The following is a 57,671-nucleotide window of genomic DNA, read 5'->3' on the forward strand; positions in this document are numbered from 1 at the left end:
TACTAACTCAGATATCACAGCTATCTCAATTGTTGGATTACCAGGTATCGGAAAAACCTCCCTGATCAGCCAATTAATCCGCCAATTACACACAGAAAATACCTGCTTTACCGCCGTCGTTTGGCAATCATTAGAATCGGCAACAGGTAAAGCACCGCCCTTTGATCGCATAATTGACTCCCTGCTATTTACCCTTTCCAACGGCGACATTACTGCTGAAAATGACTGTGGCAAAAAAACTGAAAATCTGCTCAAAATCCTTAGAGAAAAACATTGCTTGCTCGTTTTCGATCGCGCTGACACACTTTTGAAAGCAGGAAAGGCAAAAGCTGCTGGTTATTTCTCCGAAAATTGTACCGAATATGCTTGGTTATTCAAACAACTATTAGAAACAGAACATCAAAGCAAAATCCTATTCACCAGTCGTGAAAGTTTAGCGGAATTACCACCAAGTCTTACCCGTGAAATCCAGCTAAATGGACTCAATCAAGATGCAGCAATTACCTTATTAAAATATTTTAATCTAACAGGGAATGAAGAAGAATTAGCCGAATTATCAGCACGCTATCAAGGACATCCTAAAGCCTTGCAATTGGTAGCTTCCTTAATTCGGGATGATGACGAATTTCAGGGAAATGTAGGAAAATTTTTGCAGGATAGAGACTGGTTATTAATCCGAGATATCAAAAAGTTAATTGATGAAATAATAGCGCGTCTTAGTGAAATAGAGCAAACTTGTCTGAGCCGAATTTCTGTCTATCAAACTTCAGAATATCCCCTATCTTTTGCTGCAATTGCTACTCAAATGCCAGAAGTGAGTAAATATGAACTCAAAGAAAATATTATCCTGGCTCTCAAGCGTCGGCAATTGCTATATTATGATTGCCAACGCGAATCCTATAAATTGCATCCCCTAGTCCAAGAAAAAGGCGATCGCTTGTTGAATCAAAACCCTAAAAATGTCAGCATAGCCCATCGTCAAGCTTATCGTTATTATATCAGTATTCCGCTCAAACCTAAATCTGAATGGCAAAATATTGAGGATATTAAGCCCTTAATCAGAGCGCACTATCATGCGTCTCAGGCAGAAGATTTAGACGCAGCAAAGGCGATAATTGCTGAAGTAGGCGAGGTTATTGATTGGGTGCGGGGTTTTATCCAGATATTTGTCACCCACCGAGCAATGCTGACTATCCCAGTTAGACTGTTGACGGTTGAGGAGTCAGAGGAAACAGAGGAAATAAAGGTACAGGCCAAAAACCAATTTTCTCCCACCTCCCCGGCTCCCCCGGCTCCTCCTACTCCCCTATTCTCCGCCTTGGATTTTCAGTAACAGAAAGCCACCACCAAGACCGACGAGAATTAAAGAAAAGCAGACCAGGGCGGTTGAGAAGATTTCTCCTGTCATGTATTGCATCTCCATTTATGATAATTAAGGCTTATTGTATCGGATTGTTGACACCCCCTATCAGGATTTGAACGCCTAACCTAATTTATATTTATGTCCAATTTTGCTGAACTGGGACGTTTCTTTTTCGAGGGGTTAGAGGTTTACCCCAATATTGCCTATCGTCAAATCAATGATGTTAGGGTTTATTTGGATATCTATAAGCCCAGAAACCTCACAGGAACAAATAAAACCTTAGTTGCCATTCATGGAGGAGGGTGGATATCGGGAACCAAGGAGGAAGTGCTTCCACAATTGATTCCGTTTTTAACTCAAGGATGGTCTGTTGTTAATGTTGAATATCGTTTAGGAACTGTCGCGTTAGCTCCGGCGGCGGTTGAAGATGTTCGTTGTGCCTTGCGTTGGGTATTTTCCAATGGGTCTAAATATCAATTTGACCTCAATAAAATTGTTGTAATTGGGGGTTCAGCCGGAGGACATTTAGCAACTTTATGTAGTATTTTACCCAATTCTGCTGGATTCGATAGATTGACTGAAATCTCTGATTACAATCACTCTGAAAACTTACCCAAACTAAACGTTGCTGCCATTATTAATTTGTTTGGGATTATGGATGTTAACGATATTCTAAGCGGAATTAATCGCAAAGATTATGCAGTTTTTTGGTTTGGAAAACAACCCAATATCGAGGAATTAGCTCATAAAATTTCCCCGATTAATTATGTTCGCTCTGGATTACCCCCTGTATTAACAATTCATGGAAATCAAGATGAATTAGTTCCCTATCAACAAGCGGTTAAAATGCACCAAAAGTTAGATGACTTTAGGGTTCCTAATCAATTATTAACCTTAACAGGGGCAGGACATGGTAACTTTTCCCCAGAACAAGCTTATTTAATCTATCAAACTATTCAAGACTTTTTGCAAACTTATTAACTCAGCTAAAAGGATGAAACCATGAGTCAAACTGTTTGGAATTTACAGGATAAAATTCAATACTCAGACCATGGAATTTTAAGTTCCGTGATTTGGAAAGATAATATCTGCCAGTATACCCTATTTTGTTTAGCAGAAGGAACGGATATTTCTGAACATACCTCTAGCCGAAATGCAACAGTTCAAGTTTTAGAAGGGCAAGGAATTTTAACGTTAAATGGCGAAGAGATTCGATTAGAACCAGGAGTTTTTATCTTCATGGCTGCTAACGTGCCCCATGGGTTAAAAGCCGAGTCTAATTTAGCCTTTTTACTGACCCTATCTATCCCAGAAGATCATTAGTATAAAAAGTTCTAATAAGCACAAAAAAAAAGAGAGGAAACTCTGGTTTCCTCTCTTCCATACAGGATTGATAAGAACTCTTTCCCTTTAGAAGCGGAATTGAGTCCGCAGTGTTCCGACAACAATCGTACTGTTGTTGCTGTTATGATCTGGGTTAGTTACCACATAGAAGCCCGGAGTAATGGCAATGTAGTCATTGATGGGATAGCGATAGAACCCTTCAACGTGAATCGAGGTATCATGATCTTCTAGAGCACTGATATCGTGGCTGGTCACTTTGGGAGGCATACCCACGATTAAACCACCTAAGCCACCTTCTTTGAAGACATCAGGGAAGGCTAAAGTGACAGCCCAGTTGATAATGGTCGCGGTATTATTGCCACCTTGTTTTTGATCAGCCCAGGTTGAACCAAACCAGCCGCCTAACTCAAAGTTTTTGGAGAGGCGCCAGTTGGCTTGGAACCCTAAGTTTTCAGTGGTTGTGGAATTGTCACCAAAGGGTCTATTGGCAATCCAGCTACCCGTACCTCCACTAATCAACGATGACGAAGCCGCCATGTCATCAGAAGAGAAGTAGCGGTGGTTATATTCCAAAGAAACACCAATCTTAGGACTGGGGTTAAACAGCAATTGCAGACCTGTACTGTAACCGCCATTGAACAAGCCACGACCTTGATCAGCGTATTCAGCTTGGCTGGCTAAGTAACCTAAGTTCAGTTTGAACTTGTCATTGAAGGCATATTTCAGAGCCACCCCGGTTCCTTCAGGGCCACGGAATGTGGTTGGGTTATAGCGACCAAAACGGGAGATGGAACCATCCCCAGAGCCACCGAAGGGAGTTACATAGTCATAAATATCATCTAAGTCAAGACCATTAGCCCCAACGTAGACTTGACCTTTACCATTGCCGACTGGGAAGCGATAGTACAAGTCATCCAAAAAAATCCCATTGTTTTGGCCATCAATGCCGGTACGACTCATCAACGTATTGGTGATGTCGTAGTTAGAGAGGTTAGGAATGGATCTAGCTTCTAACCGTGTTCTTAATAAATCTTGGCCGGTGAAACTGGTATCAAAGTTCAAACGAGCGCGATAGCCGAAATAGGCTTCGGTTGGATCGCTATCTTCAGGGGCAAAGTTACCCACGACGTTGTTAGTCGCGCGATCGCCTGCCGCATCACCCATCCAGAAGATCACTTCCCCACGCAGTTTGGTGGTGGTGGAGAACTGATTCGCTTCTAATTCTGCGGTTCTCGCTTCTAAGGCATAGACGCGACCGCGCAGGGTTGCCAATTCTGCTGCAAACTCTTCTTGTAAGCGTTGCAGAACCGCTAAATCTTCACGGGTCACTAAGTTAGCGACAGAAGCAGCAATCAGTTCGTTAACCCGTTCTAAACAGGCATTTAAACCCGCCGCGAACTCGTAACGGGTCATGGCACGGTTGCCTTTATAGGTTCCATCGGGATAACCCGCGATACAACCGTAGCGTTCCACAAGGGACTGTAAGGCTTGGAAAGCCCAGTCAGTGGGTTGAACGTCAGATAATTGAGAAACCGATGTCACCTGCTCTAAGGCATCAGTGACTTCAGAATACTCATTAATCTGTTCTAAGTCTGATCCTTGGGTTTCCGGGGATTCAACCGCTTCCATCTGAGCGACTTGGAACTCAGAAGCTTGAGCAGTTTGTAGCGGTACTGAAGCCTCTGAGGACGCACTCACGAATTCACTAGCGGGGCTGGTGATAGGTTGAGCCGTGGCAACAGTCTGCGGTTCCATCTGAGTCGGAGACTCACCATTGACCAGATTAGTAGGTTCAACGGCAACATCAGCATCAGGAGCCACTGACAGAGCCAGTTGCTCTGCGGATGACTCGGAATTGGCTTGATGTTGCAAATCAGTATTTTGTCCAGACGGGGCAACAGCACGGGCAGCTTCGATGGTGATTGAAGCCGGATCTGCTGCATTTGCCAACTTCTCCGATGGAGCCTCGGTTGCTAAGGCTGCATTGGTTAAGAGAAGGGCCGCTCCCAGAACGCCCGGACTCTGCTTTAGAGTGTTCAATAAAACTTTGTTCATCATCTCAATTCTCACACCGACACTTAAAATACCTGAAGCAAGGGAGTCCCCAGCTCGATTGAACCAATAGTATCATATCTTAACTAGAGTTTCTCCTGCGTCAAGTAGGTAAACACAAAGTCAAGACTGATTTTTAACCCTATTCTATCAGTAGAAGCTTGGCTTAGACCGGGTTTCGCTTCTCAACAAGGGGTTGAGAATTGATTCGTCGAATTGCTACAACTGATGGCTTAGGGGGGTCATTGGGTTTCTTAGTGGGCCAGTTCGATCCGACAGGAACCTGACGAGTTTGCATAAACTCTTCTCCCTCGGTAGTTTGCAATGCAAATTGAAGTGTTTTTGTTGCCATATTCTGACGAGTCCGGTGCAACTCACCCGGATGTTGAGCTGCCATAAATAGGGTTTTTTGATCTGGAGTAAAAAACGGCCCCGTCATTTCAGATTCCATTGGCCCGATGGCAAATAAAAAGGCTTGACCCGCAGCGTCCCCAGAGGTTGGCAAAAACCAAACCGAATTATTGCCATACACCCCTAATAAATCCTTTCCCTCTAAAGGTTGTTGGTTTTGATCCAAACGACCTTGGGTAACGGGCTGATTGTGTTTACTGGTGGAAATATCCGTTACCATCCATAAATTCCCCGCCCCATCCACGGCTAAATTATCGGGGTTGGAAAACCCTAACCCCCCTTCAGCGACTTCTCCCCCCGTGGCGAACATTTGCCATCGGAAGGTCATCGCCTGGGGGACATTCCCCTCTTCTACTAAACGCATCACCCATCCGTATTGATAGGGTTTTTCTTGAGAAGGATGTTTAAAAATCTGTAGGTTAGGCCCCCCCGTTTCAGCATTCGCCTCACCGGAGGTAAACGCAATAAATAAGGAGCCATCTGGCCCAACCTCTATATCTTCGGGTCGAGCCGTACAAGTTGCTCCAACAGCACTCGCGGCTAAGTGAGCATCAATTAATATCGCGCCTTGTTGCTCTTCTGGATTTCCGGTATATAAATTGCCAAGGGTTTTAAAGCGTTGTTTAAAGCGTTGGATGTCCTCATTGGTTTTAGCGACAAAATTGCCGCCATCAGGTCGTTGAGGTAAACTAATCACGCCTCCAGCATGAACATTAGGAAGATCGGGATTGACGGTTGTATCGGCTTTTAAAGGAATCCAACGACCTGTACCATCAGGATTAAATTGAGCCGCGTACAACATCCCCTCGGATAATAACTGGGAATTTTTTTTATCCTGGGCATTTTTAACAGTGTTTTTACTGACAAATTTATATAAATGTCCGCTTAGGCGATCGCATCCTGAATAAAATGCTAAGGGTTGACCTGCTTCCACCCGCACCCCAACCGCTTCATGACGATAACGTCCGAGCCAAGTATGTTTTGTTCCATAATCCTGTGGATTCGTGGGATCAACTTCCACAATCCAACCATATTTATTCCCAGCTAGTCCAAAAACATTTCCTAAACCCTCCATTTCATCTAAAACAAAAGGGGTTTCACCCGGTTCATAAGCACTCCCATCGGGATAAACGGCTTCAGGAACATAACTTTGGAAATTTTCTTCCGCACTCAAAACCGTTCCCCAAGGCGTTGTTCCTCCGGCACAATTACTAAAAGTCCCAATAATTTTTTCTCCGAAGGGATCGTTATACCCCTTACCTTTTTTCCGAAATATGGCAACGGCTGGCCCTGTCGCTTTTAAATAATGTTGATCTTTCCACCCTGATAGTCCGGTAATTCGTCGATCATTTGGGGAATAGGTTCGCACCCAACGGCCATCGGCTTGACGCTGAATGGAAATTACCCCCATCCCTAAATCAATTAATCCTTCTTGGGAGAGTTGTACAATTTCCTGTCGTAATACATCTTTTTCAGGTAATGCAAACGCATTAATTTTTTGATTTTGAGTTAAGGACTGAATTTTTTTCAAAGATAACGGTTTTCCAATTACCTGTGAGTAGGTTTCAAACCAAATCCCCGGACTAATATACTCAAAATTAACCGTCAAAAAACCTTCATTTTCTCCGGTTGGCACAAAGGAAACATAATCATTGTTATATCCAAACCGAGAATTTCCGACTGGATCTCCCCAACTTGCAATGACATCATAAGTAAATCCTTCGGGTAGCACTAAATCATCTACAACTTGATAGGTACTGTAGGCTTGAATTTGATTGGAGACAGAGGGAACACTAACGAGATTTGTAGATTCAGAGAGGTGAGCCTGATTCAGTAAATCAGAGGCGTTTGGTAATGGCCCTTTGATCGGTTTGAAGGGTAAGGATGGGGGACTTTTGGGTGGCGAAGATGAGCTTATCAAAGGTAACTTTTTTGACTCCTGGCAAGATCCGACTGCTACTGTCGTAAAACTGGCAGAAAATAAGAATAGAAAATCACGGCGCTTCAGTGACATAAAACTTTTAAGCGGTATTGATGATTGAGTTGAAGAACTTTCATGATTATAAATAAGCCTGACATAAATACTCCCATTTTATTGAATAAAAGGGAGTATTTAAAGGTATGCCATTGTTCATGGGGATAGTGCTGAACGCTTAATTAAAATTGTTTCAGTCTGTTAATTCCAAACCAATTAAGTTGTCTTCAGACCTGAGAATATCAACCTAATCGATAACCAAACCCCCGAACCGTAATAATATATTCGGGTTTGCTAGGATTGAGTTCTAATTTTTCTCGTAACCAACGAATATGAACATCAACGGTTTTACTATCTCCAATAAAATCCTGTCCCCAGATAATATCTAATAATTGTTCTCGTGACCAAACTCTCCGGGGATAACTCATGAAAAGTTCTAGTAACCGAAATTGTTTCGGGGACAGTTTAATTTCTTCGCCCCGCAGCAAAACGCGACATTCTTCTGGATATAGGATAACTTCTTTATATTGCAACATAACGGGTGCAGGGAGTTGACCGAGGCGTTGACGACGCATTAACGCCCGACAACGCGCCATAAACTCCCGAATTCCAAAGGGTTTAGTGAGATAGTCATCGGCGCCTGCTTCTAAATAAAAAGCCGAATTATTGGCACTTTCCCGCAACCCAATAATTAAAATCGGGACAGAATTTCCTTGATGTCGTAACATACGACACAGATCTAACCCATTAATCGAGTCCATAATTAAAAGGTTAAAGGGAAATTCGCTGATGGCAGAAGTCGGGTTTTGGATTGAGGGCAGAGCATCTCGCCCATCTAAAGCCACGATGACACGATAACCTTGTTCTTCTAACGCCAGGGAAAGCATCTCCCGCCAAGGTTGTTCATTTTCTAACAGTAAAATTTGACCATTGTTTCTGACATCGGAACGGGAAGAACTCTCGCTTAATTCAGGAGAAAACATAAATTTTGTTGGGTTGGATGGGAACAGAGTAGGGAAAGCAGAAATTAAGGGTCGCTGCTAACCATTCGGCATTCTGAGGAGTTAGCCGAGTGTTAACCATCCAACATAAATATGTTCTCCGTTGCGAATTCCTTCACAGAGGGAATCCCGGTATTGAACTGCTACAACAAATCCTACCCCGGGCTTGGTGGGGGGGTCGTCAGACTCATCCTGATTGGGCTTCGGTTCTAGGTTTTTAAGCATTGTTCACGCTCAATTTGCCTGGTTGTTTGGAATCTGAATTAGTGGAGATGGCTTTTATGGTATTAGGAGAAGGTTAACACAAGGTAAAGCTAGGGTAATCTTTAGGTTAAATTATTCTAATCAAATGAAAATTTGAAAACGATTGGGATTGATATAGATTGATCGCTCAATTCGCAGGATTATCGTCGCTCTGTCTTGGTATCCAAACCGATAGATTAAATCGCTACAATAAAAGAGATTGATTTTAACTTAACTTAACATAATGTTACTGCATCTGAGCACTTGGCAAGAAGTCGAAACTTACCTGAGCCATTCTTCAGGTATTATTATTCCCATTGGTTCTACAGAACAACATGGCCCAACGGGATTGATCGGGACGGATGCGATTTGCGCCGAAGCGATCGCCAAAGGAGTTGGAGAAGCCACCCAAGCTTTAGTTAGTCCCACTATCAACGTCGGTATGGCTTTACACCACACCGCCTTTCCAGGCACAATCAGCCTTAAACCGACCACCTTAATTCAGGTAGTCAAAGATTATATCACAAGTTTAACGCGGGTCGGGTTTACTCACTACTTTTTTATTAACGGACATGGAGGCAATATTGCTACACTGAAAGCCGCTTTTTCGGAAACTTACGCTCATGTTGCAGATATCAATTTACCTAAAGCTTATCAAGTCAAATGTCAAGTGGGAAATTGGTTTATGTGTAGCTCCGTTTATAAATTAGCTAAAGAGTTATATGGAGATCAAGAAGGTTCCCATGCTACACCGAGCGAAGTGGCGTTAACCCAATATATTTATCCTGATGCGATTAAGCAAGCCCCCCTAACACCGGAAGTAGCGAAAGGATATCCTATTTATGGTGCACAGGATTTTCGTCAACATTATCCCGATGGTAGGATGGGGTCTAATCCTGCGTTAGCCACTCCTGAACAGGGTCAACAATTTTATGAATTAGCCGTTAAAGAATTGAGTCAAAGCTATTTAGAGTTTCTACAGTAGAGGGGAATAGGGAATCGGAAAATTTCATTAGCTACCCGATGAGTGTTAGCCAATATTGTTCCTGATTCCCTATTTCCTTTAACTGGGTTGAGGTTGAGGTAATTTAATATTTTCAGGTGGAAGAATAGGGGCAGCTTTAAAGACATCTTTTAACGCTTGTTCTAAGGTCGGTCGCATCACAATTCGATTTTCACTCGCTACAATTACTCGAACTAACGTGGGTAAACTATTTTCAGTTGCTTCTAAATATAAAGGTTCAACATAAAGCAAAGATTGTTCAATGGGAATGACTAATAAATTCCCTTGAATTACCCGTGATCCTTGACGATTCCACAGGGAAATTTGTTCGGAAATGTCTGGTTCTTGGTTAATTAAAGCTTCCACCTGTTCCGGGCCAAAAATTAAGCGTTGTTTGGGGAAACGATATAACAATAAATGTCCATAATTCTCTAAGTCAGAACGTGCCGCTAACCAGGCGACTAAATTATTGCGACTGGCGGGAGTAAAGGGGTGAAGAAGAATAAATTCTTCGGATTTTTCCGTCGGTAATCGCATGATTAAATAATAAGGTTCAACCGCTTGTTGTTTATCTCCATAAATTTCAACAGGAACCCGCCAAAGGTCTTCTCGATTATAAAAAACAATGGGATCACTCATGTGATAGGTGAGTAAATGTTGAGATTGAATTTTAAATAAATCAATGGGGTAGCGAATATGCTGACGCAGCATGGTTGGCATTTCTTCAATGGGATGAAATAAATCAGGAAAAACTGTTCTGAGTGTTGAGATAATGGGGTCTTGAGTTTGTTCTAAATAATAAAACTTGATTTTTCCATTATAGGCATCCACAATAATTTTAACGGAATTACGAATATAATTAAATCCGGCTTCTTCTGGATCAGAATAGGGATAAAAATTACTGGTTGTATAGGCATCAATCATCCAATATAAATAGTTATGGTCAGTTGATGGAGCTTGAGGATCTGATTCAGAATTCTCAAAATCAGCATCAGCAACCACTAAATAAGGATTGCTATCATAATGAAGAAAAGGGGCGATCTCTTTAATGCGTTCTAATATATTTCGTCGAAAAAGTAATTTTGTTTCCGAGGTAAAGTTATCCGTAAATAACATTTGCCAGTTCTTTAAAAAATAGGCAAATAAAAACCGTTTCCATCCGGTTCCAATAACAATTCCTCCCTCTCCATCATAAACATTATAAACATTCTCATTTCCCAAGGGAAAATCCAGTTCTTTTACCTGAGTTGAAGTCATGATTTGAGTATTCGTGAGTAACCCATAATACAGTCGAGGTTTACCAATGGGAATGGTATCCTGAATGCGGGGAGAAACTTGTAAGGTTGTATTTTCATCTAATTGTGGATCAGCACCAATATCTTTAACAAAATATTCAGGAAGTCCTCCCTCAGCAACGGTATTAACCGGAGATAAAGTAAAGCCGTAACCATGAGTATAAACTAAATGTTCATTGACCCAAGTTTGTGCTTTTTGAGGAACTAATTCATAATTTAATTCACGGGGAGAAATGAGTACCTGTTGTTTTTGTGAATTCCGGCTTAACTCTCCTGAAGCTTTTTGCTTTAAAATAGAATATCGATCATAATCAGCATTAGAAAATTCATAATAAAGACGAATTTGTTGTAATTGACGATTAGTTTGTAATAAGGGTCGTTTATCCCAAAGACGAATATTATCGACGGTCAGCTTATTATTTTGTAGATCGGTGTAAGTTAATTTAGCATTAGGATCGAAAGTTTCAACGTCAATTTTATCTAAATTAAAGCCTTTGCGAGTAAATTCAATACTTTGTTTAATATAGGGTAATTCTCGCTCTAATTCGTTAGGTTGAACGATCAAACGTTGAACTAAACCGGGTATAATTCCCGTTACAATAATCGCCAATCCTAAATACCAAGTAAAAATTGTTCTGATGGAATAGCTATCAGCAAATAATTTGGCTCTGACTAAATTAGGACGTTTTCTAAAACGATACAGTTTGGTATATCTTAATAATATTTCGATATACGGGCGAATTCTTTTGACAGAAAATAGGGCTTGCCAAAGCAAGAAAATAGAAATAATTAGAGCAACAATAGATAATAATGAATAACCTGGTTTTAAGATATTAATTTCGGTATATCCCGCCCCAAAAATAACGCCTTGGTTAGAGTATAAGAGTTCATAACGAGCTAACCAATAGCGCATCGCACAACTGAACATTAAGAGTCCAGCCAAGCCGTGAAGGTGGCGTTGCTGAGGTTGGGAAAAACTAGAAAATCGTCCTTGGCTGAGACTATTACCAGATAACAAATAGATTAAACTACAGACAATAAATCCCACTAAAAATAATCCCATTAACCAAAATTCTAAAAGATGGACAATCGGAAGATTAAAAACGTAAAAGCTCAGATCTCGTCCGAATAAATGTTCTGTTTGATTAAAGGAAGTCGGATTAAAATATTGTAAAACATTTGCCCAATTACTAGAAAATACTAAGCTAAAGCCAAAACTAAAAATCAAAACTATCAAACTAAAAATAATTAAAGGTTTCCATAAAATAGCAATAATTAAACTTAATAAAACGGGTATTTTCCAAATATAGGATTTAAAGTTTTTAATCCACTGTTCAATAATTTGAGGTTCAAATTTAGCCGGAAGGGTAGAAAATAAAGGTTGGCTAGAATCCCAATGCCAATAATTGATAAAAATCTGGCTATAATGAATAATAATTAAACCTAGAAACAGGGATAAACTGATAATAATAAATAAAAGAGACGGCAAACCCAATGAAAACTTGGGTAAAGATTGATTAGAGACATCAAAAATATTAACCGGAGGTTTATTTTGTAAATGATCAGGCGAATATTGATAACGTCGGGCAATCATTATATTTCCCCCCAACCAAATTGCGGTAATCGATAAACCCAATACAGCTAAAGCAATTTCCGTGATTAATCGTTCTTTGAAAACCGATAAATAACCTACTTCCTCAAACCAGAGAAACTCAGCAAAAAATTTAGAACTTAGATCGAGAATAAATCCCAATCCCAATAGCGCCAAACTTATTTTAAAAATTAGATTTTTTTTAACCATGAAGCTTAATTTTAGCAAGATAAAGGAATTAATATGATTTTAACCTGTGACTTTAACCCCAAGGATTTATAGTTTAGAAACGGATGGACAATTAGCCAAATACCATCGCCAAGGGAGTTCCTGTCCTTGGGAGAGTCCAATGCGTGTAGTTTGGATAATAGCATTGGGCTGTTGTTCTAAACGCTGTTGAAAAGCTGAAGTCGGATGTTCTAACCATAACCCTTGGTCAGGATGTAAAGGTAAGCCATTAAACTGAGTATTAATTTGCAACAGACGACACAATTTTCCAGGGCCAGAAGCTAAACGAATCTTTTGTTTTGGGGTTAACGGTTGGGTTTGTTCTAGTGCAGCTAGAATAGAAATCGGAAGAGACTCTACCTGCAAAGCTCGAATTAAAACAGCGCTGGGAACGCCCTCTAAATCGGTAACAATATTTAAGCAGCAATACATCCCATAAATAAAATAAACATAACTAACCCCTGCTGAGCCAAACATCACGGCATTCCGAGGAGTTCGACGACGATAGGCGTGACAAGCTGGGTCATTGAGTCCATAGGCTTCTGTTTCCACTATTAAACCCCGAATTTGTTCTCCATTGGGGAGTTGTCGCACCAGAGTACACCCCAATAGTTGAGGCGCGACCTGAGTTGATGGATACTCCAACTCAGATGGGTCTACAATCAAAGGCGTTCGAGTTGAGTTCATAACCCACAATGGATATTAAATTGGTCTTAGCCGTATTAACGGTGTTATTTACCCTTTCCTGCCTGTTCTTCGGAACCAAAAACGGCTTCTATGATACCGATAACTATCACGGTAATGGTTCAGCCCATTAATTAGAATGTTGGGGGGGTCAAGACTATTTGACTAGGGTTTGACCTCTCCCCCAACCCCTCTCCTGCAAGGCGAGAGGATTAATTTATACCATTAAATCTCTATAGTAACCTGTTATCGGTTGATATCATAGGTTTCAATGATATAGGATTCAGGAATAGTTTGAACGGAAGATTGAGAAGATTTAGAATTGAGAATTAAGACAAAGATGAGGGCGATCGCACTGACAACAATTAAGACATCTACAGCATCGTTTCTTCTACTAATATATCTTTCTTTCCCACATCGAAGGCAAACCCAGTGGTTTTCGTCATGGCGATTTTGTATCCAAGGGCAACCAAAGCCATTACATTCTTGCATGGTTTTATCTCCTATTATTATAACATGAATTCGGTCTAACAACAAGGTTTTGCTGTTCTAAAATCCCCGCTAAAAATCGGTAGCTCTGGTAGAGACGTGCCATGGCGCGTCTCTACGTTAATTGTGATTAGGAACGGTTGATCATATAGTGGGCATATTGACGACCCTCGAACATGAATTGATCCGTGATGCAGGTCATCCCAAGCTTGACAGAGAGGATATGACGACTCGGAATATTAGACATCTCCGAAAATCTCCAAATGCCCTCTATCGCTACTTTTGGAATCTCTAGCACTCCTGTGCCGGCTTCTCCAAAAGTAACGGATTCATAGGCTTTTTCAGTCACATTAATAATAACTAATGAATTTTATCTCTGATATACAATTATTTCTCAAAAGAATTCTGGGCAATTCTTAGATGGTAATACAATCGCTCCTATTCGCCATCTTATTAATCCACATACTGTCAAGATTACTGCTTCATAATTTTGCCTCTTTAACCGAAATCTTTCTGAAGCAACTCGATAAATTTTTATCAGTCTTATTAAATGTTCAACTACAATCCTTTGTTGGGCTTTTAACCGATTTTCTTCTCGCTTTTCCGCCGACATCTCTTGATTCCTCAGTTTCTTATACGGTGTATTAATTGCTGTTTCTCCTACATAAGCTTTATCCCCTCTGTATTTTTGATTATTCCCCAATTCCTGGCTTCTTTCTCTCCACAATTTCAGATCACTTGTTGCTCCGGTATAACCCACAGCTACATCCACTATTTCTTTTCCATTTGGCATGACAATGACTTGATTTTTAAAGGTATGTGTCTTTTTCTTTCCTGAGTAATATTTTTTCTGCTCTTCATTGTCTGTTGGTCTTTCCCTGGGCTGTTCATAGCTATCTACTACTAACTCAAATTCCACCAGAATTTTTTCTACCCACTCCCAATCACTCTCGTTTTTTTTTACTTGCTCTAGCAAACTCGCTGGTAGTAATTCTCTCAAGATTTTTATCCAGTTATGGAAAATATCATTCGCTGTTGATTCACTGACTTCAAACTGTAACCCTAACATTTGAAATGTCGGCATTTGATGCAGATAAATTAGAGTCAGTAAGATTTGTTCCTCCACAGATAATTTCTGCCGACGACCCCCACCTGCTTTAATCAACCTGATTTTAGTTTTTTCTTTTTCCTGTCGTTTTTCTTCTTCTAATAACTCCGCAGCTTGAATGAGTTCTATCATCTGTTCATATTCCATCCCTAATAGCCTTTTTGCTTGCTGGGGATTCTTGTCCAGATAGTCTCTTAATTTACTCATCTCTAATCCGGGGTAAAATTTAATTTTATCATCTTTTTACCCCTCCTTTTTTCTATTTTGGAGATGTCTATTAATCAAATCGGTGTATCTGCTAAACTTGCTTATAGTTTCCCTGAGTTACGCTGTACTTTTGGTGGACGTTCCATTGTTCCTGATATTGTTGTTTTTGAATGGCAAAATATCCCTTTAGATGAACAAGGAGAAATCGCCAATGATGTTACGATCGCCCCAGATTGGACAATTGAAATTTTATCTCCAGAACAACAGTCAACCCGTGTGATTAATAATATTTTATTCTGTTTAAAACATCAAACTCAACTCGGTTGGTTAATAGATCCCCAGGAACGATTAGTATTAGTTTTTAAACCGAAACAAGAACTAGAAATATTTGAAGGAGAACAAATTTTACCTGTTTTAACTATATTAACAGATTATCAATTATCCGTCAATCAATTATTCAGTTGGTTAACTTTTTAAATCTTTCCTAACAATTAATTAATAGACAATCCTTAAATATTGGCTACAAATCATGACAGGGCCAAGGCTAATCAATTTCCCCAGGAGCCATTATCACGCTTCCCATCGCCTAAAACCCTCTTCCTCTAAGCAACTGAACCATTAGACTAGCTTCTGGACACTTTATATGGCACACTTATTGATTAAGATTAAATCTGGCAGTAAAAATCCAGTGGCTAGGATATTTCCCGCAGCCCTGCGAAGGATCTGAACATGAAGGATCTGAACATAAGGTGTGTGTAGTGAACGAGGACGAAAAAATTGCTGAGGTCAATGAAAGGTGTTGTGCATAGAGCGGGGCGAGTAAGTCGCTGGCGGTTTGCCAATAGCCAATTACCCCTCAAACTCAATTTGCTCAGTACATTAGTCCGAAGGGATTTAGAGGCACGATACAAAGGTTCGATTCTCGGCAACCTATGGCCCCTATTAAATCAGTTATCCCAATTGCTGATTTATACCTATGTTTTTTCGATTGTTCTGAAGGTCAAACTCAATCTTGAAGGATTTCCCGATAATGAATTAGCCTTTGGACTGTGGCTGTTTGCAGGGTTAATTCCTTGGTTTGCCTTTACCAACGGCCTAACTCAAGCGGCTGCATCAGTGGTGGGACAACCCAATTTAGTCAAAAAGGTGGTTTTTCCCCTGGGACTATTACCCCTTGTCCCGATTTTTTCAGCCTTTATTGAAAGTTCCTTTGGCTTAATTGCCTTAATTGTGCTAACCGCCTTGTCTGCTCAAATCCTGCATAGTACCATCTGGTTACTGCCGCTGGTGTGGATACCCCAAGTTCTATTAACGGCGGGATTAGGCTATCTAACGGCTGGACTCACGGTATTTTTGCGGGATATTCCCCAAAGTTTAAGTGTGATTTTGAATCTTTGGTTTTATGTCACACCAATTTTATATCCCGTGAGTAAAGTTCCTGAATCTTGGCAAGTTTGGATTATTTGGTGCAATCCCATTACTGGACTTTCAGAAGCTTATCGAGATTTAATTTTAGTCGGGGAAATGAGACATTGGGGAGAATTAGCCATATCCTCAATGATTGCCTTAGTTATTTTTTATGGAGGCTTATGGGTTTATAGGCGGTTGCGTCCAGCATTTGCTGACGTTTTATAACGGTGACAGTTCCTCACACACGCACAAGGTATTTCTAAACCGATACACAAACTGATCACTGATAAACCGGGAAATCAACAACGAATGAGCGAAATTGCTATATCTGTTAATCATGTTTCTAAATGCTTCAAACGTTATCGCCATCCGGTTGATCGATTGAAGGAAGTTTTTATGCCAAGTAAAAGTTTGGCGCATAATTTTTGGGCATTGCGGGATATTAATTTACAAGTTTGGAAAGGCCAAACCCTAGGCGTTGTTGGGCGCAATGGTTCGGGAAAAAGCACCCTATTACAAATTATTGTGGGAACTTTAACTCCCACTCACGGGGATGTGGAAGTTAATGGCCGAGTTTCAGCTTTATTAGAACTCGGTAGTGGGTTTAATCCTGAATTTACCGGACGGCAAAATGTCTTTTTTAATGGTCAATTATTAGGATTAAAAACTCAGGAAATAGAAGCTAAATTTGATGATATTGTAGCTTTTGCTGATATTGGCGATTTTATTGATCAACCGGTCAAAACCTATTCCAGTGGAATGTATGTCCGTTTAGGATTTGCGGTGGCAACCAGCGTTAATCCCGATATTTTAATTGTTGATGAAGCCTTATCTGTAGGGGATGAAGCCTTTCAACGCAAATGTTTTAGTCGAATTCATGAAATCAAAGATCGAGGCGGAACAATTTTATTTGTTTCCCATTCTGCCCCTTCAATTATTCAACTCTGTGACTCAGCTTTATTAATGGATCGGGGAGAATTATTACTCGAACATACCCCTAAAATGATCATTTCTAAATATCAAAAAATGATCTATGCCGATGCAGATCAAATGGCAATGATTCGAGGTGAGATTCAACAGTTAGGTCATAAACCTTCCCAACCTCCTGAAACTCTTTCGCCACCCTCTAAACCGAATAACTTCCATCCTGAAAACCCAGCCTCTCCTACTTCTTTATCCTCGTGGGAACCTAAAAATGGGCATTATAAAGATTATTTTGATCCGAAATTAGTCCCTGATCATCCCATTAAATATCCTTCTCGTGGGGCTGAAATTATAGAACCCCATATTACAACTTTATCTGGGGAAATTGTTAATCATTTAATTGCTCGGAATAGCTATATTTATGCTTATTCTGTTAGATTTGATAAACCAGCTTCTCATGTTCGGTTTGGAATGTTAATTAAAACGGTAAGCGGGTTTGAATTGGCGGGGGCTTCCTTTTTAGCGACTTCTCAATCAATAAAACACATTGAAGCGGGTACTGTAATTGCGATCAAATTTAAGTTTGAATGTCAATTATCCCCGGATGTTTATTTCCTAAATGCAGGAGTTTCGGGTATTGTAGATGGCGAATTTACTTATTTAGATCGCTGTATTGATGTGGGGATGTTTCGGGTTCAACCCTATGAAGAATCTTGTAGTACCGGAGTGGTAGACTTATTGATCGAACCCAGTTTAAAAGTTAAGTCCGGTCAAGTGAAGCAGCAATCTGAACTAGAATGTCTTTAAACTCAGGTAAACTATGGCAAACTGGAACAGAGCAAGTTAAACCCAAAATCAACTCGCCTAAACTGAATTCCAATTCAATGCCTCAACGTTGTTCATTTTGATCAAGAAGCTGAAATCATCACTTAAACACTTATGGATAAGACTTCTTCCCCCTCTTCTATTTTAATCGTTGCCGGAATGCACCGTTCAGGAACCTCTTTGACGGCTTCCTTGCTGCAAAATTTAGGGATAAATATTGGTCAACAGTTAGTGGGTGCTGACTATGGAAATATTAAAGGCCATTTTGAAAATATTAACTTTGTAGATTTCCATAAATCGATTTTTAAAAGTCATAATATTGATGAAATTGGATGTGTTTTTACAGAGGAAATATTAATCACAGAACAAGATATAGAAACAGCTAAAAAACTGATTGAAATTAATCAAGATCCTAATACTATTTGGGGATGGAAAGATCCGAGAACCACATTATTTTTAGACTTTTGGCATGAATTATTGCCCCAAGCTAATTTTATTTTTGTTTATCGTTCTCCTTGGGAAGTGATTGATTCTCTCTATCGTCGAGCAACGGATGCGACCTTACTCGATCATCCCGAACTCGCCATCCAAATGTGGAACTATTATAACCGTAAAATTTTAGAGTTTTATCAAAAATATCCCGAACAATGCCTTTTAGCCAATGTTTATACAATTGGCAATCAAACAGCCGATTTTATTCAAGCCGTTAATCGTAAATTTAAACTCAATTTACCCTGTGAATTTTCTAATCAATTTGAACCCTCTTTATTAGTCAATCGGATTCTGGCAACTCCTAAACCTTTATTTATTAAAGCTTATTTTCCTGAAGCCATAGAACTTTATCAACAATTAGAAGCCGATGCTTATCCCTTAAGTAGCCGTTTAAGCACCTCGGAATTAGAAAGTTTAAATAAACCCTTATCCACGGACTGGATGTTTGAGGATTGGGCAAAACTTCGCAAGTTAGAGAAATCTCAATCCATTTTAGCCAAAGATTTAGATATTTTGCTCAAAGATCGGGATATTTTACAAACCGATATTGAACAATGGCAAGAACGATTTCAAGATGCTGTTGAACGTTTAATTAAAACCGAAAATCAACTGGGTCAAACTCAGCTAAAACTCAATGGTGCAGAATCTCAAGCTCAAGAAGCCATTACTAAATTAATTCAGACAGAAGAGGAATTAGGAAAAACTCAAGGAGAATTGGAAGGGTTTAAAACTCAATTTCAGCACGCTGTAGAAAAACTGGTAACAACCGAAGAAGAACTCGGTAAAACTCAAGGACAATTACAAGCTTTAGATGCTAAATATCAAGAAACCTTATTTGGTTTAATTAAAGCAGAAACAGAACTCGGACATACTCAATTTGAACTGCAAAACTTTAATATTAAATATGAAGACTTAAGCATTCAATATCAAGACGGACTCACCAAACTTTTAGCCTTAGAAGAAGAACTCGGTAAAACTCAACTGAAATTATTAGGGTCAGAATCTCAATTTCAACAAGCTTTAAATAAAATCTTTAGTTTAGAAGAAGAACTCGGCAAAGCTCAACAAGAAGTTGTCGCCATGAAGTCTTCTAAATTCTGGAAACTTCGCAATAAATGGTTAGGTATTAAACAACGTTTACGGCAATTTCGTCGGCGGTTCATTCATTCCATTGATTTTCCTCTCAATTGGCAATTAACGGGATTTACCGACAAGTTTTTGAATATTTCGGGTTGGTGTTTTTACACCGGAAATCAACCTTTAAAAGCCATTCGGGCTAGAATTGGAACAGATATTTTTACCGGACAATATGGGATTGAACGGGAGGATGTTGCGGAGCTTCAACCGAACTATCCTCAAGCTCAAACATCAGGATTTTATTTACAAATTCGTGTTCCTCAAGGTGATTCTTTAGTCGAATTAGAAGCTCAAGATAGTACCGGAAAATGGACTGTTTTTGCCCGTTATCCTTTATCGGTTTCGACCTTAGGAGCATCTTTTGATGTTCCAATGCAATGGGAACAACGACAAGGACAAATTTTATTTGCGGGATGGTGTTGTCATCCCACTCATCACATTACTCAACTAAAATTAATCTGTGGAAATCAGTGGGTAATTTGTGCTCATGGGTTACGTCGTGTCGATGTGGGGCAGGTATTTCCCAATTGGGTTGGAAGTTCAGAAAGTGGGTTTGAAGCGCTACTTGATGTTCCCTCTGGAACTTGGCAAATTACCTTAGAAGCTCAATTAGAAACGGGAGAAAACCTCACCTATAATTGCCCTCAAATTTTACAAGTTTCTCGCTATGGATTATTAGAGAAAAGTACAATAAAAGTCAAACAAATTTCTCGTTATACTGCCGCCATTCAAAAACGAATTGGAGAGCGAAAACAACGGTTAGGTCGCTTGTTACCCATGCCTTGGGAAATTCCAGCGATTATTCGACAAATGCGCCTCATGTATCGGCAAACAAATGCGCCTCTCGGTGATGTTTTACCGCCTCAAGGATTTGAACTTCCTCAACCCGTTGATGCCTATAATGCTTGGTTAGAAGCTAATCAATGGACAGAACGCAGTTTCAATCATTTAAAAACTCGATTATCAGCTTATTCTACTGAAATATTGCCTAAAATTTCAGTTGTAATGCCTGTTTATAATCCCCCCATAGAATTTTTAGAAAAAGCAATTCAAAGTGTTATCAACCAAGTGTATTCTAATTGGGAACTGTGTATTGCGGATGATTGTAGCACTAATGCTCAAGTTGCAGAATTATTAAGTCAATATGCAGCCCAAGATTCTCGAATTAAAGTAACTTTTCGTCCCGAAAATGGTAATATTAGTGCCGCCACCAATAGTGCAGCGAGTCAAGCAACGGGGGAATTTATTGCATTTTTAGACAACGATGATGAATTAACCCTTGATGCTTTGGGGGAAATGGCATTATATTTAATCCAATATCCTGAGACAGATTTCCTTTATTCTGACGATGACAAAATCGACCCCGAAGGCAAACGATTTGCCCCCCAATTTAAACCAGACTGGTCGCCTCAATTGTTACTTTCCTATATGTATATGGGGCATTTGTTAGTGGTTCGGCGGTCGATTTTTGAGCAATTAGGAGGGTTTAGACTTGGGTTTGAAGGCTCACAGGATTATGATTTTGCCCTGAGAGCAACAGAAATTTCTCGCCACATTGGTCATCTCCCGTTAGTCTTATATCATTGGCGCACAGCCCCCGGTTCAACGGCTGTTTCTGGGGCGGCAAAACCAGCCAGTTTTGATGCGGGAAAACACGCTATTCAAGAAGCCTTAACTCGTCGTCAAAGTCCTGGAAAAGTTTATCAACCCAATTGGGCAAGTGAACTCAAGATTGGTATTTTTTCTCATCAATTTCCTGATCAAGGGCCATCTGTAGCGATTATTATTCCTACAAAAAATCAGCTTAAATTACTGCAAGCTTGTGTTGAATCGATTCAAAAAACAACTTATCAAAATTATCAAGTTGTTATTATTGATAATGAAAGTGATGATGCCAAAACTTTAGAGTATCTGAATAAAATCAATACTTCTGAAAAAATATCGGTTTTAAAAATAGCAAATAATGGAAAGTTCAACTTTGCTGCTATTAATAATCAAGCCGTTGAACAGACAAAAAGCGATTATATATTATTCCTGAATAATGATACTGAAATTATCAATCCTCACTGGTTAAGCCAGATGATGGGTTATGCTCAAATGCAGGGTGTGGGGGGAGTAGGAGCACGATTAATTTACCCCGATGACCGCATTCAACACGCTGGAATACTGCATGGGCTTCATCATGGTTTAGCAGGTCATGCCTTTAAGTTATCCCATCGTCAAGATTTTGGTTATTTAGCTTATTCTAAAGTGGTGAGAAATTATTCGGCTGTAACCGCCGCTTGTTTATTAACACCCCGTCAATTGTTCTTAGATTTAGGGGGATTTAATCAAACCGATTTTGCCGTTGCTTACAATGATGTTGATTACGGTTATCGATTATTTGAAAAAGGTTATCAGTCGGTTTATTGTCCCGATGCTGAATTAATTCACAAAGAAGGAACCAGTCGGGGCTATAAAGATGACCCCAAAGAAGTGGCAAAATTCCGTCGTCAATATGCTAATAAAATTGATGCCTTTTATAATCCTCATTTATCCTTAGCCAATGAGTGGTTTCAAATTCAACCCCGACGCTATCAGTTTAAATTAACCCAGAAAAAAGCACCTGTTCCTAAAGTTTTAATGTGTAGCAACGAGTTGGAATATACAGGCGCACCCTTACATCAATTTGAAATTGCTGTTAAATTAGCTTCGGAAGGAAACCTAGAACCTGTTATTTTCTGTGTCAATGATGGGCCGTTACGTTATGCTTATGAACAACAGGGAATTCGAGTCATTATCCGAGAACATCCCTTAGCTAATCTTTATCAATTGGAAACCTATCATGAAGCCATCCAAGCTTTAGCAAAAGAACTGCAATTACAACAATTTGATGTAGTTTATGCTAACACCTTAGAAACTTTTTTCATGGTAGATTGTGCCAAACAAAAGGCAATTCCTTCTGTCTGGAATGTCCATGAAAGTGAACCTTGGCAAACTTATTTTGATGGCTTAGGTTCAGAGATTGCGACGAGAGCATTAGAGTGTTTTCAGTTTCCCTATCGGGTGATTTTTGTAGCGGATGCAACGCGAAATCTTTATCAACCTTTAAATAGTTATCACAACTTTACGGTTATTCATAATGGTTTAGATATTGAACGGTTGCAGGAAGCCTCAGAACAGTTAACAAAATCTGAAGCTCGAACTGGGTTAAATATAGCAGAAGATGAAATCGTGATTTTGTTATTGGGAACTGTTTGCGAACGTAAAGGACAACAAGATTTAGTCAAAGCTTTGCCTTTATTATCTCCTCAATATCATAGCAAAATTCGCTGTTTTATTGTGGGCGATCGCCCTAGTCTTTATAGTACAAAACTAGCGCAATTAGTTGCTCAACTTCCTGATAGCTTAAAAGAACGATTAACAATCGTTTCAGAAACCCCAGAAACCGCCCAATATTTCCTGGCTGCGGATATTTTCGTTTGTACGTCTCGAATTGAAAGTTATCCGCGAGTGATTATGGAAGCAATGGGATATAACCTGCCGATTATTACAACTCCGGTATTTGGAATTCCTGAACAAGTGCGTCCTGAAATTAACGGTTTATTCTACACTCCGAACCAACCAGAAGAATTAGCAAAATCTTTAACTCTTCTATTAGAAGATCAGAAATTACGGCAAGAATTCGCAGAAAATTCTCGATATGTTTTAGAGTCTCTTAATACCTTTGAAGAAATGACTCAAAGCTATTTAGAAATTTTCCAAGAAGCCTATTTTATTAATCCTTATCCCCTTGCTGAAATTTCTTCTGAGTCTCAATCTTTAGAAGTGTTAGATGTAGAGGTGGAAATGGCACAACCTTCTCCCGAACCCGAAGAAAAGGATTTTGAACCAGAAATCAAGAATCCTGAACCTCAAATTGCTGAACCTCAAATTGCTGAACCTCAAATTGCTGAACCTCAAGCTAAAAATTATTGGGAAACTAACCCAACCGCAGCAGCCAGCCAATGGGTTTCTAATCCGATTATTGCTGAGAAAATTCATCAACGAATGTCTGGCGGTCAAACGAAAAAATATTGGTTACGGTGGTTAATTGAAGATTATTTCGTGGGTCACAAATTTAATAATCTTATCTCCTTGGGATGTGGCATTGGCAACCATGAAATTTTAATGGCAGAGTTAGGATTTGCTCAAAGAATTGATGCGTTTGACTTTTCGGCTGCCTCCTTAGAAATTGCCCGACGAGATGCAGCCAATGCGGGGGTTTCTGTTAACTTTTATCAGGAAGATTTTAATACATTTACCCTGAACCCAGAGATTAAATATGATGTTGCATTTTGTTCTGGTTCTCTCCACCATGTTCGGGAATTAGAGCGATTTTTAGAAATTGTTCATAAAGCCTTACATCCCCAAGGATATTTTATTATTAATGAATATGTGGGGGCGAATTATTGTATTTACGATAAACATCAAGTTGAAATGATTAATCGTTTGTATCAATGTTTTCATAAGTTAATCCGGTCAGGGATTATGGAGAATAAATTTATAAATCCCAGCATCCATCAAGTCTTTGCCACCGACCCCTCAGAAGCGGTTCGTTCTGAATTGATTTTACCGTTTATTGAATATTATTTTGATATTGAATTGTTTAATCCTTTTGGAGGAGGAATTCTCCATCCTTTGTATCCTTTATTAGATCATAATCAATTTTTGCCGGGTGATCCCAAAGGAGAAACGATTATTAAACTGTTGTTAGAATTTGAACAAATATTAATGGAAATTCCAGGAGGATTAGAATCAGATTTCTGTTTATGTGTATTACGTCCCAAACGCTTCTAAGGATTTGAAGGGAATAGAAAAAAGTAATCTATTCCCTGGTACACTGTTATAATTTCTTGATAATCGTAATGATTTCATTGCCGTTATCAAAGATTTTTTCTAAAGACAAAGGAAAATTTAGCTGATTTTTTAATGTGATTAAAAAATCAATGAAATCTTTACCTGTCCACACATGAAAATGGATACTAAAATCTCGTTTCATCAATTGTTTAACCATCCATTGCGCTTTCGTTTCATCCTTTTCTTTTTCCACCAATTCAACCCATTCTTCATAATGATATTGCCTAGACCATTCGGGGCCTTCGTGATAATCTTTTAATAAATGTTCAATCGAAGTAACCGGACGATCTCGATCAAAACAATATTGTTTTTCAGGAACCGCTAAATAAAGAATCCCTTCTTTTCTAATGACTCGCAATAAATTCTGAATCGTTAGAATCGGGTTTTGGCAATGTTCAATAAAATGATTTGCAATGACAAAATCTTGGGTTTCATTCTCTAATGTCCCTAAAAATTCACCATCATCGATAATATCAACAGGAACTAAATTAGTATTTGCTAATTCAGGATAATGTTTTCTTAAGTTGGGAACACTCATGCGATCGACATATTTAACCTGAGCAGATGTAGGAACCTCCAGAGGATGATTTAAAGCTCCTACTTCAATTCCATTTCCCTGTAAATATCTGTTGGCAAAAAAACGTCGAAAAATATAAAGTTGAGCAACGATTTCCGTATCAGCAGTGAGTGTCATAATTGTGATATCCTCAATGGGGAAGTTTGAATTGATATTAAATTCTCTGCCAATTCATAACCGAAACAGTAAACCAGTTAGAGTATAATCTAAATCAGTGATCAGTTTTGTCGTGTCAGTGTCCTGACCAGTTAACAATTGACGATTAACGGTTTACAGACAACTTAATTATACTGATTATTCAAAAGGAGGAGCATCACCCTTGATTCAAACAAGGACAATGTATTCAGAACCTCTTCCCCCACCCCATTTTATCATTATTGGGGTACAGAAAGGGGGAACTAATTCTCTATATCATTATTTATGCCAACACCCTCAAATTGTAGCAGCAACTCAAAAAGAAATCCATTTTTTCACCTTAAATTATGAGCAAGGTTTAGATTGGTATCAGTCCCAATTTCCCCCAGAGGCGGAGGGAAAACAGATCCTTACAGGTGAAGGTTCTCCTTATTACTTATTCTATCCCTTAGTTCCTCAACGACTATATGAGTCTTTCCCTCAAACTCGATTAATTGTCTTATTAAGAAATCCAGTTGATCGAGCCATTTCCCATTATTATTGGGAAGTGAAATTAGGATATGAATCCTTATCTTTAGAAGAAGTGATCGCGCAAGAAGGTGAACGACTGCACGGGGAAACTGAAAAAATCTGCTCAGAGGCTACTTATTTTAGTTTTAACCATCAACATTATTCATACCTTGCACGGGGACTTTATGCAGAACAACTGCAAAGATGGATGCAGTTTTTTCCCAGAGAACAATTCTTGATCCTCAAAAGTGAAGATTTATATTCAGATTCTGCAAGAGTTGTCAATCAAGTGTTTGCTTTTTTAGGACTCCCTGATTATCACTTATCCAGTTATGATAAATACAATGCCAATACTTATGCAAATGTTGACCCAACTATTCGTCAAAAATTAGAAGCCTATTTTCTCCCCTATAACCAAAAATTAACACAGTTACTCGGTGGAGATTGGAGTTGGGGAATCTCTGAATCTTCCTGTGATTTTCAGTCTACTTTATCACAGTCTCCTCAAAATATTAGTTCTACCTCTACCTTATTATCGGTGAAATCCATGACAAAAGTTGATTATGAATCCGCTTGGGATAATTATGCTAAAAATTGGCAAAGTACAAGCTCAGAAGAAGTTTATATTGGAGATGAATGGATTGGAGTTGCCGCTGGTGCTGCGAATTCCCTCGAAGAATATGAATCTTTAATTGAACAGAAATTTATTGCTCCCTATATTCAGAAACATCATCAAGTTTTAGAAATTGGTGTAGGAGGAGGGAGAACGGCTGCTATACTGTTGAATTATTGTGATCGTTTGGTATGTGCTGATATTTCTCAACAACTTCTCAACGCGACTCAAAATCGGATCGGGAATGAACGAGTGTCTTATATTAAATTAGATGGTTTAACCTTAGATGGAATTGAGCCTCACTCCTTAGATATTTGTTTTTGTTATGACACCCTAGTTCATATTGAACCGCGAGATATTTTCAACTATTTAACTCGTATTCCCGCTTTATTGAAAGGCGATCGCTTATGTATTTTCCACCATACTAATCTTTTAAGCGAATTGGGCTGGAAAAAATTCTTAATAGATTGGGATAAAAATTTATTAGGAAAACGGCATGGAACCGCATTTTCCTTAATGACTGATACCATAATGGAGAAATTTTTGACCCATTTAAACTATGAAATTCTTCAAAAAGATATTGAATCTGTACCGAGAGACTGTGTGTGGATTTGTAAAGCTCCTGAAGTCCTCTAAACCGCAGAAAACACTATTTCCCTTAAATTTTATCTCTCAACGCCCTCATGAAAGCATTGTTTTTACATCCTAATTTTCCCGCCCAATACCGCCATATTATTACAGCTTTGGGTGCAGATCCCAATAATCAAGTTGTTTTTGGAACCAAAAATGAGCGTCCCGAATGGAATATCCCCGGAGTTGAAAAAGCCGTATTTAATCCCAGTCGAGAAGCCAGCAGCGAAACCCATCAATATGTTCGGGTTTTAGAAAGTGCCGTATTACATGGACAAGCCGTATTTAGAATGGCAGAACAACTCAAAGCCAAAGGATTTGTCCCTGATGTTATTTGTGGTCATTCCGGTTGGGGGCCTACTTTATTTGTCAAAGAAGCCTTTCCGAATATTCCCTTATTGTGTTATTTTGAATGGTTTTATCATTCCGAAGGATCAGATGCTGACTTTGATCCGGCTGATCCCCTTACTGTTGATGATAAAGCTCGAATTCGGGTTAAAAATACCCCAATTTTAATTGATTTATATTCCTGTGATTGGGGCGTTTCACCCACCCACTGGCAACAATCCCAATTTCCGCCTGAACTGCGACAAAAGATTTCTGTACTTCATGATGGCGTTGATACCAGTTATTTTCAACCCAATCCTGGGGCAAAATTAGTATTACCCGATTTAGATTTATCCGGCGTTGAGGAATTAATTACTTATGTCGGACGAGGGATGGAACCCTATCGAGGATTTCCTGAATTTATTGAAGCCGTTGCTTATATTCAAGAACGCAGACCCAACTGTCATGTGGTGGTGGTGGGATCGGAACGAGTTTGTTATGGTAAACCTTTACCCAATGGTATGAGCTATAAAGACTATATGCTCAAAAAAATCCCCTTGGATCTGTCTCGAATTCATTTTGTAGGGCCACTTCCCTATGGCCAATATTTGCAAGTGATTCAGGCTTCAGATGTTCATATTTATTTAACACGGCCCTTTGTCCTGTCCTGGTCAATGATTGAATCCCTATCAACCGGTTGTTTAGTCATTGGTTCAGATACAGCCCCCGTGCGAGAAGTGATTCAAGATGGAATCAATGGCTTACTGGTCGATTTCTTCTCTCCCAAACAAATTGCAGATCGAGTTGATGAAGTGCTAGATCATCCAGATCGCATGGCTCAACTGCGAGTAAAAGCACGTGAAACTGCCTTAGAACGTTATGATTTGAGCAAACTCTTATCAAAACATCTGCAATTGATTACAGAAGTGGCAAATCGTTCTTTTCCCGCAACCATTGGCCGAGTTGAACCCGGAATGGTTTTGCAATAGGGAGGGAACGAGATGTTATTTCTGTTGCTCTCTAAACGGGGGAACTTCTGATCATCTACTAATCAGAAGTTAATGAGGAACCTTTTTGTCTGGGAACCCGTCTGACAGCGTGAAGGAACTTAAAATAAAGTGCCTTTTCTGACTTCAGAGTGATGGCTTCAAGACAAACTGAGGATGAAAATTTTCAAGACAGAATTGATCGTAAACTCTAGCAGTCGAAACGGCCAGATCTATCTAGTAGACAAGAGTGATGATAAAGGACTAGACTTGCTGGAGATAAAAAAGTTAAACTACTGCCGAACAAGGTATGGTGTTTTCAGCAGTGTCTGTCATCCCAACAGAATCTAATGACATTATTGCAGAGGAGTGAAATCAAATGACAACAAATTTAGGCCCAGGGCCCCAATATTACGATCAGGATGTGGGCTTCGCCCCTAAACCCGATACCATTCTGGGTGAAGGTGGAAACGACACCATTCTCTCTTCGACCCTAGGTGGAAGTCTAATCGACGGTGGTGCCGATAATGATATTCTGCAAAGCAGAGGCCCTGGGGATACAGTTATCGGTAACACAGGTAATGATTCCCTCCGATCTCAACAGCTTCGCACTGTTCTAATTGGAAATGCAGGCCGTGACACCTTATCGGCGGATTTAACAGCCAGCCTCTATGGCGGGGTAGATAATGACTTTTTGATTGGTCAATCTAGTAATAATTTCCTCAATGGAAATAAAGACTCAGATACCCTGCTGGGTGGAATTCAAGGTGGAGATTTACTCTATGGGGGTGCTGGAGATGACCAACTTGGATTTGTCAATGCCAGTGGCCAAAGTAATCTCACCGGTGTTGTTGTTGCTGGAGCGGTAGGCGGCAGTAACCAAGGAAATAACTATGTCTCTGGAGATAAAGGCAGAGACAGTATTGTTGGAGTTAATACCGGGGATAGCCTCCTCGGTGGTGATGATAATGACTCCATCATTGGTGTAGGCAGTCTCAACGTCTTGGATGGCGGTAGTGGGAACGATACCCTCATTGTTCAAAATCCGAGTGCCACATTACAATTCGCTACAAGTCCCGTTGCTGTTGGTCTCAGCCAAATTACTCTGACCGGTGGTGCAGGTGACGATTCTCTCTACGGTGGTATTGGTCGCTTTTTAGAAGGCCAAAACTACATGGATGGTGGAGACGGGAACGATACCATCCGAAGCTTTGCGCTTCAGGATGCCCTGTATGGGGGTGAAGGCAATGACTTGATCACCACAGGAACCACAAATGTTTTAACCACTCAAGGTAGCACCAGCCAACCCGGTTTTGTGGGTGAGAGTACCCTCTATGGAGGTGGCGGAAATGATACGTTAGTCGCTGCCTTTAGTACAGATGTCCTCTATGGTGATGCTGGGAATGACAGCCTCTCTGGAAAATTCACCCTTTTAGAAGGCGGGGATGGAAATGACACCCTCTACGGAGGAGATTGGACATTACCTAATGGCTCAGGGAAACTTCCTGTGGTTACCTTATCGGGTGGTTCTGGTAACGACTATATCTATGGAGCCTTAGGTTCAGTCGCGAATGTTTATAATGGTGGTCTCGGTGATGACACGATTATCTTTACCACAACTAATGATAGTCTCGTAGGTGAAGGTTCCTCAGAGGGTAACGACAACATTTCCTTTGTGGGTGGTTTAGCCTCCGGTGCTACCATAACTAGCTTTGTCTTATTTGATACCCTAGGCAATAACACCATTTCTGGTAGTGATGGCAATGATAGCATTGTTACCGGAAGTGGTGCTGACTTCCTGCAAGGGGGAAGTGTTGCTGCATCTGCGGGAACATCGGTCGGTTTCGGAGATGACACCATCATATCGGGCGGTGGCAATGACTATCTCTTCGGAGGAGAAGGTGAAGACGTACTGTTTGGGGAAGACGGCAATGATACCCTCCAAGGTAGCATTGACCCAGATACCTTAGTTGGCGGTGCTGGTGCTGATGTCTTCCTGTACCAGTTCAAATCCGATGTCAATGGCACTTTAGCTGACTTGATTACTGACTTTAATTCGGGTGAAGATAATATCTACTTCTCTCGTGGGGCTGGAGGCTTTGCCTTTGAGTTGCGTCCGGGTGTCCCAACCACTGAACTGTCTTTTGAGCAATTTATCGTTCTCGATAAAGCTAGCTACAATGGCGCGGGTGCCAATACTCAAGCACCAACAACTGTCGGCCCTGTATTGGTTTACGAGAAAGCCAGTGGAGTATTATGGTATGACTCCGATGGCGGTGGTGCAACTCCGGCTGATTTAGTTGCCTTCATGAAACAGCCAAACAATACAATTCCGACCCTGACCCGGACAGATTTTACAATCATTATCTAGGTTAGGTTGACAGATCAGGGGAAAGAGACGGACTTTACACACTAACTTTTGAGTTCTATTCGCTTTTTATCCCCTTTAATTTTGTCAATACGTTAATAACAAAAAGACCGAGAAATTAAATTAATCTCGGTCTTTTTTTATGGATATAGTAGGCAACAGGTAACACCGGAGAAAAAGATTTTACCGTATATAGTGCTACGCCTGATTGGTTAGGACTTCGGAGTGAAACCTGAAACCCTTTCACTTCTTACTGTTCCCTGTTCCCTGTTCCCTGTTCCCTGTTCCCTCTTCAAGTAATGCTATAGATTTGCTACATCAGTCTTTTTCTGATGCTACAGGGTTTGATAAGGGCGGACTTGTTTCTGTAGTGTTATCTTCATCGAAATGTTTAACTTGTCTTCCAATTAAGTTTAGAAAACCTGAACCAAAGTGTTGAATTTCTAAAAAATTAGCGTGGGCGGCAGTCGGTTTATAAAGTTTAAATGTTTTCATAATTCCTAGGGTTGCTGCACTTTCCAATGGCCCAATAAAACTACAATCTCGATCTAAAAAATACGGTTGTTTTGCCCAAAATTCCATTTGTTCAGTATTTAAAAAGAAACAACCCGAATGGGGATTTAAAGGACGTTTGAAAGAAACAGCCTGTTCCATGACTTTACCAATAAACTGAGGCTGATCTTGAATATTTTGAAAATTAGCCGTGATATGGGGTAAAAGATCTCCATCAATATAAGCCTTAATTACTTTGCTGTGGGGAGAAACTTCGTAACGGTTTGGTTGTAAAAGACAGCTATTTCCTGTATGACGATTAAACCAATTTAACTTAACGAAAAACCAAGGATCATGCAGAATCAAATCATCTTCTAAATAACAATAATAATCATACTGACCCAAATATTCACGCAACACTCGATGGCATTCAAATCCCAGTAACATTGGTTCTGTTTGGGTCGAGTAATGCTTACAAAACGATGAAGGTAAAGGAATGTTAGCGAGTAGGTGATACTGTTGAGTGGTACAAATGACAATATCAACTTGATAATTGTGTTCTGTATTCACGGGAATTGTCACACATTGAGCAATATCAATCATGCAATGGGATTGACTATACAGTTCTCGTAAAGCAGTTAAGGCAAATACTAAAGCAGTAATTCTTGGGCGAGGATCTTTACTTAAAGAAGCGTGTTTTCCATCTCCATCAGGATTAAAAAAGTGAGGAATCGTAAATAAAATTCGCATAATTTACAACTGAATAATTTAAGTTTAATTGTTGCTATATTCTGGGGGATTATCTAAATAATTCAGGAACTCGTTGACGGAGTTCTTGATTCAAACTGGGTAACAAATCTCGCATTTTTAAATACCAGTCTCGTCGCTGTTGATAATGTTGACAGAGTAAACGGTGATCTCGTACCCAATGATAGGCATTCATCGCAATTTTTCGTCGCAATGAAGTATTCATAATTAGTTCATTCAAATACATTTCAAATTGTTGGATAGTTCGATAAATTAAACCGGTTTCTTCGTGAATTATTGATTGTTCATATACCGTTGGACTTGCTAAAACCGCAACGCCATGACCTGCACATTCTAAAAACTTTAAATCCGATTTCATCAGATTCACAGATGTCGGCATTAGGGGTAATAAAGCAATATCACACGTTTGGAGAATATGATTATATCTATCATAACTGCAAAAGGGTTCAAATTCTTTTTCAGATATTTCTAACTGATCAAAAAACCGACGATCATGAATCACCTTGACTTGAACATGAGTTTGATGACGGATTAAAACCCGATTTAAAGCTTCCATAATCGGTTGCCAATCCTGTTCTCGATTTAAGGCGCCAAAAAACAAGGTCACTCTTGAATTAGAATAGATTCTAGGGGGTGGTAAGGTCAGCAAATGATTTTTGAAAATGGCAACATGGGGATTAAATTGTTGTAGAAATAAAGCTAAGGGTTTTGTAGAAGTTTGTACACCATGACATCCCCGATAACTCAGATAACGTTGTTCAGCATACTCCCTTCTGCGTAAAGGATTATCATCAATTTCAGCAATAATTAAATAATCCTGTGTTAACAAATTTTTTAAGAGTTCTAAGTGATGCTCATAAGATAAAATTGTCCGTTGCCAAATAAAAACCTTTTCTTCTTCCGGTAAAATTGAACCAGTGGGAATCGATTTAGATGCAGAAATTGTTCGAGTTCCAGGTATTGTTGCACTCAATTGATCGGGTTCTAAAACTCGAACGCGATCGCATCCTGTGGGAGCCATGATTGCCGTTTGAATTAATAAACGACGAGGAGGTTGAAGCGATTTTATAGCGCGAACCAGATAATATTCTGCTGCGGTTTGAGTGGCAAAACGATTAGTATCTAACCCTAAAGCTTCTCGAATAGGTTGAATTAAGTGAAGAAATTGTTGAAATTCATCATCTTTTTTTCCTCTAGTTTGAATTTCATAAATATATAAACCAGCTTCCCAAAACAGAGCTTGAATAGCTTCTAAAGTTAATCCCTTCTGGCTCGTATCTTCTTGGCTTAAAATCCCCCCTTTTCCCTGGATTATCTTAATAATATTTCGCCAATACTGACTATTCGGAATATAAGCTAAAACTTGACCCTCATGTTTTAACCATCGGGTATGATTCTGTAAGCTCTTTAAGGGATTTCTGATTTGGGGTAAGATTGAATCATAGATCAAACAATCTACTGTTCCTTCTTCTAATTCTAATGCAATTGTTTCTAACTGATCGATTGAACTCAGGATGATTTGATCTGACCCTTTTGTGACCTCTGGAGTTAATTCTGAATGGATTAAAATTCCCCAATAGAAACTTTGAGGATTAATTCGCTTATAATAATAACCAGTTGTTCCTGTTAGACAGCCTACATCTATCAAGACTTGAGCATGAGGAGGTAAAAAATTCAGTAACTCCGACGGTCGTTCAACGGATTTCAAAGATGGACTCGGATTTAGGCTGTTATCACTGACTTCATCTGGGGTATCTCTATTCATAACCTTTAGTGGAATAAGAGCCATTTTATAAATAACAGGTTTTAGGTCATACTTGCAAGTTTATTTCAGTATTCCCAGTATTTAATACAATTTATAACATAATTTTATGCCGAGAGTCACCGTTATTATTCCCACTTACAACCAAGAACAATATATTTTAGAAGCAATTGACAGTGTTTTAAACCAAACCTATCAAGATTTTGAAATTATTATCACCAATGATGGTTCTTCTGATAAAACTCTAGAACGCATTCAAGAAAAATCAGATCCTCGAATTCGCTGGTTTTCTTTCGAGCAGAATCAAGGTGTGAGTATAGCAGCAAACCATTGTATTCGTCAGGCGACTGGAGAATTCATTGCAATTTTAGACTCTGATAATATTTTTTTACCGGATAAGATTGAAAAACAAGTCAATTTTTTAGATAATAATCCTCAGTTTGATGCTGTTTTTACCTATGCGGAAATTATTGATAAAACAGGAAATCTTCATCAGGGAAAAGAAGCTTCTTTTAAACAAATATTTGCCCAAAAAAACAAAAATCGTTTTCAATGGTTAAATTCTTTTTTTTATTGTGATAATTCTCTGTGTAATACCAGTGTTTTAATCAAAAAAAAATGTTATGATCTAATTGGATTATATGATCCCCGATTACGTCAAGTTCATGACTTAGATTTTTGGATACGTTTATGTCTTAAGTCTGAAATTTATATTTTACCTGAACCCTTGGTTTTATTTCGGTTTCACGATAGCAATATTAGTGGAGTAACAACTGAAAATATGATTCGACATATTTGGGAAATTCCTCAACTACTTCAACATTATCTCAGTCCAGAAGTTAGCCAGATTTTCAACACTATTTTTCCTCAGCAGTCCCTAATTCAACCTCCCATTACACCGGGTGATCTTCAATTTTTAATTGCAAAATTGGCTTTAACTGTTCATCGTCTCAGTCATCAGTATTTTGGAATTTCTACCTTATATCAGTTGATGAATAATGCTCAAACGGCTGAATACATTGAGAAAAAATATTCTTTTAAATATACTGATTTGATTCATCTCGCAGGAATTCATGATGCTTTTCAATTAACAAACAACAGAAAACTTAAGCAAAAACTTGAAATAGCTCAAAAAGAACTGGAATTAATTCAAAATCAAAATCAAATTTTAAATAAAAAGTTAGCTATAATTTCTAATTCTGCTAGTGTTGAAACTGACTCAGATGTAATTCAAGTTCTTCCTTTGGTGAGTATATTAATTCCAACTTATAATGGAGAGGAATTTGTAAAAACTGCTCTTCAAAGTGCTTTAGAACAAACCTATCCCAACTTAGAAATTATTATTTCTGATGATGGTTCAACAGATAACACGATAAAAATTGCCGAAGCTTTTCAAGAGAAGTCTTGTCTTCCTTATCGAATTCTGACTCATTCTAATTATGGATTAGTCAAAAATCTCAATTTCTGTATTAAACAAGCTCAAGGGAAGTACATCAAATTTATTTTTCAGGATGATTGGTTAGAACCCAATTGTATTGAAGAGATGGTGAATTTAGCCGAACAAGATCCAGAAATTGGTTTGATTTTTTCTCCGCGTCAAGTTGTGATTCATCCGAATTCAACCTCCGATCTTATTTGTCAATCTGCTTATAAAGGTGCCGTTAATTTACATCAAAAATGGTCTAATCTAAAACCCGTTCAATGGGGGCAAGATCTTTTGTCCGATTCCAACTGTTTAATGGGAGGGTTAAATAAAATTGGTGAACCTACAACTGTATTAATTCCTAAACACGTTTTTGAAGAATTAGGAGGATTTGATCCTAATCTTCACCAACTTTTGGACGTGGATATGTGGTGGAGAATTATGGGACGTTATAAAATTGGTTTTGTAGATCAAGCTTTATCTTCGCTTCTCATTCATAAAAATCAACAAACTCAAGTTAATATTGCTCAACAGGAAAATTACAAAGATTATGAGAGACTTTATTTAAAACTCTTGCAAGATTCAAGTTATTCGTTTTTGAACCCATCTTTAAAAAAAGTAATTTTACAGAAAGCTTTATTTAATTCAAAATTTTATCTAAAATTAACAAAAAATTTAATGAGTCAATATCAAAATAATCCTCGATCCCAAATTATAGAAACTCTTCAATTAGTTCGCCAAATTTTAGTTCAATATTGGTTAACTTTAGCTTCAATCGAGTTAGAAACTAAATATTCCCAAGAAATTCGTCCCATTTATCAACTTTTTTTAAACAGTAATCTCGTTGATGAAGAAGTCAGTGAAATCGAGCAACATTGGATTGAGGAAATTAAAAAAAGGCTTTCTCAAGGTTTATATTCAGGTGATTTAATTCCTGAACTGATGGGATTGATGTTATATCAAAGAGCTTATCAACTTCCTTTTATCTATAAAAATGCGGTAATTCCTAACTACTTTTTTTCTGAGTTTGTGACTTGGCTATTTACAAGTATTGAGGGTTGTAAAATCCAAGATAAGATAGAAAAATATATTTATTTTCAAGAAAATTTATTAGCTTATATTACTCAAAACTTAACCCCAAATTCATCCTCTCAGGAACTGTGGATCTATGTAACCCAATCTTATTTTCAATATTCTCGACTCAACTTTGAGAGTTTAGACTCTATTAGTCTCGATAAGATCTATGCTTATAGAAACCAAATGATTAATTTCTTAGTTCAACACTCAAAGGGTACTGATCCGAATCGATCCATTCATCCAGTTTTAGCAATCGATGTACAACCAGAAGACTGCTAGAGCATCAGTATCCGAGTCGTGATGGGGAACCCAAAAGCTATCCGCCACGTCACTGTATAAACAGCAAACTTTCACTTTCAGGCTTCAAGGGGATGAAATTCACGGATTGGGATGCTTTCAAGTCTTCTAAAATCGGTGGATCTCAAACCCAAGTAATACTAGAGCAAGGAACAAGGACAAGGATTAAGATGAGTATGAACAGCCCAAAGAGATTTTTTTCAGCAGTTTCCCAGAAGTTGAGGTAATTTAGAGATGATCAATTCAGTGGGGGGGTAAACGGTCTGCTATTATTTGGACAAAGAGATTAGATGCGGTAGTCACTCTAGGACTACTCAAGGTAAATTTGAAAGGGGTAGTGAAAGTCGGTTGGAGAGTTCAATGACAGGAGCGTTCAAAGTCGGAGAAACTATTATCACAGCAGAGGATCTACCATCGCTGCTCAAACGTTATCAGTTAATGCCCTTATTTCTGCGCGAAGTGATTTTGGAGCAAGCGATCGCTAAGATTACTTGTACAGAGGAAGAACGAGCAGCGGCTCTCGAAAGATTTGATTCGCAACACCAACTAACTTCCCCAGAAGCGAAAGCAGCTTGGCTGGCGGCTTACGATATGACCCCAGAACAACTGGTGGAAATGGCAGAACGCCCCGTGAGAGTGGAAAAATTTAAACAAGAGACGTGGAGTGGTCGAGTCGAAAATTATTTTCTCAGTCGCAAAGGTAATTTAGATCAAGTTGTATATTCTTTAATTCGGACTAAAAATCCAGGTTTGGCTCAAGAACTGTATTTTAGGGTAGCCGAAGGAGAAAACACCTTTGCTGAGGTTGCCCGAGAACATTCAGAAGGGCCAGAATCTCGGACAGGGGGGTTATTAGGGCCAGTTCCGGTCTCTCAACCCCACCCAGCGATTAGTAAACTTTTATCTGTGAGTCAACCCGGTCAACTGTGGGCACCTCGTCCCCTAGCAGAATGGTTTGTGATTATTCGGTTAGAAAAATTCATTCCGGCTCAATTAGACGAATCCATGCGTCGCCGGATGGTTGACGAAATGTTTGAAAATTGGCTACGAGAGCAAATGGCTCAAGTTGGCTCGCTACAACCTCTTCGCACTTCAGTGTCTTCAGTGTCATGACAACATCTGCCGTTTCCCAGTCCCAAATTCAGAGCTTTCTGGCTGAAACCAGCCCTTTTGATCGGCTCTCAGAGAAAGCCCTTCAAAGCTTGCTACCCAAATGCCAACTGTTGGGCTACCGCACCGGACAACCGATATTTGAACGGGATAAATTGCCCACTCAAATTACGATTATTTATCAAGGACAGGCTCGTTTGCTGGGTTTTGACCCCAGAGCGCAGCGTCATGTGAGTTTGGGCTTACTCGGAGCCAGAGAAATTATGGGCTGGGGAGGGTTAATCCGAGGGGTGCCTTGTGAAACGGCGATCGCTTCAACGGATACGATTTGTATTACGCTGTCGGCTATGGATTTTCTACAATGGGTGGCTAAAGAACCCACTTTTGGAGAGGCGTTCCGGGATCATGCCTCTGTCAGCGAAATTTTTGAGCTTTTAAGCCAATATCTGCAACAACAGGCGGTTCCCGTTAACAATATCAAGACTCTAGCCCAAGATCTTTGGCAAGATGCCATTGTGCTGAACTTGCTGAGTGGCAACAATAAGGTCAAGGAGCTCCAAAATCAACTTGATCCGAATCGGATTTGGTTAGTCAGTAGTGGAACCTTGGGCAGTTTTACTCCGGGTAATCGGGTTTTATTAGAAGACAGTGCTCAATCTTACAAAGCGGAAGGGCCACAGGGAGTTCGATTAATTGGTTTACGAGAACCCGTTTATGAAGAAGAATCTCCCCCGGAAAGCCACGACTCAGAGGTTGTTACTCAGGACTCAACTTCTAGTGTTCGCAAAATAGACTTATCGGCAGTTACGGCGGCTCCCGATGTTCCTCCAATTCCAGAACCGACAAATTTGCCTAAATCCGCTCAACGGTTCCCGGTTGTTAGAGGTCGAGGCAAGATTGACGCCCCTCTGGCTTGCTTCAATATGATTGCTAAATTCTTCGGAATCAACTTTAAAAAAGATGTTGTACGCCGAGTTTTAGATAATCAGTTGGCGACAGTGGGCAATATCAGCTTGCAGGCTTGTGGGGCTGTAACTCAAATGTTAGGGATTAATGCTCAGTTAGTCCAAGTTCCAGCCCGTGCAATCGGTCGCTTGAAAGCTCCGGCTATGGTGGTGTGGGGAGATAGTTTTGCCATTCTCTATAGTATTACGGAACGAGAACTGGTGCTGGCAACCCCGGAAAAGGGTCTCACCCGAATGCGTCCGGGGCAATTCAGCGAAATTTGGGGTGAAGAGGGACAGGTACTCTTACTACAAGCCCCACGAGTTGACCAGAAAGAACAATTTAGCTTCTGGTGGTTTTTACCTGCTTTGATGGAGCATCGCACCACCTTTATTGAGGTGTTGCTATCCTCGTTTTTTATTCAAGTGTTCGGTTTGGTCAACCCCTTGGTGAGTATGGTGATCATCGATGCGGTGATCGGACAGCGTAACTTAGATGCTCTGAATATTCTGGGTCTTTTGCTGTTGGGGGTTGCACTATTTGAAGGGTTGTTGACGGCGTTGCGAACTTATTTGTTTGTGGATAGCTCTAACCGAGTTGATATTAAGCTGACGGCAGAGATTATTGACCATATGTTGCGGCTGCCTTTGGGGTATTTTGATACTCGACAAGTCGGGGACTTGATGAGCCGTTTCAATGAGTTGGGAAATATCCGTAATTTCCTGACGGGAACGGCTTTAACGGTGGTGCTGGATGCGGTGTTTTCGGTGGTTTATGTGGCGGTGATGTTTGCTTTGAGCCCGGTGCTGACTTTGGTGGCTCTGGCTCCTTTGCCTCTGTTTGCGGCGATTATTGTGATTTTTTCTCCGGTGATTATGCGGCTAATTCGCAAACGGGCACAGTTGGCGGGGACATCGATGGCTTATATTGTGGAGGTGATTAGTGGGATTCAAACGATTAAGTCTCAAACCATTGAACTGACGGCTCGTTGGCGTTGGCAGGGGATGTATGCTCGGTATATGAGTGCGAGTTTACAAACGACTCTCACCCAAACCGCCGCCGGAACCATGAGCGACTTCTTGAATAAGATTGGGGGAATTGCCCTGTTATGGGTGGGGGCTTATCTGGTGATTAAACAAGAGTTAACCATTGGGGGTTTAATTGCCTTTCGGATTATTTCAGGAAATGTGACGGGTTCGTTGTTGCGGTTTATTAGTGTTTATCAAAATGTGCAGGAGGTGGCAATTTCGGTGGAACGGTTGCGGGACATTATCGATACCTATCCTGAAGCAGATGAGGCGGATCGCAATAATATTCCGTTACCTGAAATTGAAGGGTCGGTGACGTTTGAGGAGGTATCTTTCCGATTTAATCCAACTGGGCCGTTGCAATTGGCGAATGTGAATTTAGATTTTCCTTCTGGGTCTTTTGTGGCGATTGTGGGGTTGAGTGGATCGGGTAAGAGTACGTTGATGAAGTTGTTGCAGCGTTTATATGCTCCTTTGTCGGGACGAATTTTAATTGATGGTTACGATATTAATAAAGTAGAACTGTATTCTGTCCGCCGTCAATTGGGGGTGGTACTACAAGATACCCTCCTGTTTAATGGAACGGTTCAGGATAATATTGGCTTGAGTAACCCGGAAGCCAGTAGTGACGAAATTATTCGGGCTGCTAAAATTGCAGCGGCACACGATTTTATTATGAGTCTTCCCAATGGTTACAATACCCCCGTGGGGGAAAGGGGAACAGCATTATCGGGGGGACAACGACAACGGGTGGCGATCGCGCGCACAGTGTTACAAAATCCTAAACTGTTAATTTTGGATGAAGCGACCAGTGCCTTAGACTATCAATCGGAACGCTCTGTGATTAATAACTTAATGGATGTGTTTCATGATCGCACGGTGTTTTTTATTACTCACCGTCTGAGTGCTGTCAAAAATGCGGATGCAATTATTATGATGGATCAAGGGTCTGTTGTTGAACAAGGAAACCATGATGAGTTAATTGCTCTGAAGGGACGTTATTACTGTCTGTATCAACAACAAGAAGCTCATTAATCAGTGATCAGTCAACAGTCAACAGCAATCAGTGAAAGAAATAAAATCAAGATTTTTAGGTGTTGAAAACAACTGTAACTGGTTCTTAACTCTTGCACTGATAACTGATAACTGATAACTGATAACTGATAACTGGTAACTGATAACTACTAACTGATTATGAAATCTGTATCACTGATTGATCAACCTGTTATTCTTGAGAAACCGGCAATGTGGTCTCATATGTTTCTCTGGATGATCATGTTGATAACGACTTCAACGGTTGTTTGGGCTTATTTTTCTCGGATTGAACAAACGGTTCCTGCTGTTGGGGAACTGGAATATAAAGAAGGTGCTAGAGAAATTCAAGCTCCGACGACGGGTGCGGTGGTAAGACTGCACGTTGAAAATGGCGATCGTGTGCAGAAAAACCAACCTCTTCTCACCTTCAGCCCTACAAACCCCAGTGCTGATATTAAGTCTTTGGCTAAATTACAAGGAACTCTGAAGGAGGAAAACCAATTTTATAATAGTATTATTCAGGGAAATGGCAGGGGAAATTTACCGGCTGAATGGGAAACAATGGTTAAAGATCGCGATGCCAGACTACAAGAAAATGAGGTTTTAACGGGTTTAATTAATGAACTTTATAATAATCAAGGTCGAGCCATTAACTATAGCCCTACTCAATCGGGTGTAGTGGCTAATTACCGGGCTGAATTTCAATCTCGTGTGTCTGCGGTTGAGGGACGAATTATTGAATTTAAAAGACAACTCGAACAAACGGAAAATTCGATTCGGGCAACACAAGAACAAGTTCAATATGCGACGAATCAAATTCGCTATTCTGAAGAACAATTAGACTTAGCGAAGGCTCAACTTAATAAGTCTCAAGAATCTTTGGATCTGAATCAATCAATTTTGGGTCAAATTGCTCCGTTGGTTGAAGAAGGGGCGATGTCTGACTTAAATAAAAAACGTCAGGAACAAGAAGTTTTGAAAAGTCAAAATGAATTTTTACGTCAGCAGGATCAAATCACAACCCGTCAAAGTGAAATTAATGCTCGTAAAAGTGACGTTGAGAAACAACAAGCTGAAATTAGACGATTAGAAGATGAGAAACAGAAGGTTTTAGCTTCTATTGATCGAACAGAACAAGAATTGCAAAATACAAAAGATGCGTGGGCAAAAGAACTGTATCTTCGGGTTGAAGAAAATAAAAAACAAATTGCTAGTATTGATTCTCAACTAAGCCGATATAAACTGGATAATGAAAAGCGCTTAGGAGATGTTAATGCTCAGTTGGAAAAAGTTGAAGAGCAGCGGGATACTCAAGTCTTACGTTCACCGGTGGCTGGGGTAATTTACGATTTACAGCCCTCAACGAAACAAGATTCTGAACTCGATATGAAAAAGGATGAAATTTGCAACTATGTCAATGAGCAAGTTTTAAAATCGGGCGATCCCAGGATGAAGCGTTGTAATGAAGCCTATTATGAAGCTCAACAAACGGAAAAGCTCATGCAAATTTTAGCTGATGATAAGGGGCTTGAAGCCACAATTTATATTAGAAATACTGATTTAGCTTTAGTGCTCAATGCTTTACGAGTGAAGCGAAAATTTTTACAGCCTTATGATGGTAAAACGGTGGCTGGAGAAGTGATTGAATGTAAAGCAGAGAAAGATTGTATTTGTCCAGAATCTCCAGAAGCTCGACAAGAAATTGGAGTGACGGATACAGATTGTATTCCAGTAGAAGTCTCGATTGATGCTTTCCCCAATGATCAATTTGGGATGGTTCCCGGACAGTTGAAATGGTTAAGCCAAGATGCGATTAAACCTGATCCAGAAAAGGGCCGTCAATATTTTACTTTTAAAGGAAAAGTGAAATTAGATAAGCAAAACTTTACCTTAGATGAACAAAAAAATATTAAGGTTGGTTTACAGTCAGGTATGTCAGTGAATACCAAAATTAATGTGGGTAAACGGTCTGTACTTGATATATTCTTAAACCGCTTTACGGGTCGAGTCAACAGTATTACAAACTTGAAGTAATTTAATCAGTTATCAGTTATCAGTTATCAGTTATTACTGTAAATCACCAATAGTTGGTAACTGATATTCTATTAAGCATATCAATTTCTGATTCGGAAATTGTTAAATCCTTGTAGTATGAGCGTCGTCGGATTCTATGGTTTAAATACTTAACAGCTTAATTGGTAACTAATGGCTAAAAACTCCTCCTTTTTTGTCGATTTTCCTACTACTATTTTAGGGCTGTTATATTTAATCCCGATTTTGGGAATTATTGGATTTATTATTAAGTTTGGAGTGAATGTTCCGTTTTATGATCAGTGGGTTGTACCCGCCTTATTTGAAAAAACAGCTACAGGAACATTAGAATTTAAAGATTTATTTGAACTTCATAATAACCATCGAATTTTATTTCCTCGTTTAATTTTTATTGTTTTAGGGTTTATTTCGAGTTGGAATATTAAATTAGAGCTTTTTTTTAGCTTAGGGTTAGCAATACTAACTTTTATTTTGTTATATAAACTTTCCGTTAACACCTCAAAAAATCAAAACTCTTTTTTTTACTTTACTAATTTATTAATAGCTTTAATCTTTTTCTCCTTAGCTCAATCTGAAAACTGGCTTTGGGGTTTTCAAATTGCTTTGTTTTTGATTAATTTATGTGTAATCTTAAGTTGTTTTGTTTTAACACAAGAGCAACGTAAACCTACTCAAAAATTATTAATTGCAGCGATTCCTTGTTTAATTGCTAGTTTTTCATCTGCACAGGGTTTAATGAGTTGGTTGGCTTTAATTCCTTCCATTACAGTCCTTACAAAGGAAGCCAACCTCAGAAAAAAATATTTAATATTCTGGTTAATACTCTTTACAATTTCAACTTTAATTTACTCATTGGGGTATACTCAAGAACCAAAAACAATCAATCTTTCACTTCTCGAAAAATTGTTCACTGCGAGTCACTTCTTTTTTAATTTAATGGCTGCACCTTTAACAAATTCTTATACTTTAAGCCTTGGGATCGGGTTAATAATTGTATTAAATTTTATAGGATTAGGATTTTACTGTTTCCAAAACCGAAAAGATCAATACTATTTACTTAAATCCTGTTCTCCTTGGTTTTCGATTGGAATATTTTCTATTTTATGTTCAATTTTAATAACATTAGGTCGTTATGATTATGGAGCGAATTATGCGATTGATGCTTCTCGATATACGACTCATTCTTTACTTTTAATTATTGCTGTGATTCAACTTTGGTTTATTGTTATTACTCAATCTAAAACTCTAAACAAAAATTATAGTCTGAAACTGATTTATAGTTTTATAGCGGGAATTTTAGTTTGTTTAATTGGGGTAAAATCAGAAATAGCGATCACTCAAGCACAAACAGATTTAATCAATAAACAACGGGGTAAAACCTGCTTAGAACTCATTAACTATTTAGAAGACTCTAATTTCTTCAAAATCCATCCTGATCGCTGTTTATTAAGATTAAGTAAAACAACCTGGTGGATTCAAGATGGTGTTAAAAAACTCCAGACAGTCCACCTGAGAAATTGGGAAAATAATATAATCTTTAAACCTGAATCAGAACAGCTTTATGGTTATATTGATTTCCCTTTTTCCCGTGATCAACCCTTAAAAATTAAACCTCAAGACTCTATTACTTTAAAGGGATGGGCAATTTTTCCCCAGACTCAAAATCAACCCCAACTTGTCTTTTTTTCTCAAGGAAATCAACAATCCTTCTTCGCCAATGCCAATGTCGGTTTAAATAGTCCAGATATTGTTCAGGTCTTACATTCCCCCCACTATAATTATGCACGATGGCAGGTGCAAATTTCTACTTTAGAGATGAGTCAGGGCGACTCTTCGACCTTGAGAAACATAACGATTAAAGCTTGGGTCTATAATCCTGATAGTCATGAATTTTTCCCGTTAAAGGGGGAAATTAAGATAATTGTTGAGAAAGACTAACCCGTTCTTAACCTTGAAGTGAATGTTAATTGAGTTTTCATTTCTGTAGCAATAATTTGGTACAATATTTAGTCGCTGACCACTGCTTAACCTGAACATGAATATTATTCCAACTTCAATTCCTGATGTTCTCATCATTGAACCCAAAGTCTTTGGGGATGAACGAGGCTTTTTCTTTGAAAGTTTTAACCATAAAGTCTTTGTTGAAAAGACTGGAGTTACCTCAGAATTTGTACAAGATAATCATTCTCGTTCTGTTAAAGGTGTTTTGCGAGGTTTGCATTATCAAATTCAACAAACACAAGGTAAATTATTGCGTGTTGTTGCGGGAGAAATTTTTGATGTCGCCGTCGATATGAGAAAATCTTCTGCAACTTTTGGACAGTGGGTAGGTTGCATTCTTAGCGCAGAAAATAAGCGACAATTTTGGGTTCCCCCAGGATTTGCTCATGGATTTTTAGTGATTTCAGATATTGCTGAAGTCTTATATAAAACCACAGATTATTATGCACCACAATACGAGCGTTCTTTACTGTGGAATGATCCTGATGTCGGAATTGATTGGCCTCTCAATGGAATCACACCAATTTTATCAGCAAAGGATCAAGAAGGTCAATCCTTAAAAACGGCGGAGTTCTTCTCATGAAAAAAATTTTATTGATTGGAAAAGATGGTCAACTCGGTCAAGAATTACAGCCTTTTCTGACTGCTATGGGGTTGTTGGTTTCTGTAGGACGGGATACTCTTGATTTATCTCAACCTCAAATTATTGAACAAATAATAGAGGAAATTCAACCGGAATGGGTGATTAATACTGCGGCTTATACGGCTGTGGATAAGGCGGAAAGTGAACCGGAATTAGCAATGAAAATTAATGGAATTTCCCCCGGTATTTTAGCAAAAGCTTGTCAACAATTAAATGCTAAATTAATTCACATTTCTACAGATTATGTCTTCGATGGAACTCAAAGTCATCCTTACATTGAAACTGATTCTACTCATCCCTTGGGTGTTTATGGTCAATCGAAATTAGCTGGAGAAATTGCAATTCAAGAAACCCAAGCTAAATTTGCAATTATTAGAACCGCTTGGGTTTATGGTGTGGGGGGAACCGGAAATTTTGTCAAAACTATGTTACGGTTGGGAAAAGAACGGGAAGAAATTCGCGTTGTTTGCGATCAAGTAGGAAGTCCAACTTGGACAGGAGATTTAGCACAATCGATTGTCCAATTAATGCCACTTTTAAATTCTGAAACCTACGGAATTTATCATTGTACAAATAGTGGAGTAACCAGTTGGTATGATTTTGCGATCGCTATTGTTGAAGAAGCAAAACTATTAGGTTTTCCCTTAAAAATTGAACGGGTAATTCCAATTACAACCCCCGAATATCCAACGCCAGCAAGTCGTCCAGCTTATTCGGTTTTAAGTGGAAAAAAATTAGCCAATCTTCTCGAAACTCATACTCCCCAATGGCGTCAGGGATTGCGTAAAATGCTACAAGAATTAAAACCGTAGAGACGTTCCCTGGAACGTCTCTAGGATGTTTTCAAAAATTCTAAACTGATTAATTGTCAAGTATTAACCATTAACGATTAATTATGAAAGCACTGATTTTATCTGGTGGAAAAGGAACAAGGTTACGCCCTTTGACGTACACAGGTGCAAAACAATTAGTTCCCGTTGCTAATAAACCAATTTTATGGTACGGAATTGAAGGAATTATAGCCGCTGGGATTACAGAAATTGGCATTATTATTAGTCCAGAAACCGGAGAAGAAGTTAAAAATTTAACCGGTAATGGCGATTACTTTGGAGCCAAAATTACCTATATTTTACAAGAACAACCCGCCGGATTAGCTCATGCTGTTAAAGTCGCTCAACCGTTTTTAGGAGATTCTCCTTTTATTATGTATTTGGGAGATAACTTAATTGAAAGCCAACTTAATCAGTTTGTAGAACGCTTTAAACAGCAACAACTAGATGGGTTAATTTTATTAAGAAGTGTGCCTAATCCCACTGCCTTTGGGGTCGCTGTTGTTGATGATCAAGGACGAGTTTTACAGTTAGTCGAAAAACCCAAAGTTCCCCCTTCAAATTTGGCCTTGGTGGGAGTTTATTTTTTTGATAAAACTATTCATGAAGCGATCTCTCAAATTCAGCCTTCAGCACGGGGAGAACTGGAAATTACAGATGCGATTCAACAACTGATTAATAACCAGAAAAAAGTTGAAGCTTGTACCCTAGAAGGATGGTGGTTAGATACAGGTAAAAAAGATGATTTACTCAGCGCAAACCAAATTATTTTAGATTCTTGTATTATCTACGATGTTCAAGGAGAAGTAGACGAAAATAGTCATATTTTAGGACGAGTTAAAGTGGGTAAAGGGACAAAATTAGTCAACTGTAGTGTCCGGGGGCCAGTCATTATTGGGGAAAATTGCTATTTAGAAAATTGCTTTATTGGCCCTTATAGCAGTGTAGCCAATAAAGTCACTTTAATTGATGCAGAAATCGAGCATAGTGTCATTTTGAGTGAAGCTAAAATTATTGGGATTAATCAACGCATTGTGGATACAGTTATTGGTCGTCGGGCTACTTTAAGTACCGCACCTCAACGACCGAAAGCACTACGGTTTATGATTGGAGATGATAGTCAAATTGAATTAGCGTGATTTACTGGATAACGGTTAATTATTACTCCACCGAACTGATTCAACGATTAATTGATTCAATTGTTGTAGAGACGTTCCATGGAATTGTAGAGACGCGCCATGGCACGTCTCTACAGGGAATTAATTATCAAATTATTATTATTAATAATTCTCCCGATGATCATTCAATTTATCAGTTAAAATCTCCCTCTATTTTGATATTGGATTCCCCGGAAAACATTGGGTTTGGTCGAGCTTGCAATATTGGGTTAAATTCGGTTTATCAACAAGATCCTCAAGCACTGGTGTGGTTAATTAATCCTGATGCTTATCTCTCTAAAAATGCTCTATCTCAAGCCGTTGACTTCTTTGAACGTTACCCAGAATTATCGATTTTAGGAACAGTTATTTATAAATCTACTGGAGAATTAGAGTTTACTAGGGGAGAGTTTAACCCAAAAATTGGTAAAATTATTGTTAGTAATACAGTCTCAGAGTCTTTGCAAAATCAACCTTACCAGCTAACCGAATGGGTATCGGGATGCAGTTTATTAATTAATTTGAAAAACTTTAATCAATGTCCTCAGTTTGATCCGAACTATTTTCTTTATTATGAAGATTTTGACTTCTGTTTACGGTATCGAAACCAAGGACATCAAATTGGCATTACTTCAAAAATTAAAGTATTTCATGAGACTTCATCCATTACCCACAGAAATCCTACTCTTAAAATTAAGTACAGCATTTACAGTTACCTCCTTAGCCTCAACAAACATACCTCAAAAAGCGTGTTGTTTTACTGGTTATTACGAATTAGTTTTGTTTCCCTAATAACACTGCTAATTACTCCTCAAAAGTCTCAATCTAAACTTAAAGGAGTGATCCGTTTTATAGTTAGGCATTGTTTAAGAATAACGCAGTTGCAGTAACAAACGATGATTGTTTACAGGAGGCTTAATTTTATGAATACAAGATGGATCTTGAATAAAGCCAAATCCTGCATTTCCTAAGATTATTCGTTCTTGCTGACGACTATAATAACGATACACAAGATCATCAGGGTGTCTTCCCGAAAACAACAATGCTAACGGTTTATGAAGATGGGATTTTTCAATCATAATATGGGGGCCAGAATATTCATCCTGTACAGCAGTAATGTAGAAATAAACTGTCATAAAATTATATCCGGCAATATCATAATGATAATAGGTAGGAGGATAAATCTTTTGAATTTCAGTTTCCGGCAAATTAGAAGCAATACTCCAGGTTAAATGGGCTGTAATTCGATTAGGTCGATACTGAAGATATCGATGTACAATTTCTAACAAAATAGGGTCATGAATTAGTTGTTTAATCGCCGGACAATTTGAAGGTTCATCCACTAAAGCACGCACAACAGAATGTCCATCAGGTAAAGATCCTTGATGAACTTGATCAATCCAAAACCGATGTGGATATTTTGGTTCAGTACAGGAAGTTTGGCAAGCATAATCAAAAATTTCTTTCACGATTTCAAGAGGTAATTGAAGATTCAAGCTAACTGCTGTTTCTCGAATTTCCGCTAGACAAGTTTCAATATCAAATCCCGAAAACCAAGAAAAACTATTTATATCATAAACTTGGGGAGAAAGAAAATTTTGAAAATGCTGCTTTACTTTTTGAATTTGGCTATATATTTGTCGCATCCATAAAAAACGACTAATACCATACAAGCGATTGTTGTATAACTGATCTGGAGTTCGTTTTACAGGGTTTAATGACACCATAGAAGGTGATGTGTGATCAATCATAATGAATTTAAGGGGATTTAGTAAACAAAAAACAACCAAAATGAAGATTGAACCTTGAAACTATAATTTGCTGTCTGACAGAAATGCAGCAAATATTGAATAGATTAAGATTTTGACTATATTCTTCTGGATTAATAGATGAAATCAGGAAGATGAGTTGATTTTAGCAGCGTCATCATCATGGGTGAAAAATCTTCATTGTTTTAGGGTCTTAAAAGGGATATTAAAGCGGATGTTTGCAATGGTGAAAGATATTGTAATCCAATGAGCCTTAAAAAAAAGGTATAATAAATCAATAAATCTTGTAAATTCCACCCTAAATCAATGACTCATTCGTTGCTGATTAATTTATCATTTTTAATTCCTGAACCTACAGGAATATCTGTTTATGCAAGTCATATTTTACCTGCTTTAAAGCCCCTTAAACTCCTATTATTAGTTTCTCAAGAAAAACCGGGTTATTCTTGCTATTCTGTTCCGAATAATATGACTCCTGACCAAGGAACAAAAGGACATCTGAGACGGTTACTTTGGACACAGTTTAAACTTCCTCAAATTTATCAACAATTAAAGGGAAATTTGATATTTTCTCCTATTCCAGAAGCCCCGTTATATTGTGGGTGTCGGTCGATTGTCATGGCTCATGATTTAATTCCGTTACGGTTTCCGAGGCGAGGATCTCGGTTAACTGCTTATTTTAAATATTATATTCCCCTTGTATTATCCCAAGCCGAACATATTGTCTGTAATTCTATCTCAACGGCTCAAGATTTAGTTAATTTTTTTGACATTCCTGAACAAAAAATAACACCTATTCCCCTCGCATATAATCCGCAGAGATTTCAATTTTTAGATTTGCCAACTCGTAATTATTTCCTTTATATTGGTCGTCATGATGCTTATAAAAATCTATCTCGATTAATTAATGCTTTTTCTAAGTTAAAACATTTATCCGAATATGAATTATGGTTCGCTGGCCCAACGGATGAAACCTATACACCTGAACTCAAAAAGCAGGTTCAAGACTTAGAATTAACTCAACAGGTGAAGTTTTTAAATTATGTTCCTTTTGAACAATTAATACCCATGATTAATCAAGCCATTGCTGTTGTTTTTCCTAGTCTTTGGGAAGGGTTTGGTTTCCCGGTTTTAGAAGCAATGGCTTGTGGGACTCCTGTGATTACTTCTAACCTTTCTTCTTTACCTGAAGTGGGGGGAAATGCAGCATTATATGTTAATCCTTATCAAGTAGAAGAAATTACAGAAGCGATGGAAACTCTAGCAAATAATACAGAAATGCGATCGCATTTAAGACAATTAGGATTAGAACAAGTTAAACAATTTAGTTGGGAAAAAACAGGACAAAAAACAGCAAAAGTGATTCAACAATATTTATAATATCTCTCGTTGCTAGGTTCAACCTAGCAATACCACTTTGCAGGCTCCGCCTGTTCTTAAGAGGAGACAGAGCCTTGGTTTCCAGTTCCTAGGTAGAACCAGAGAAAAAGATTATAAACTATTGCTAGAAACAGGAGTAGTAGGGATATCAGGAATACCAGGGATATCAGGAATACTAGGGATATCAGGAATTACATTTGTAGTTGTTGCCCCAAAACTAGCAGCCGTCAAATTACTAACAGAAATATTATTAATTTGGGCTAATTGTTCTCCTGTGCTTTGAACAATAACTAGGGTATTTACTGATGAGGGTTGCAACAGAATATCATTAAATGTCACGCCGTCAGGCAGTTTAATAATATCAATGTTATTTTCAAAATCAGTAATTACATCTAAACCGCCATCTGTAACTAAAACAAAGGTATCTTTTCCCGTTCCTCCTGTCAATGTATCATTATCTTTGTCTCCTGAAAGAATATCATCTCCGGCATCTCCAAACAATTGATCACTATTTTTTCCCCCATATAAACTATCGTTACCTTCTCCTCCTCTAACAATATCTTGATCTAAATCTCCTGCTAAGAAATCATTCCCACTTCCTCCATCGAGAATATCATCTTGTTTGCCACCTCTAAGGGTATCACTTCCTCCATTTCCAATTAAGGAATCTAAACCCGTATTTCCATTAATAAATTCACTATTTTCTGAACCGATAACAGTATCATTTCCATCCAGAGCTAATACACCACCAGGGTAATTGTTTAGTTGTCCAGAAGATAGAATAATTGATTCTGCGGTGTTATCTCCAACTAGGAAAGATATACCGTTTTGATTGCTTGGTTGTAGTGCCATAGTTATTCAACATTAAAACAAAATTTTTTCAATTTATTGTAGAGTGAGCCATGCCAAACTTATGTTAAATGACATAAGTAGAGTTCCTCTTATTTTTTTTAACTAATACGCAACAAGAGCACCATTGTCTAATCGAAAAGAACTATCGATAGACCATGTATTAGATGATTTTTCACCACTTAATGTAGCTTCATATTCATTGTAATTAAACCAATTATCTTCAACAGACCAAGGTTTATCATTCCCATTCATTCGATCTAAGCTAAAAAGTTTTCCAAAAGTTGGAAATTCTTTATTTATTAAACTTGCAAAAAAGCCCATGACATCATTGTGTTGATCGTTAGTTCCTGTAAGGTTAATGGCAAAAGACTCATCGGCTGTTTTAGCTACATAATCATTCCCAAGCAGACTACTTTTGAATGCCCAAGACCACTCTGAAACATCCTCAAATTTACCAGCAGGACTGTATCCAGCTAGATCACTAGCTGGATCTAAAGCAACAAATTTATTTACACCTCCTAATCGATTTGCAATTTCCCATCCCACATAAGAACCAAAGCTCTGACCGACTATATTGATGTTGTCCTTAGATATTCCCCATTCATTCAACTTGTTTTTTACAACTTCTGCTACATTTGGAATCCAACCAGCAACATCGGGAATCCACTTTCCATTATCTTTGGTAATTTCACTCCAATCAACCATAAGGACTTGATCATTTTGTTGGTATCCGTCAATTGATTGAGGTAATCCTTGATCTGCTACGTTCCCTGGATCATGCCCAAATCCATGAATAACTAACCATGTTGGTCGGTTTTGAATATCAGATGAGCCATCAAAACGTTGTATAGTAATTAGACATCTCCAAAATAGAAAAAAGGAGGGGTAAAAAGATGATAAAATTAAATTTTACCCCGGATTAGAGATGAGTAAATTAAGAGACTATCTGGACAAGAATCCCCAGCAAGCAAAAAGGCTATTAGGGATGGAATATGAACAGATGATAGAACTCATTCAAGCTGCGGAGTTATTAGAAGAAGAAAAACGACAGGAAAAAGAAAAAACTAAAATCAGGTTGATTAAAGCAGGTGGGGGTCGTCGGCAGAAATTATCTGTGGAGGAACAAATCTTACTGACTCTAATTTATCTGCATCAAATGCCGACATTTCAAATGTTAGGGTTACAGTTTGAAGTCAGTGAATCAACAGCGAATGATATTTTCCATAACTGGATAAAAATCTTGAGAGAATTACTACCAGCGAGTTTGCTAGAGCAAGTAAAAAAAAACGAGAGTGATTGGGAGTGGGTAGAAAAAATTCTGGTGGAATTTGAGTTAGTAGTAGATAGCTATGAACAGCCCAGGGAAAGACCAACAGACAATGAAGAGCAGAAAAAATATTACTCAGGAAAGAAAAAGACACATACCTTTAAAAATCAAGTCATTGTCATGCCAAATGGAAAAGAAATAGTGGATGTAGCTGTGGGTTATACCGGAGCAACAAGTGATCTGAAATTGTGGAGAGAAAGAAGCCAGGAATTGGGGAATAATCAAAAATACAGAGGGGATAAAGCTTATGTAGGAGAAACAGCAATTAATACACCGTATAAGAAACCGAGGAATCAAGAGATGTCGGCGGAAAAGCGAGAAGAAAATCGGTTAAAAGCCCAACAAAGGATTGTAGTTGAACATTTAATAAGACTGATAAAAATTTATCGAGTTGCTTCAGAAAGATTTCGGTTAAAGAGGCAAAATTATGAAGCAGTAATCTTGACAGTATGTGGATTAATAAGATGGCGAATAGGAGCGATTGTATTACCATCTAAGAATTGCCCAGAATTCTTTTGAGAAATAATTGTATATCAGAGATAAAATTCATTAGTTATTATTAATGTGACTGAAAAAGCCTATGAATCCGTTACTTTTGGAGAAGCCGGCACAGGAGTGCTAGAGATTCCAAAAGTAGCGATAGAGGGCATTTGGAGATTTTCGGAGATGTCTATTGGATATGATTCTGAGCCTTTAGTAACGGTTGCTGAATTAGATATTGTTGTTGCTGAATCAGGTATTGTCGGCTCCCAAGAAATATCAACACTAGCATTACCTGTTACATCATAAGACCAAAAATCAACCCGATAAGTACCAGTTTGATCAGGGGTAAAGTTATACTCTTTGGCTTGCGGGTTATTATCGTCATACTGCTGCCATAAGTATTTGTTTTGTACTGTGTCATAAGGTGTAATAACACCGTTTAGTGTCAACTTTTGATCTTTAGGTCGAGCGGTTACTATAATTCCGTTATCTGCATTAACTGTAAATTTGTAAGTCTTTCCGGCTTCAAAATCAGCGTATGCAGCACCCTGCACAGCAAAATAGTCAGAGTTATTACCATCAGAAATGTTACTATCGTCAAAAGGAGATCCAAGACCCCAATTAATATAAATACCGTCCTTACCATCGGGTCGATTCCCCTTTTGAATCGTGTTACCATTTGGTTGATACCAAAAATCAGATTCCTTGTTCCTCCAGTCATCATAACGCCAAACGTTCCAGTCGGATTGCAGATTCATTTCGAGAACAACATTTTCTCCATCCAGTATCACAACAGCCGCATCATCATCAGTCTTTAACGTTTGAATTTGTTCAGGACTTAATACTTTACCTTGAACAATATTGCTAAAAATTTCGCCTTCATCCCCAAGAGAATCGCTAGAATTAAGTCGAGGATCAATAGAATGTCCAATTTCTTCTAAAACTACGCTGACAGCCTGATTAACGTTGCTACCTGTCAAAATATCTTTAGCTAGGTAAATTTGATTTGTAGCCTCTGCAAACCCGCCAGAAGACCCATTAATATCGGCTGAAGCGACAATTTTAATCGGGGCAAGGGTGCTAAAATTTCCTGTAAGCCATTCTGTGGCTAAGGTTTGTGCCTTCTGGATATCCCAAGTGTCGCCAAAAGGGAGCTTCAGTTGTTCAACGAAAGTGGGATCACTCGCAAACAGTTGGAGTTGCTGATAGACTTTGGGCATCACCTGTTCTGCTAAAAAAGCGTTAGTCTCCGCTAAAGATGTGATAGCGTTGGCTGATGTAGGGTTAGGATTAACTTCAAACATGGTAGATTCTCTGGCTAGGTAAAAACTAATCAAACGTTCAAAATTGAAATGTATTATTTCTGCTATCGATGGCTAAGTAGCGACTTTTACGCCAAACCTCAGTATGGGTTACAAAAGTTTACGTTCTGATTGGATCAACTCATATCTTTTCCGTCCTAAAAACTGCCTATTCATAGGGAATTGGCTTTTAGTTTTAGGGTTTTCTCGATCATTAATGTTTTAGCGGGTTAGTTTTAGAATATACCCGTCTAAACTATGACACAACTAATAAAAGCTAGTATTTTACGCTATGCTTACGTTAGTCAAATCATCCAGATCAACCATGAATACTAAAGATGAGATGTTTTCTGAGGCTAGTAACTTTTGGGATTTACAAAAACTGTATCAAGACCTAGAAGCAGTAAAACGGCTATTGTCCCCACGTTCTCGACAGGGGTTAACTGAAACGGAAAAACTTTATCTGAGGGGACTATTGTGTGGTTATAGTCCGGCCGAAATTGCTAAAAAACTATTTCAAAGTCCTAAAAGCGTGGAAGTTTACCTTTGTAAAACGTTATATCCTTATTTAAAAAATCTTTTAGATGTTCCCTCTGAAGTTGGAAATTGGCGTAATATTTGTAACTGGTTAAATGATGCAGGTTATAAAAAGTTATCTTCAGGAGAAAACTTATTCAATAATTCATTACCTCAAGAAGCTTTGGTTAAAATAATAGGAATTAATATACATAAAGAAAATACTATTTCAATTGATATTAACCTTCAACTTCATTTCCCCTCGAATCTAAAGGGTGATGAATCTAAAAATAATATTGATGAATAATAAGCGGTTAATGAGGAGGTTATCAATTACTGGGGATTAAGCCCTGAAGGGCTTACTACGTTTAAAAAGTCCGATTTCAATTTACTAGAAACTGGATGTTTTCAATTTTCATGTTTCATCTCCAAATTCTTCAAACAAAGCTTTTAAATCTCTTCTTCCATAAGCTACACGGACAATATCAATTCCATCTTTACGGGGATAATAAAACACAATATAGTCATCAACAATGAAGCCACGCAGATCAGATCCAATCCAAGAATAGTCTTTACCCATATTGGGAAAACTAGAGACTAACTTACATTTTTGTCGAATAGTATCAAACAGTTTACTGGCAGCTTTAACATTAGTTTGACCAATAAATTCACAAATTTCATTGATGTCTTTAACTGCCAGTTCTGAGAAAAAGTAACTACCCATCTTTAACGTTCTTCCATAGAATTTAACTTTTCTTGTAATTGTTGAAAAACTAATTCACCATCAACGACTTTTCCTTCACGAATTTGCTGTGTTCCCTCAGCAATTTTTTGCCTGAGTTCAATCAGTTGCTTTTCTCTTTGATCATGTTGATCTAAAAGTTGAAAGGCTACAGTTAATAAATCATCCACACTTTTATATTTACCTTGTTGTAATTTTTCAAGAATAAATTTTTCTTGATCTGGCTTGATTGCAATCTGCATTTTTATCTCCTTGTCTTTAAAATTAATTGATAACAACTAGCAAGGTTAGATTCTCAATTTTGAGTTTTGGATTAAATCACCTAACAGATATATTAACATAAATATCAAAAACCGTAGTAAGCCCTTCAGGGCTTTCTCCATTAAAGTAATCCCAAATTTTAATAAAAATTATTTGAAATCCCTAAATGTTTGCTACAAATTCCCCCCTGTAGAGACGTTGCATACAACGTCTCTACAGGCGGTTAGAGGGGTTCATCTTTAGCAATTATATAAGGTTTCATATTATTTGAAAGAGTGGGAAGCAAGCCCAAAAACGGAGGTTAGAGGATAATTTCTAAATTAAAACTCTTTCCAATTTGAGTGAGTTGATTGTTTTGAGTGTCATAACTCCAGACTTTCATCTGATGGTTTCCTGGGGGTAAAATTGCTGTAGGAACTCGAATCATCCAGCCTGATTTTTCATATTTGGGATTAGATAAAACTTGAACTACATCGGGTCTAGGAATATTGACTTGACCGACAGCAATTAATTGATTGTTTTCTCCTAAACTTAAATAAACTGCATCCGCAGGTTTTGATTGTTTAGGAAGAATTGACCACCCACTAAGGGATAAATCATCGCGTTGATGAATGGGTTGAGTGGGAATAGATTCTATATTACCATTTAACGTTTGAGTTTGAGTAAATTTTAACGGTTGATTATTGCGTTTCCAAAACCAATGAGATTGAATGGTTTTATAAGGTTTATAGGTGGTTAAAACGTTTTGATAAATTAAAGAAGCGGATTCAGATTTTAAAATGAGATCCCAAGGATTTTGATACCATAATTCATTGGTTAATAATATAATATTGGGTTTTATTTCGTTTAATTCTTGAATGACTTGCTGTTGTGCAACAGTCGGTTTAGCATAGAGAACATAACCGTATTTAGAACAGGAAGGTTTATTAAATAAATAATACCATAATCCTTCAGAAGTTAAGGTATAAAAGCAAGATTGTTGATCAATTTCAGGTTTGAGAGTTTTCCACGCTTCTAAATAATCTGGTTTTAACAGTTTTTGATCAGAAGTTGATAAAGCGTCAGGAAGTTGAGTGAATTTTTCCATCCCCTTAACCAGATTAAAACTGGGTTCTGTTAAGATAATTATAGTCAAAATCAGAAGCATTAATATCTGTTCAATGGGAGTTATATTAAATTGAGATAACTGCGATTCTATTTTGTTTTTATAGCCTATATAAATTAGATAAAATGCTAAAAAAGCCGTTATTAATGCACCATGATAGGCGTGTCCTATATCGCTTCTATCGAGAGTAATTCTCATGTAAACGGATGCAGCAGTTAGGAGTAAAATAATCAGATAATTGTTTTGGATAAAAGAACGAAATTTAAACTCATGATTTTTGAAGTCTAAGAGGAGATAAACTAAAACCGCACTTTGAACAAACATCGATAACCAGAAATTCTGTGAAGTCCAAGTGAGTTCTAAGGGAGGAAGGGGAATAAAGGAAATATAGCGTCCGTATTTTCCCCAATATAAAACTTGAGAGATAATAGCATTAATTTGATCAAAACCTAAGAGGATTAAACTAAGGATAGAAACAAGAATAATTCCAACGAGTGAACCTCTGAACC

General features: G+C 38.5%; 43 protein-coding genes (2 of these 43 cut by a window edge). 24 read left to right on the forward strand and 19 right to left on the reverse strand.

What is annotated here, in order from left to right; genetic code table 11:
- Positions 1-1,333: the 3' portion of an NB-ARC domain-containing protein gene (locus PL9214_RS03460; protein WP_245824164.1), read on the forward strand. The gene continues 380 nt to the left of window position 1, outside the view; 1,333 of the gene's 1,713 nt are visible here — the last part of the coding sequence; the start codon falls outside the window, past its left edge; it ends in the stop codon at positions 1,331-1,333.
- On the opposite strand, the gene petM is transcribed toward PL9214_RS03460, so the two are convergent.
- On the reverse strand, positions 1,307-1,423 hold the full coding sequence (petM, locus tag PL9214_RS03465; protein ID WP_437126708.1) for a cytochrome b6-f complex subunit PetM: 117 nt from the start codon (positions 1,421-1,423) through the stop codon (positions 1,307-1,309). The two genes, PL9214_RS03460 and petM, sit on opposite strands and share 27 nt — an antisense overlap.
- A 78-nt stretch (positions 1,424-1,501) precedes the next feature.
- Between petM and PL9214_RS03470 the strand changes: the two genes are divergently transcribed.
- Both PL9214_RS03470 and PL9214_RS03475 read left to right on the forward strand, forming a co-directional pair.
- Positions 1,502-2,344 carry an alpha/beta hydrolase gene (locus tag PL9214_RS03470; RefSeq protein WP_072717449.1) on the forward strand — a complete coding sequence of 281 codons (843 nt, stop codon included), beginning with the start codon at positions 1,502-1,504 and terminating at the stop codon, positions 2,342-2,344.
- Positions 2,345-2,365: 21 nt separating this feature from the next.
- Positions 2,366-2,686 (forward strand): cupin domain-containing protein, encoded by a 321-nt coding sequence (locus PL9214_RS03475; protein ID WP_072717450.1) that lies wholly within the window; start codon positions 2,366-2,368, stop codon positions 2,684-2,686.
- A gap of 87 nt (positions 2,687-2,773) precedes the next feature.
- Here PL9214_RS03475 and PL9214_RS03480 read toward each other — a convergent pair whose 3' ends face one another.
- From PL9214_RS03480 to PL9214_RS03490, 3 genes are all read right to left on the reverse strand, one after another.
- Positions 2,774-4,765 carry an iron uptake porin gene (locus tag PL9214_RS03480; protein WP_437126709.1) on the reverse strand — a complete coding sequence of 664 codons (1,992 nt, stop codon included), beginning with the start codon at positions 4,763-4,765 and terminating at the stop codon, positions 2,774-2,776.
- A 160-nt stretch (positions 4,766-4,925) separates the two neighbouring features.
- On the reverse strand, positions 4,926-7,184 hold the full coding sequence (locus PL9214_RS03485) for a PhoX family protein (RefSeq protein ID WP_072717453.1): 2,259 nt from the start codon (positions 7,182-7,184) through the stop codon (positions 4,926-4,928).
- A gap of 203 nt (positions 7,185-7,387) precedes the next feature.
- Positions 7,388-8,128, reverse strand: a complete 741-nt coding sequence (locus PL9214_RS03490; RefSeq protein ID WP_072717454.1) for a winged helix-turn-helix domain-containing protein — start codon at positions 8,126-8,128, stop codon at positions 7,388-7,390.
- Positions 8,129-8,633: 505 nt separating this feature from the next.
- Between PL9214_RS03490 and PL9214_RS03495 the strand changes: the two genes are divergently transcribed.
- Entirely contained in the window at positions 8,634-9,374 is a 741-nt protein-coding gene (locus PL9214_RS03495) for a creatininase family protein (RefSeq protein WP_072717455.1), read from the forward strand.
- Between the two features lie 78 nt (positions 9,375-9,452).
- Here the strand turns inward: PL9214_RS03495 and PL9214_RS03500 are convergent, their stop codons facing one another.
- Together PL9214_RS03500 and PL9214_RS03505 are read right to left on the reverse strand one after the other, a co-directional pair.
- Positions 9,453-12,488: a UPF0182 family protein gene (locus PL9214_RS03500; RefSeq protein WP_072717456.1), complete on the reverse strand. Its 3,036-nt coding sequence runs from the start codon at positions 12,486-12,488 to the stop codon at positions 9,453-9,455.
- Between the two features lie 66 nt (positions 12,489-12,554).
- A complete protein-coding gene (locus PL9214_RS03505) occupies positions 12,555-13,193 on the reverse strand; it encodes a DNA-3-methyladenine glycosylase (protein ID WP_072717457.1) in 639 nt (212 codons plus the stop codon).
- A gap of 8 nt (positions 13,194-13,201) precedes the next feature.
- Here PL9214_RS03505 and PL9214_RS32640 point away from each other — a divergent pair, with 8 nt between their 5' ends.
- Complete coding sequence (locus PL9214_RS32640) at positions 13,202-13,324, forward strand: DUF8629 family protein (protein WP_281250301.1); 123 nt, start codon at positions 13,202-13,204, stop codon at positions 13,322-13,324.
- 112 nt (positions 13,325-13,436) lie between these two features.
- On the opposite strand, the gene PL9214_RS03510 is transcribed toward PL9214_RS32640, so the two are convergent.
- The 3 genes from PL9214_RS03510 to PL9214_RS03520 form a co-directional block, all read right to left on the reverse strand.
- A complete protein-coding gene (locus PL9214_RS03510; RefSeq protein WP_072717458.1) occupies positions 13,437-13,682 on the reverse strand; it encodes a hypothetical protein in 246 nt (81 codons plus the stop codon).
- Positions 13,683-13,809: 127 nt separating this feature from the next.
- The gene (locus PL9214_RS03515) at positions 13,810-14,028 is read right to left on the reverse strand and encodes a hypothetical protein (RefSeq protein WP_072717459.1); all 219 of its coding nucleotides are present in this window, start codon (positions 14,026-14,028) and stop codon (positions 13,810-13,812) included.
- Positions 14,029-14,073: 45 nt separating this feature from the next.
- Positions 14,074-14,994, reverse strand: a complete 921-nt coding sequence (locus PL9214_RS03520; protein ID WP_072717461.1) for an IS5/IS1182 family transposase — start codon at positions 14,992-14,994, stop codon at positions 14,074-14,076.
- A 63-nt stretch (positions 14,995-15,057) separates the two neighbouring features.
- On the opposite strand from PL9214_RS03520, the gene PL9214_RS03525 reads away from it, so the two are divergent.
- The 4 genes from PL9214_RS03525 to PL9214_RS03540 all read left to right on the forward strand — a co-directional run bounded on the left by PL9214_RS03525 (position 15,058) and on the right by PL9214_RS03540 (position 24,600).
- Entirely contained in the window at positions 15,058-15,471 is a 414-nt protein-coding gene (locus tag PL9214_RS03525) for a Uma2 family endonuclease (RefSeq protein ID WP_083579867.1), read from the forward strand.
- Positions 15,472-15,783: 312 nt separating this feature from the next.
- On the forward strand, positions 15,784-16,629 hold the full coding sequence (locus tag PL9214_RS03530; protein ID WP_072717462.1) for an ABC transporter permease: 846 nt from the start codon (positions 15,784-15,786) through the stop codon (positions 16,627-16,629).
- Between the two features lie 84 nt (positions 16,630-16,713).
- Positions 16,714-18,135: an ABC transporter ATP-binding protein gene (locus tag PL9214_RS03535; protein ID WP_072717463.1), complete on the forward strand. Its 1,422-nt coding sequence runs from the start codon at positions 16,714-16,716 to the stop codon at positions 18,133-18,135.
- Positions 18,136-18,267: 132 nt separating this feature from the next.
- Entirely contained in the window at positions 18,268-24,600 is a 6,333-nt protein-coding gene (locus tag PL9214_RS03540) for a glycosyltransferase (RefSeq protein ID WP_072717464.1), read from the forward strand.
- Between the two features lie 46 nt (positions 24,601-24,646).
- On the opposite strand, the gene PL9214_RS03545 is transcribed toward PL9214_RS03540, so the two are convergent.
- Positions 24,647-25,354 carry a methyltransferase domain-containing protein gene (locus PL9214_RS03545; RefSeq protein ID WP_139294958.1) on the reverse strand — a complete coding sequence of 236 codons (708 nt, stop codon included), beginning with the start codon at positions 25,352-25,354 and terminating at the stop codon, positions 24,647-24,649.
- A gap of 220 nt (positions 25,355-25,574) precedes the next feature.
- Here PL9214_RS03545 and PL9214_RS03550 point away from each other — a divergent pair, with 220 nt between their 5' ends.
- The 3 genes from PL9214_RS03550 (at position 25,575) to PL9214_RS03560 (ending at position 30,809) form a co-directional block, all read left to right on the forward strand.
- Positions 25,575-27,131, forward strand: coding sequence for a sulfotransferase domain-containing protein (locus tag PL9214_RS03550; protein WP_072717466.1), 1,557 nt, complete (start codon positions 25,575-25,577; stop codon positions 27,129-27,131).
- 47 nt (positions 27,132-27,178) lie between these two features.
- On the forward strand, positions 27,179-28,441 hold the full coding sequence (locus PL9214_RS03555) for a glycosyltransferase family 4 protein (RefSeq protein ID WP_072717467.1): 1,263 nt from the start codon (positions 27,179-27,181) through the stop codon (positions 28,439-28,441).
- Positions 28,442-28,817: 376 nt separating this feature from the next.
- Entirely contained in the window at positions 28,818-30,809 is a 1,992-nt protein-coding gene (locus PL9214_RS03560; protein WP_072717468.1) for a calcium-binding protein, read from the forward strand.
- 315 nt (positions 30,810-31,124) lie between these two features.
- On the opposite strand, the gene PL9214_RS03565 is transcribed toward PL9214_RS03560, so the two are convergent.
- Both PL9214_RS03565 and PL9214_RS03570 read right to left on the reverse strand, forming a co-directional pair.
- Positions 31,125-32,048, reverse strand: a complete 924-nt coding sequence (locus tag PL9214_RS03565; RefSeq protein WP_245824165.1) for a calcium-binding protein — start codon at positions 32,046-32,048, stop codon at positions 31,125-31,127.
- Positions 32,049-32,097: 49 nt separating this feature from the next.
- On the reverse strand, positions 32,098-33,831 hold the full coding sequence (locus PL9214_RS03570) for a glycosyltransferase family protein (RefSeq protein WP_083579868.1): 1,734 nt from the start codon (positions 33,829-33,831) through the stop codon (positions 32,098-32,100).
- 106 nt (positions 33,832-33,937) lie between these two features.
- Between PL9214_RS03570 and PL9214_RS03575 the strand changes: the two genes are divergently transcribed.
- The 9 genes from PL9214_RS03575 to PL9214_RS03615 all read left to right on the forward strand — a co-directional run bounded on the left by PL9214_RS03575 (position 33,938) and on the right by PL9214_RS03615 (position 48,316).
- Positions 33,938-36,607 carry a glycosyltransferase family 2 protein gene (locus tag PL9214_RS03575; RefSeq protein ID WP_072717469.1) on the forward strand — a complete coding sequence of 890 codons (2,670 nt, stop codon included), beginning with the start codon at positions 33,938-33,940 and terminating at the stop codon, positions 36,605-36,607.
- 378 nt (positions 36,608-36,985) lie between these two features.
- Positions 36,986-37,738, forward strand: a complete 753-nt coding sequence (locus tag PL9214_RS03580) for a peptidylprolyl isomerase (protein ID WP_072717470.1) — start codon at positions 36,986-36,988, stop codon at positions 37,736-37,738.
- Positions 37,735-40,743: an ABC transporter transmembrane domain-containing protein gene (locus tag PL9214_RS03585; protein WP_072717471.1), complete on the forward strand. Its 3,009-nt coding sequence runs from the start codon at positions 37,735-37,737 to the stop codon at positions 40,741-40,743. Before PL9214_RS03580 ends, PL9214_RS03585 begins: the two co-directional genes overlap by 4 nt.
- Before the next feature lie 210 nt (positions 40,744-40,953).
- On the forward strand, positions 40,954-42,777 hold the full coding sequence (locus PL9214_RS03590; protein ID WP_306341355.1) for a beta-barrel domain-containing protein: 1,824 nt from the start codon (positions 40,954-40,956) through the stop codon (positions 42,775-42,777).
- A 171-nt stretch (positions 42,778-42,948) separates the two neighbouring features.
- On the forward strand, positions 42,949-44,733 hold the full coding sequence (locus tag PL9214_RS03595; RefSeq protein ID WP_072717474.1) for a hypothetical protein: 1,785 nt from the start codon (positions 42,949-42,951) through the stop codon (positions 44,731-44,733).
- Positions 44,734-44,830: 97 nt separating this feature from the next.
- Positions 44,831-45,379, forward strand: coding sequence for a dTDP-4-dehydrorhamnose 3,5-epimerase (gene rfbC, locus PL9214_RS03600; RefSeq protein ID WP_072717475.1), 549 nt, complete (start codon positions 44,831-44,833; stop codon positions 45,377-45,379).
- Positions 45,376-46,251: a dTDP-4-dehydrorhamnose reductase gene (gene rfbD / locus PL9214_RS03605; protein ID WP_072717476.1), complete on the forward strand. Its 876-nt coding sequence runs from the start codon at positions 45,376-45,378 to the stop codon at positions 46,249-46,251. The genes rfbC and rfbD overlap by 4 nt, the downstream gene beginning before the upstream one ends.
- An 83-nt stretch (positions 46,252-46,334) precedes the next feature.
- Entirely contained in the window at positions 46,335-47,408 is a 1,074-nt protein-coding gene (locus PL9214_RS03610; RefSeq protein ID WP_072717477.1) for a glucose-1-phosphate thymidylyltransferase, read from the forward strand.
- A complete protein-coding gene (locus PL9214_RS03615; protein WP_072717478.1) occupies positions 47,405-48,316 on the forward strand; it encodes a glycosyltransferase family 2 protein in 912 nt (303 codons plus the stop codon). Before PL9214_RS03610 ends, PL9214_RS03615 begins: the two co-directional genes overlap by 4 nt.
- Here PL9214_RS03615 and PL9214_RS03620 read toward each other — a convergent pair.
- Entirely contained in the window at positions 48,293-49,153 is an 861-nt protein-coding gene (locus PL9214_RS03620; RefSeq protein WP_222425203.1) for a hypothetical protein, read from the reverse strand. The genes PL9214_RS03615 and PL9214_RS03620 overlap by 24 nt on opposite strands.
- A 348-nt stretch (positions 49,154-49,501) precedes the next feature.
- Between PL9214_RS03620 and PL9214_RS03625 the strand changes: the two genes are divergently transcribed.
- Entirely contained in the window at positions 49,502-50,575 is a 1,074-nt protein-coding gene (locus PL9214_RS03625) for a glycosyltransferase family 4 protein (RefSeq protein WP_072717481.1), read from the forward strand.
- Positions 50,576-50,686: 111 nt separating this feature from the next.
- On the opposite strand, the gene PL9214_RS03630 is transcribed toward PL9214_RS03625, so the two are convergent.
- Both PL9214_RS03630 and PL9214_RS03635 read right to left on the reverse strand, forming a co-directional pair.
- Positions 50,687-51,427: a calcium-binding protein gene (locus PL9214_RS03630; protein WP_072717483.1), complete on the reverse strand. Its 741-nt coding sequence runs from the start codon at positions 51,425-51,427 to the stop codon at positions 50,687-50,689.
- Positions 51,428-51,529: 102 nt separating this feature from the next.
- Positions 51,530-52,330 carry an alpha/beta hydrolase family protein gene (locus tag PL9214_RS03635; protein ID WP_139294959.1) on the reverse strand — a complete coding sequence of 267 codons (801 nt, stop codon included), beginning with the start codon at positions 52,328-52,330 and terminating at the stop codon, positions 51,530-51,532.
- 22 nt (positions 52,331-52,352) lie between these two features.
- On the opposite strand from PL9214_RS03635, the gene PL9214_RS03640 reads away from it, so the two are divergent.
- Positions 52,353-53,273 carry an IS5/IS1182 family transposase gene (locus tag PL9214_RS03640; RefSeq protein ID WP_072717485.1) on the forward strand — a complete coding sequence of 307 codons (921 nt, stop codon included), beginning with the start codon at positions 52,353-52,355 and terminating at the stop codon, positions 53,271-53,273.
- A gap of 59 nt (positions 53,274-53,332) precedes the next feature.
- Here the strand turns inward: PL9214_RS03640 and PL9214_RS03645 are convergent, their stop codons facing one another.
- Positions 53,333-54,541 carry a hypothetical protein gene (locus PL9214_RS03645; RefSeq protein ID WP_072717486.1) on the reverse strand — a complete coding sequence of 403 codons (1,209 nt, stop codon included), beginning with the start codon at positions 54,539-54,541 and terminating at the stop codon, positions 53,333-53,335.
- Positions 54,542-54,863: 322 nt separating this feature from the next.
- On the opposite strand from PL9214_RS03645, the gene PL9214_RS03650 reads away from it, so the two are divergent.
- Positions 54,864-55,361: a helix-turn-helix domain-containing protein gene (locus tag PL9214_RS03650; protein WP_072717487.1), complete on the forward strand. Its 498-nt coding sequence runs from the start codon at positions 54,864-54,866 to the stop codon at positions 55,359-55,361.
- A 108-nt stretch (positions 55,362-55,469) separates the two neighbouring features.
- On the opposite strand, the gene PL9214_RS03655 is transcribed toward PL9214_RS03650, so the two are convergent.
- The 3 genes from PL9214_RS03655 to PL9214_RS03665 form a co-directional block, all read right to left on the reverse strand.
- Positions 55,470-55,778, reverse strand: a complete 309-nt coding sequence (locus PL9214_RS03655) for a type II toxin-antitoxin system RelE/ParE family toxin (protein ID WP_072717489.1) — start codon at positions 55,776-55,778, stop codon at positions 55,470-55,472.
- A gap of 2 nt (positions 55,779-55,780) precedes the next feature.
- Positions 55,781-56,038 carry a ribbon-helix-helix domain-containing protein gene (locus PL9214_RS03660; protein WP_072717490.1) on the reverse strand — a complete coding sequence of 86 codons (258 nt, stop codon included), beginning with the start codon at positions 56,036-56,038 and terminating at the stop codon, positions 55,781-55,783.
- 320 nt (positions 56,039-56,358) lie between these two features.
- Positions 56,359-57,671: the 3' portion of a hypothetical protein gene (locus PL9214_RS03665; protein ID WP_072717491.1), read on the reverse strand. The gene runs 919 nt beyond the window's last position; the window shows 1,313 of its 2,232 coding nt (coding positions 920-2,232); the start codon falls outside the window, past its right edge — the gene reads right to left on this strand; the stop codon is at positions 56,359-56,361.

Origin of the sequence: Planktothrix tepida PCC 9214 (genome assembly GCF_900009145.1) — a bacterium.
GTDB lineage: Bacteria > Cyanobacteriota > Cyanobacteriia > Cyanobacteriales > Microcoleaceae > Planktothrix > Planktothrix tepida.

What these genes read in the sequence shown, in the direction of transcription:
- petM (WP_437126708.1), bottom strand. Translation starts at nt 1,423, where the DNA reads ATGGAGATGCAATACATGACAGGAGAAATCTTCTCAACCGCCCTGGTC.
- PL9214_RS03470 (WP_072717449.1), top strand. Translation starts at nt 1,502, where the DNA reads ATGTCCAATTTTGCTGAACTGGGACGTTTCTTTTTCGAGGGGTTAGAG.
- PL9214_RS03475 (WP_072717450.1), top strand. Translation starts at nt 2,366, where the DNA reads ATGAGTCAAACTGTTTGGAATTTACAGGATAAAATTCAATACTCAGAC.
- PL9214_RS03480 (WP_437126709.1), bottom strand. Translation starts at nt 4,765, where the DNA reads ATGATGAACAAAGTTTTATTGAACACTCTAAAGCAGAGTCCGGGCGTT.
- PL9214_RS03485 (WP_072717453.1), bottom strand. Translation starts at nt 7,184, where the DNA reads ATGTCACTGAAGCGCCGTGATTTTCTATTCTTATTTTCTGCCAGTTTT.
- PL9214_RS03490 (WP_072717454.1), bottom strand. Translation starts at nt 8,128, where the DNA reads ATGTTTTCTCCTGAATTAAGCGAGAGTTCTTCCCGTTCCGATGTCAGA.
- PL9214_RS03495 (WP_072717455.1), top strand. Translation starts at nt 8,634, where the DNA reads ATGTTACTGCATCTGAGCACTTGGCAAGAAGTCGAAACTTACCTGAGC.
- PL9214_RS03500 (WP_072717456.1), bottom strand. Translation starts at nt 12,488, where the DNA reads ATGGTTAAAAAAAATCTAATTTTTAAAATAAGTTTGGCGCTATTGGGA.
- PL9214_RS03505 (WP_072717457.1), bottom strand. Translation starts at nt 13,193, where the DNA reads ATGAACTCAACTCGAACGCCTTTGATTGTAGACCCATCTGAGTTGGAG.
- PL9214_RS32640 (WP_281250301.1), top strand. Translation starts at nt 13,202, where the DNA reads ATGGATATTAAATTGGTCTTAGCCGTATTAACGGTGTTATTTACCCTT.
- PL9214_RS03510 (WP_072717458.1), bottom strand. Translation starts at nt 13,682, where the DNA reads ATGCAAGAATGTAATGGCTTTGGTTGCCCTTGGATACAAAATCGCCAT.
- PL9214_RS03520 (WP_072717461.1), bottom strand. Translation starts at nt 14,994, where the DNA reads ATGAGTAAATTAAGAGACTATCTGGACAAGAATCCCCAGCAAGCAAAA.
- PL9214_RS03525 (WP_083579867.1), top strand. Translation starts at nt 15,058, where the DNA reads ATGTCTATTAATCAAATCGGTGTATCTGCTAAACTTGCTTATAGTTTC.
- PL9214_RS03530 (WP_072717462.1), top strand. Translation starts at nt 15,784, where the DNA reads ATGAAAGGTGTTGTGCATAGAGCGGGGCGAGTAAGTCGCTGGCGGTTT.
- PL9214_RS03535 (WP_072717463.1), top strand. Translation starts at nt 16,714, where the DNA reads ATGAGCGAAATTGCTATATCTGTTAATCATGTTTCTAAATGCTTCAAA.
- PL9214_RS03540 (WP_072717464.1), top strand. Translation starts at nt 18,268, where the DNA reads ATGGATAAGACTTCTTCCCCCTCTTCTATTTTAATCGTTGCCGGAATG.
- PL9214_RS03545 (WP_139294958.1), bottom strand. Translation starts at nt 25,354, where the DNA reads ATGACACTCACTGCTGATACGGAAATCGTTGCTCAACTTTATATTTTT.
- PL9214_RS03550 (WP_072717466.1), top strand. Translation starts at nt 25,575, where the DNA reads ATGTATTCAGAACCTCTTCCCCCACCCCATTTTATCATTATTGGGGTA.
- PL9214_RS03555 (WP_072717467.1), top strand. Translation starts at nt 27,179, where the DNA reads ATGAAAGCATTGTTTTTACATCCTAATTTTCCCGCCCAATACCGCCAT.
- PL9214_RS03560 (WP_072717468.1), top strand. Translation starts at nt 28,818, where the DNA reads ATGACAACAAATTTAGGCCCAGGGCCCCAATATTACGATCAGGATGTG.
- PL9214_RS03565 (WP_245824165.1), bottom strand. Translation starts at nt 32,048, where the DNA reads ATGCGAATTTTATTTACGATTCCTCACTTTTTTAATCCTGATGGAGAT.
- PL9214_RS03570 (WP_083579868.1), bottom strand. Translation starts at nt 33,831, where the DNA reads ATGAATAGAGATACCCCAGATGAAGTCAGTGATAACAGCCTAAATCCG.
- PL9214_RS03575 (WP_072717469.1), top strand. Translation starts at nt 33,938, where the DNA reads ATGCCGAGAGTCACCGTTATTATTCCCACTTACAACCAAGAACAATAT.
- PL9214_RS03580 (WP_072717470.1), top strand. Translation starts at nt 36,986, where the DNA reads ATGACAGGAGCGTTCAAAGTCGGAGAAACTATTATCACAGCAGAGGAT.
- PL9214_RS03585 (WP_072717471.1), top strand. Translation starts at nt 37,735, where the DNA reads ATGACAACATCTGCCGTTTCCCAGTCCCAAATTCAGAGCTTTCTGGCT.
- PL9214_RS03590 (WP_306341355.1), top strand. Translation starts at nt 40,954, where the DNA reads ATGTGGTCTCATATGTTTCTCTGGATGATCATGTTGATAACGACTTCA.
- PL9214_RS03595 (WP_072717474.1), top strand. Translation starts at nt 42,949, where the DNA reads ATGGCTAAAAACTCCTCCTTTTTTGTCGATTTTCCTACTACTATTTTA.
- rfbC (WP_072717475.1), top strand. Translation starts at nt 44,831, where the DNA reads ATGAATATTATTCCAACTTCAATTCCTGATGTTCTCATCATTGAACCC.
- rfbD (WP_072717476.1), top strand. Translation starts at nt 45,376, where the DNA reads ATGAAAAAAATTTTATTGATTGGAAAAGATGGTCAACTCGGTCAAGAA.
- PL9214_RS03610 (WP_072717477.1), top strand. Translation starts at nt 46,335, where the DNA reads ATGAAAGCACTGATTTTATCTGGTGGAAAAGGAACAAGGTTACGCCCT.
- PL9214_RS03620 (WP_222425203.1), bottom strand. Translation starts at nt 49,153, where the DNA reads ATGGTGTCATTAAACCCTGTAAAACGAACTCCAGATCAGTTATACAAC.
- PL9214_RS03625 (WP_072717481.1), top strand. Translation starts at nt 49,502, where the DNA reads ATGACTCATTCGTTGCTGATTAATTTATCATTTTTAATTCCTGAACCT.
- PL9214_RS03630 (WP_072717483.1), bottom strand. Translation starts at nt 51,427, where the DNA reads ATGGCACTACAACCAAGCAATCAAAACGGTATATCTTTCCTAGTTGGA.
- PL9214_RS03640 (WP_072717485.1), top strand. Translation starts at nt 52,353, where the DNA reads ATGAGTAAATTAAGAGACTATCTGGACAAGAATCCCCAGCAAGCAAAA.
- PL9214_RS03645 (WP_072717486.1), bottom strand. Translation starts at nt 54,541, where the DNA reads ATGTTTGAAGTTAATCCTAACCCTACATCAGCCAACGCTATCACATCT.
- PL9214_RS03650 (WP_072717487.1), top strand. Translation starts at nt 54,864, where the DNA reads ATGAATACTAAAGATGAGATGTTTTCTGAGGCTAGTAACTTTTGGGAT.
- PL9214_RS03655 (WP_072717489.1), bottom strand. Translation starts at nt 55,778, where the DNA reads ATGGGTAGTTACTTTTTCTCAGAACTGGCAGTTAAAGACATCAATGAA.
- PL9214_RS03660 (WP_072717490.1), bottom strand. Translation starts at nt 56,038, where the DNA reads ATGCAGATTGCAATCAAGCCAGATCAAGAAAAATTTATTCTTGAAAAA.